This window comes from Streptomyces sp. SAS_272 (genome assembly GCF_052543235.1).
The window spans coordinates 47,281-103,713 of record NZ_JBMNDR010000015.1; the positions used below are offsets into that span (position 1 = coordinate 47,281).

At 72.3% G+C, this 56,433-nt stretch carries 51 protein-coding genes (1 of these 51 only partly in view); 28 read left to right on the top strand and 23 right to left on the bottom strand.

The genetic code is table 11. The features are described from left to right. The first annotated feature begins 94 nt into the window (after positions 1-94). Positions 95-700, top strand: a complete 606-nt coding sequence (gene folE / locus ACN6LD_RS12320) for a GTP cyclohydrolase I FolE (protein WP_319188519.1) — start codon at positions 95-97, stop codon at positions 698-700. A 58-nt stretch (positions 701-758) separates the two neighbouring features. On the opposite strand, the gene ACN6LD_RS12325 is transcribed toward folE, so the two are convergent. The 6 genes from ACN6LD_RS12325 to ACN6LD_RS12350 form a co-directional block, all read right to left on the bottom strand. Then, a complete protein-coding gene (locus ACN6LD_RS12325; RefSeq protein ID WP_319188518.1) occupies positions 759-1,244 on the bottom strand; it encodes a DUF3180 domain-containing protein in 486 nt (161 codons plus the stop codon). 56 nt (positions 1,245-1,300) lie between these two features. Next, positions 1,301-1,912 carry a 2-amino-4-hydroxy-6-hydroxymethyldihydropteridine diphosphokinase gene (gene folK, locus ACN6LD_RS12330; RefSeq protein ID WP_445043158.1) on the bottom strand — a complete coding sequence of 204 codons (612 nt, stop codon included), beginning with the start codon at positions 1,910-1,912 and terminating at the stop codon, positions 1,301-1,303. Beyond that, positions 1,909-2,268, bottom strand: a complete 360-nt coding sequence (folB, locus tag ACN6LD_RS12335) for a dihydroneopterin aldolase (RefSeq protein WP_266724779.1) — start codon at positions 2,266-2,268, stop codon at positions 1,909-1,911. The genes folK and folB overlap by 4 nt, the downstream gene beginning before the upstream one ends. 280 nt (positions 2,269-2,548) lie before the next feature. Next, a complete protein-coding gene (locus ACN6LD_RS12340; RefSeq protein WP_319188514.1) occupies positions 2,549-3,061 on the bottom strand; it encodes a nuclear transport factor 2 family protein in 513 nt (170 codons plus the stop codon). Next, positions 3,058-4,044 carry a dihydropteroate synthase gene (gene folP, locus ACN6LD_RS12345; protein ID WP_445043159.1) on the bottom strand — a complete coding sequence of 329 codons (987 nt, stop codon included), beginning with the start codon at positions 4,042-4,044 and terminating at the stop codon, positions 3,058-3,060. The genes ACN6LD_RS12340 and folP overlap by 4 nt, the downstream gene beginning before the upstream one ends. Before the next feature lie 95 nt (positions 4,045-4,139). Further along, positions 4,140-5,951: a phosphatidylglycerol lysyltransferase domain-containing protein gene (locus tag ACN6LD_RS12350; protein ID WP_319188509.1), complete on the bottom strand. Its 1,812-nt coding sequence runs from the start codon at positions 5,949-5,951 to the stop codon at positions 4,140-4,142. 234 nt (positions 5,952-6,185) lie between these two features. Here ACN6LD_RS12350 and ACN6LD_RS12355 point away from each other — a divergent pair, with 234 nt between their 5' ends. After that, entirely contained in the window at positions 6,186-7,313 is a 1,128-nt protein-coding gene (locus ACN6LD_RS12355; RefSeq protein WP_319188507.1) for an alpha/beta hydrolase, read from the top strand. A gap of 269 nt (positions 7,314-7,582) precedes the next feature. Continuing rightward, a complete protein-coding gene (locus tag ACN6LD_RS12360; protein WP_445043160.1) occupies positions 7,583-9,181 on the top strand; it encodes a hypothetical protein in 1,599 nt (532 codons plus the stop codon). A 105-nt stretch (positions 9,182-9,286) separates the two neighbouring features. On the opposite strand, the gene ACN6LD_RS12365 is transcribed toward ACN6LD_RS12360, so the two are convergent. Together ACN6LD_RS12365 and ACN6LD_RS12370 are read right to left on the bottom strand one after the other, a co-directional pair. Next, a complete protein-coding gene (locus tag ACN6LD_RS12365; protein ID WP_445043161.1) occupies positions 9,287-10,660 on the bottom strand; it encodes a PH domain-containing protein in 1,374 nt (457 codons plus the stop codon). Then, positions 10,657-11,178: a PH domain-containing protein gene (locus ACN6LD_RS12370; RefSeq protein ID WP_445043162.1), complete on the bottom strand. Its 522-nt coding sequence runs from the start codon at positions 11,176-11,178 to the stop codon at positions 10,657-10,659. The genes ACN6LD_RS12365 and ACN6LD_RS12370 overlap by 4 nt, the downstream gene beginning before the upstream one ends. A gap of 31 nt (positions 11,179-11,209) precedes the next feature. On the opposite strand from ACN6LD_RS12370, the gene ACN6LD_RS12375 reads away from it, so the two are divergent. Next, on the top strand, positions 11,210-12,361 hold the full coding sequence (locus tag ACN6LD_RS12375) for an NADH-quinone oxidoreductase subunit D (RefSeq protein ID WP_445043163.1): 1,152 nt from the start codon (positions 11,210-11,212) through the stop codon (positions 12,359-12,361). Between the two features lie 114 nt (positions 12,362-12,475). Here the strand turns inward: ACN6LD_RS12375 and ACN6LD_RS12380 are convergent, their stop codons facing one another. Further along, positions 12,476-13,729, bottom strand: coding sequence for an SAM-dependent methyltransferase (locus tag ACN6LD_RS12380; RefSeq protein WP_445043164.1), 1,254 nt, complete (start codon positions 13,727-13,729; stop codon positions 12,476-12,478). Between the two features lie 154 nt (positions 13,730-13,883). Here ACN6LD_RS12380 and ACN6LD_RS12385 point away from each other — a divergent pair, with 154 nt between their 5' ends. From ACN6LD_RS12385 to ACN6LD_RS12395, 3 genes are all read left to right on the top strand, one after another. After that, on the top strand, positions 13,884-15,089 hold the full coding sequence (locus ACN6LD_RS12385; RefSeq protein WP_445043165.1) for a sensor histidine kinase: 1,206 nt from the start codon (positions 13,884-13,886) through the stop codon (positions 15,087-15,089). Between the two features lie 117 nt (positions 15,090-15,206). Next, complete coding sequence (locus ACN6LD_RS12390; RefSeq protein ID WP_445043166.1) at positions 15,207-15,875, top strand: response regulator; 669 nt, start codon at positions 15,207-15,209, stop codon at positions 15,873-15,875. Positions 15,876-16,007: 132 nt separating this feature from the next. Beyond that, positions 16,008-16,640: an AAA family ATPase gene (locus ACN6LD_RS12395; RefSeq protein ID WP_319197939.1), complete on the top strand. Its 633-nt coding sequence runs from the start codon at positions 16,008-16,010 to the stop codon at positions 16,638-16,640. A 15-nt stretch (positions 16,641-16,655) separates the two neighbouring features. Here ACN6LD_RS12395 and ACN6LD_RS12400 read toward each other — a convergent pair whose 3' ends face one another. Continuing rightward, positions 16,656-17,762 (bottom strand): DUF5937 family protein, encoded by a 1,107-nt coding sequence (locus ACN6LD_RS12400; RefSeq protein ID WP_319197941.1) that lies wholly within the window; start codon positions 17,760-17,762, stop codon positions 16,656-16,658. 371 nt (positions 17,763-18,133) lie between these two features. Further along, positions 18,134-19,330 carry a threonine aldolase family protein gene (locus ACN6LD_RS12405; RefSeq protein ID WP_445043167.1) on the bottom strand — a complete coding sequence of 399 codons (1,197 nt, stop codon included), beginning with the start codon at positions 19,328-19,330 and terminating at the stop codon, positions 18,134-18,136. Positions 19,331-19,600: 270 nt separating this feature from the next. On the opposite strand from ACN6LD_RS12405, the gene ACN6LD_RS12410 reads away from it, so the two are divergent. The 10 genes from ACN6LD_RS12410 (at position 19,601) to ACN6LD_RS12455 (ending at position 28,106) form a co-directional block, all read left to right on the top strand. Further along, positions 19,601-20,566 carry a Rossmann-like and DUF2520 domain-containing protein gene (locus ACN6LD_RS12410; RefSeq protein ID WP_445043168.1) on the top strand — a complete coding sequence of 322 codons (966 nt, stop codon included), beginning with the start codon at positions 19,601-19,603 and terminating at the stop codon, positions 20,564-20,566. Continuing rightward, positions 20,563-21,555, top strand: coding sequence for a pantoate--beta-alanine ligase (gene panC / locus ACN6LD_RS12415; protein ID WP_319190207.1), 993 nt, complete (start codon positions 20,563-20,565; stop codon positions 21,553-21,555). The genes ACN6LD_RS12410 and panC overlap by 4 nt, the downstream gene beginning before the upstream one ends. Then, positions 21,552-23,267, top strand: a complete 1,716-nt coding sequence (locus tag ACN6LD_RS12420) for an L-aspartate oxidase (protein WP_445043169.1) — start codon at positions 21,552-21,554, stop codon at positions 23,265-23,267. The genes panC and ACN6LD_RS12420 overlap by 4 nt, the downstream gene beginning before the upstream one ends. Before the next feature lie 5 nt (positions 23,268-23,272). Continuing rightward, complete coding sequence (gene nadC / locus ACN6LD_RS12425; RefSeq protein ID WP_319190211.1) at positions 23,273-24,274, top strand: carboxylating nicotinate-nucleotide diphosphorylase; 1,002 nt, start codon at positions 23,273-23,275, stop codon at positions 24,272-24,274. Positions 24,275-24,290: 16 nt separating this feature from the next. Continuing rightward, the gene (locus ACN6LD_RS12430) at positions 24,291-25,088 is read left to right on the top strand and encodes a type III pantothenate kinase (protein WP_266724744.1); all 798 of its coding nucleotides are present in this window, start codon (positions 24,291-24,293) and stop codon (positions 25,086-25,088) included. Between the two features lie 327 nt (positions 25,089-25,415). Then, positions 25,416-26,141: a hypothetical protein gene (locus ACN6LD_RS12435; RefSeq protein WP_445043177.1), complete on the top strand. Its 726-nt coding sequence runs from the start codon at positions 25,416-25,418 to the stop codon at positions 26,139-26,141. A gap of 52 nt (positions 26,142-26,193) precedes the next feature. Then, positions 26,194-26,373 carry a hypothetical protein gene (locus ACN6LD_RS12440; RefSeq protein ID WP_057577708.1) on the top strand — a complete coding sequence of 60 codons (180 nt, stop codon included), beginning with the start codon at positions 26,194-26,196 and terminating at the stop codon, positions 26,371-26,373. 147 nt (positions 26,374-26,520) lie between these two features. Next, complete coding sequence (locus ACN6LD_RS12445; RefSeq protein ID WP_319190213.1) at positions 26,521-26,988, top strand: BlaI/MecI/CopY family transcriptional regulator; 468 nt, start codon at positions 26,521-26,523, stop codon at positions 26,986-26,988. Between the two features lie 9 nt (positions 26,989-26,997). After that, entirely contained in the window at positions 26,998-27,546 is a 549-nt protein-coding gene (locus ACN6LD_RS12450; protein WP_319190215.1) for an amino-acid N-acetyltransferase, read from the top strand. Between the two features lie 224 nt (positions 27,547-27,770). Continuing rightward, positions 27,771-28,106 (top strand): histone-like nucleoid-structuring protein Lsr2, encoded by a 336-nt coding sequence (locus ACN6LD_RS12455; protein WP_319190216.1) that lies wholly within the window; start codon positions 27,771-27,773, stop codon positions 28,104-28,106. Here the strand turns inward: ACN6LD_RS12455 and ACN6LD_RS12460 are convergent. Next, entirely contained in the window at positions 28,085-28,723 is a 639-nt protein-coding gene (locus tag ACN6LD_RS12460; protein ID WP_319190218.1) for an SCO3374 family protein, read from the bottom strand. The genes ACN6LD_RS12455 and ACN6LD_RS12460 overlap by 22 nt on opposite strands. Positions 28,724-29,152: 429 nt before the next feature. Between ACN6LD_RS12460 and ACN6LD_RS12465 the strand changes: the two genes are divergently transcribed. Then, the gene (locus ACN6LD_RS12465) at positions 29,153-31,681 is read left to right on the top strand and encodes an ATP-dependent Clp protease ATP-binding subunit (RefSeq protein WP_057577703.1); all 2,529 of its coding nucleotides are present in this window, start codon (positions 29,153-29,155) and stop codon (positions 31,679-31,681) included. A gap of 67 nt (positions 31,682-31,748) precedes the next feature. Here the strand turns inward: ACN6LD_RS12465 and ACN6LD_RS12470 are convergent, their stop codons facing one another. Continuing rightward, positions 31,749-32,390, bottom strand: coding sequence for an HAD family acid phosphatase (locus tag ACN6LD_RS12470; protein ID WP_319190221.1), 642 nt, complete (start codon positions 32,388-32,390; stop codon positions 31,749-31,751). Positions 32,391-32,927: 537 nt separating this feature from the next. On the opposite strand from ACN6LD_RS12470, the gene ACN6LD_RS12475 reads away from it, so the two are divergent. Next, entirely contained in the window at positions 32,928-33,509 is a 582-nt protein-coding gene (locus tag ACN6LD_RS12475; RefSeq protein ID WP_266724731.1) for a M23 family metallopeptidase, read from the top strand. 11 nt (positions 33,510-33,520) lie between these two features. Here ACN6LD_RS12475 and ACN6LD_RS12480 read toward each other — a convergent pair whose 3' ends face one another. Continuing rightward, a complete protein-coding gene (locus ACN6LD_RS12480; RefSeq protein WP_266724729.1) occupies positions 33,521-34,108 on the bottom strand; it encodes a TetR/AcrR family transcriptional regulator in 588 nt (195 codons plus the stop codon). A gap of 170 nt (positions 34,109-34,278) precedes the next feature. Between ACN6LD_RS12480 and ACN6LD_RS12485 the strand changes: the two genes are divergently transcribed. Further along, positions 34,279-35,859 carry an MDR family MFS transporter gene (locus ACN6LD_RS12485; RefSeq protein WP_319190225.1) on the top strand — a complete coding sequence of 527 codons (1,581 nt, stop codon included), beginning with the start codon at positions 34,279-34,281 and terminating at the stop codon, positions 35,857-35,859. 471 nt (positions 35,860-36,330) lie between these two features. Here ACN6LD_RS12485 and cseC read toward each other — a convergent pair whose 3' ends face one another. The 5 genes from cseC to ACN6LD_RS12510 form a co-directional block, all read right to left on the bottom strand. After that, on the bottom strand, positions 36,331-37,674 hold the full coding sequence (cseC, locus tag ACN6LD_RS12490; RefSeq protein ID WP_415924878.1) for a two-component system sensor histidine kinase CseC: 1,344 nt from the start codon (positions 37,672-37,674) through the stop codon (positions 36,331-36,333). A gap of 19 nt (positions 37,675-37,693) precedes the next feature. After that, positions 37,694-38,395, bottom strand: coding sequence for a two-component system response regulator CseB (cseB, locus tag ACN6LD_RS12495; protein ID WP_266724723.1), 702 nt, complete (start codon positions 38,393-38,395; stop codon positions 37,694-37,696). Between the two features lie 199 nt (positions 38,396-38,594). Continuing rightward, positions 38,595-39,239 (bottom strand): hypothetical protein, encoded by a 645-nt coding sequence (locus ACN6LD_RS12500; protein WP_319190230.1) that lies wholly within the window; start codon positions 39,237-39,239, stop codon positions 38,595-38,597. A gap of 74 nt (positions 39,240-39,313) precedes the next feature. Continuing rightward, positions 39,314-39,856, bottom strand: a complete 543-nt coding sequence (locus ACN6LD_RS12505; protein WP_057577696.1) for a SigE family RNA polymerase sigma factor — start codon at positions 39,854-39,856, stop codon at positions 39,314-39,316. Between the two features lie 371 nt (positions 39,857-40,227). Beyond that, positions 40,228-41,160 carry an HhH-GPD family protein gene (locus tag ACN6LD_RS12510; RefSeq protein WP_319190232.1) on the bottom strand — a complete coding sequence of 311 codons (933 nt, stop codon included), beginning with the start codon at positions 41,158-41,160 and terminating at the stop codon, positions 40,228-40,230. Between the two features lie 256 nt (positions 41,161-41,416). On the opposite strand from ACN6LD_RS12510, the gene ACN6LD_RS12515 reads away from it, so the two are divergent. Continuing rightward, positions 41,417-42,268 carry a hypothetical protein gene (locus ACN6LD_RS12515; protein WP_319190234.1) on the top strand — a complete coding sequence of 284 codons (852 nt, stop codon included), beginning with the start codon at positions 41,417-41,419 and terminating at the stop codon, positions 42,266-42,268. A gap of 115 nt (positions 42,269-42,383) precedes the next feature. On the opposite strand, the gene disA is transcribed toward ACN6LD_RS12515, so the two are convergent. Together disA and radA are read right to left on the bottom strand one after the other, a co-directional pair. After that, entirely contained in the window at positions 42,384-43,508 is a 1,125-nt protein-coding gene (disA, locus tag ACN6LD_RS12520; RefSeq protein WP_319190235.1) for a DNA integrity scanning diadenylate cyclase DisA, read from the bottom strand. Between the two features lie 81 nt (positions 43,509-43,589). Further along, positions 43,590-44,999: a DNA repair protein RadA gene (gene radA / locus ACN6LD_RS12525; RefSeq protein WP_319190237.1), complete on the bottom strand. Its 1,410-nt coding sequence runs from the start codon at positions 44,997-44,999 to the stop codon at positions 43,590-43,592. A 216-nt stretch (positions 45,000-45,215) separates the two neighbouring features. Here radA and ACN6LD_RS12530 point away from each other — a divergent pair, with 216 nt between their 5' ends. Then, the gene (locus ACN6LD_RS12530; protein WP_445043170.1) at positions 45,216-47,123 is read left to right on the top strand and encodes a hypothetical protein; all 1,908 of its coding nucleotides are present in this window, start codon (positions 45,216-45,218) and stop codon (positions 47,121-47,123) included. A 120-nt stretch (positions 47,124-47,243) separates the two neighbouring features. On the opposite strand, the gene ACN6LD_RS12535 is transcribed toward ACN6LD_RS12530, so the two are convergent. After that, entirely contained in the window at positions 47,244-48,113 is an 870-nt protein-coding gene (locus ACN6LD_RS12535; protein WP_415924879.1) for a hypothetical protein, read from the bottom strand. A gap of 71 nt (positions 48,114-48,184) precedes the next feature. Between ACN6LD_RS12535 and ACN6LD_RS12540 the strand changes: the two genes are divergently transcribed. From ACN6LD_RS12540 to ilvD, 4 genes are all read left to right on the top strand, one after another. Further along, positions 48,185-49,117, top strand: coding sequence for a Ppx/GppA family phosphatase (locus ACN6LD_RS12540; protein WP_319190240.1), 933 nt, complete (start codon positions 48,185-48,187; stop codon positions 49,115-49,117). A 350-nt stretch (positions 49,118-49,467) separates the two neighbouring features. Then, positions 49,468-50,526 (top strand): sugar phosphate isomerase/epimerase family protein, encoded by a 1,059-nt coding sequence (locus tag ACN6LD_RS12545; protein WP_445043171.1) that lies wholly within the window; start codon positions 49,468-49,470, stop codon positions 50,524-50,526. Next, positions 50,523-51,128 (top strand): TetR/AcrR family transcriptional regulator, encoded by a 606-nt coding sequence (locus tag ACN6LD_RS12550; protein ID WP_445043172.1) that lies wholly within the window; start codon positions 50,523-50,525, stop codon positions 51,126-51,128. The genes ACN6LD_RS12545 and ACN6LD_RS12550 overlap by 4 nt, the downstream gene beginning before the upstream one ends. Before the next feature lie 171 nt (positions 51,129-51,299). After that, entirely contained in the window at positions 51,300-53,153 is a 1,854-nt protein-coding gene (gene ilvD, locus ACN6LD_RS12555; protein WP_319190246.1) for a dihydroxy-acid dehydratase, read from the top strand. A 78-nt stretch (positions 53,154-53,231) separates the two neighbouring features. Here ilvD and ACN6LD_RS12560 read toward each other — a convergent pair whose 3' ends face one another. After that, positions 53,232-55,511 (bottom strand): protein kinase domain-containing protein, encoded by a 2,280-nt coding sequence (locus tag ACN6LD_RS12560; RefSeq protein WP_445043173.1) that lies wholly within the window; start codon positions 55,509-55,511, stop codon positions 53,232-53,234. Between the two features lie 181 nt (positions 55,512-55,692). On the opposite strand from ACN6LD_RS12560, the gene ACN6LD_RS12565 reads away from it, so the two are divergent. Next, positions 55,693-56,016: an SH3 domain-containing protein gene (locus ACN6LD_RS12565; RefSeq protein WP_319198486.1), complete on the top strand. Its 324-nt coding sequence runs from the start codon at positions 55,693-55,695 to the stop codon at positions 56,014-56,016. 330 nt (positions 56,017-56,346) lie between these two features. After that, positions 56,347-56,433, top strand: the start of a protein-coding gene (locus ACN6LD_RS12570) for an EamA/RhaT family transporter (RefSeq protein ID WP_319198441.1). The gene runs 486 nt beyond the window's last position; the window shows 87 of its 573 coding nt (coding positions 1-87); the start codon lies at positions 56,347-56,349; its stop codon lies off the right edge, out of view.

The following is a 56,433-nucleotide window of genomic DNA, read 5'->3' on the forward strand; positions in this document are numbered from 1 at the left end:
CCGGGGGTACGCGGCATTTCTCCTGAACGATGCTCGATGCCGCAGATGAGGCGCGTGACCCATACGCGCGACCCGCACAGGAACGAGGCACCAGATGACCGACCCCGTGACGCTGGACGGCGAGGGCTCGATCGGCGAGTTCGACGAGAAGCGCGCCGAGAACGCCGTACGGGAGCTCCTGCTCGCGGTCGGTGAGGACCCGGACCGCGAGGGCCTCCGGGAGACGCCGGCACGGGTGGCGCGGGCGTACCGGGAGCTGCTGGCAGGTCTCAGGCAGGTGCCCGAGGATGTGCTGACGACGACGTTCGACCTCGGTCACGACGAGATGGTGCTCGTCAAGGACATCGAGATCGTCTCGCTCTGCGAACATCACATGCTGCCGTTCCACGGGGTCGCGCACGTGGGCTACATCCCGGCCGAGTCCGGCAAGATCACGGGTCTGTCGAAGCTGGCGCGGCTGGTGGAGGTGTTCGCGCGCCGCCTCCAGGTCCAGGAACGACTCACCACGCAGGTGGCGGACTCTCTCATGCGCATTCTCGAGGCCCGTGGCGTGATCGTCGTCATCGAGGCCGAGCACATGTGCATGTCCGTGCGAGGGATCCGCAAGCCGGGCGCCAAGACCACCACCTCCGCGGTGCGGGGGCAGCTCAGGGACGCGACCACCCGCGCGGAGGCGATGAGCCTGATACTGGCGCGCTGACGCCGCCCGCGCCCCCACCCCGTCTTCGTCGGCCCCGCCGCGCGCGTGCGCGGCGGGGTCATGCCGTCGAGGCGGCGCCGTTCTCGTGGTCGTCGTCCTCCGGGAGCTTGCAGACGCGTTCCAGGAAGATGGCCGCCGCTATGACGGCGATGCCCGCCAGGACCGAGAAGCCGGCGTAGATGGCCTGGTCGCGGCGGGCGGGGATGTCCAGGGACTCCAGGAGGAAGACGCCCGTGCCTCCGTACATGCCGGAGACGAGGGCGGCCACGAGGGCGCTGGCCTGGCCGAAGACGACCGCGCGGGCCGCCATCAGCGGGTCGACGCCCTTCGCCTCGGGGCGGCGCTCGCGCTGGGCCTTGAGGCGCGAGCGCAGCGAGATCGCCGTGGCGAGCAGGATCACCGCGATCACGGCGAGCACGATGGGCGCGGCCAAGGGGACGCTGGGCAGGGTCCCGATCGAGTTCCAGAGGCGGGCGCCCGCCCAGGACAGGACGCCGGCCACGACGAACACGCCTGCCAGCACCCTGATGTGCAGCTCTCTCACGGTGTCCCTTCAGCTCCCCCGCAGTGGTCCTGCGACCTTCCTGTTGACCTTAACGACTACTCGGGCAGGTGGAGTTCCAGGTCCTTGCGGGCGGCGACGCCTTCGCGGGTGACCGCGTCGAGAAGGTCGGCGACCGCGCCGAGGCCGGGGAGTTGGGCCTCGGGGTCCACGTCGTGCCAGGGGGCGAGCACGAACGCCCGCTCATGGGCACGGGGGTGAGGGAGGGTGAGGTGGGGGTCGTCGTCCACGACGTCGGCGTACGCGACGATGTCGACGTCCAGCGTGCGTGCGCCCCAGCGTTCGTCCCGTACCCGGTGGAAGGCCTCCTCGACGGCGTGCGCCCGCTCCAGGAGGGAGGACGGCGGCAGGGTCGTCTTCAGCAGGACCACGGCGTTGAAGTACGAGGGCTGGCTGCCGGGCTCGACGCCCCAGGGCGCCGTCTCGTACACGGGGGAGACGGCCTTGATGCGGACGCCCGGGGTGTCCTCGAGGGCGTCGATGGCGCCTTGGAGCGTCTCCAGGCGGTTGCCCAGGTTGGAGCCGAGGGAGAGCACGGCGCGCTGGGGGTTGTGCAGGGTGGTGTCGGCGGCGTCGACCCTCTCGACGACGGAGGCGGGCACCGGCTGTACGGTCGGGTCGCTCTGACCCCCGGCGAAGAACGCGGTCATACTCGGCTCCGGGTGATGGTGACGGTCACGTCGTCGAAGGGGACGGTGATCGGGGCGTCCGGTTTGTGGACGCAGACCTCGACCTCCTGGACCACTTCGTGCTTCAGACAGACCTGGGCGATGCGTGCGGCGAGCGTCTCGACGAGGTCGACCGGCTCGCCCTCGACGACGGCCACGGCCTCCTCGGCCACGATGCCGTAGTGCACGGTCTTCGCCAGGTCGTCGTCGGCCGCGGCCGGCCGGGTGTCCAGGCCCAGGACCAGGTCCACGATGAAGGTCTGGCCCTCCTCGCGTTCCCTGGGGAACACGCCGTGGTACCCGCGAGCCTTGAGGCCGCGCAGCGCGACACGATCCACGCGAATCACTCCTGCAGTCGTCGGTTCCGGCCGGTGCGTGCCGTGTGCGGGCGGCACCCCGGCCTCGCTCGAATCTACCCGCGAGCACCGACAGACCCGGTCTCCGGCCGCGGTGACCCGGGCGGGAGCCCGGAATCTCACCGGCCGTTCCCCTCGGGGAACCCCGTGGCTCACGGGTTGGTAGCCGCCCCTACCCACGGGTTCGTGATTCCAACCACTTCTTCGCCCGGGTGGGCCGTCCGGGCCTCGCCGCCCGCTCTGCCGTGGCACTCCCGACCGCTCAGGACGGGGTGTCGTCCTCGTCGTCCTCCTCGTTCTCGTCGTTGTCGGCCAGAACCGGGGAGGCGTGGTGCGACCAGAGCTTCCAGCCGTCCGGCGTCCGGCGGAACACGTTGGTGGCGACCACGAGCTGGCCGACGAGCGGTCCGAGTTCCTCGCCCGCCTCCGGCGCAGGACCGCCGCTGAGGATGTTCTCGGTGCAGTTCACCAGGGCCGTGTCGCCGGTGACCGAGACGTGCACGTCGGTGAGGAAGAACTGGATGTAGTCGGTGTTCGCCATGATCAGCGCGTACGACCGGAGGACCTCGCCGCGCCCGGTGAGCACGGGCCAGCCGGGGTGCACGCAGGAGACCACGCCGACGTCCGCCGGGTCGTGGTAGGTCTCGTCCACGCCCAGGTCGGACGGGGCCAGCCAGAAGGCGGACACCCCGTCGAAATCACCTTGCTCCAGTGCCTCGTAGAAGGCGGTGTTGGCGGCCTCGACCTGTTCGACGTCCGTGTGGGGGGCGCTCACCGGGTTCCTTCTGCGCGGGGCGGGTGGGCGGGGGCGGGTGCGTCGGGTCTGCCGTGCGCGCCGGATGCGTCCGTCGCCGGCCGCGCCGGGTCGGGTGCGCCCGCGCCCGGCGCGCGTCTTTCCTCGCGCGCTCCTTCCACGGCGCGCGCGACCTGCACCGCGTCGGCCGTCGCGCGGACCTCGTGCACGCGGACGGCCCAGGCGCCGGACTGTGCCGCGAGGGCGGACACGGCGGCGGTGGCGGCGTCGCGCTCGCGCGCGGGGGGCGGGGCGCCTTCCGGTCCGGCCAGGACGCGGCCGAGGAACCGTTTGCGGGAGGCGGCGACGAGCAGCGGGTGTCCGAGGGCGTGCAGCCGGTCGAGGTGGGCGAGCAGGCTGAGGTCGTGGTCGGCCTCCTTGGAGAAGCCGAGTCCGGGGTCGACGACGATGCGGTCGGGAGAGACACCGCCGGCGAGGACGGCGTCCACGCGCGCGTGGAGCTCGTCGACCACCTCGGCGACGACGTCTGCGTAGACGCCGCGGACGTTGCCGCCCTTGAGGAAGCCGCGCCAGTGCATGACCACGAAGGGGGCTCCGGCGTCCGCCACCGCGGGAATCATCGCCGGGTCGGCGAGGCCGCCGCTGACGTCGTTGACGAGGGCGGCGCCGGCCGCGAGGGCCCTGGCGGCGACGGAGGCGCGCATGGTGTCGACGGAGACGACGACGCCTTCGGAGGCGAGACCGCGGACGACGGGGACGACCCGGCGGAGCTCCTCGGCCTCGTCGACGCGGGTGGCGCCCGGCCGGGTGGACTCGCCGCCGACGTCGACGAGGTCCGCGCCTTCGGCGACGAGATGCAGGCCGTGCTTGACGGCGGCCGTCGTGTCGAACCACCGGCCGCCGTCGGAGAAGGAGTCGGGGGTCACGTTGACGACTCCCATGACCGCGCAGCGGTCCCATTGCGGAAGTCCGACGACGCGCCCGCGTCCGCTCTGCTTGCTCATATGTTCAGCGTAGGCCCAGGAGGGAGCCGCGCCGCGGCGCGGCTCCCGGGCGGGGCCACGCCCGGGAAGGCGCCGGCTCCGCGGGCCCATGCGGCCTACGCCGCCCGTACGTCTCTCTCCGCCACCGCGTGCGCGCACACGCGGGCCGCGCCGGAGCGGCGGCGCAGGAAGCGCGGCAGCGGCAGGGCGAGGGTGACGAAGCCTTCGGCCTGCATGGCGGCGAAGCCGATGCGGGGCAGGTCGCCGGAGGCGCGGTAGACCACGAAGCGGGGCTCCCAGCGGGGCTGGAACTTGGCGTTGAACTTGTACAGCGACTCGATCTGGAACCAGCGCGAGAGGAAGACCAGCAGCCCGCGCCAGGCGCGCAGCACGGGACCGGCGCCGATCTTCTCGCCGCGGGCCAGGGCGGAGCGGAACATGGCGAAGTTCAGCGACACGCGCGTGATGCCGAACTTCGGGGCGGCCTGGAGAGCGGCGACGATCAGCAGTTCGTTCATGCCGGGGTCGGCCGAGCGGTCGCGTCGCATCAGGTCGAGGGAGGCGCCGTCCGGGCCCCAGGGCACGAAGTGCAGGATCGCCTTCAGGTCGCCGTACTCGCCGGGGACCTCGTCGGCCTTGTGGGCGGTGGCGATGAGGCAGTCCCCGTCGGAGGCGTCGCCGACCCGGCCCAGGGCCATGGAGAAGCCGCGCTCGGTGTCGGTGCCGCGCCAGTCCTCCGCGGCCCGCCGGATGCGCTCCAGCTCGGCCTCGCCGAGGTCACGTACGCGCCGGACCCGGGTCTCGTAACCGGCGCGTTCGATGCGTTTGACCATTTGACGCACGTTGCGCATCGCGCGGCCGGCGAGGGAGAAATCCGCCACGTCCACCACCGCCTCGTCGCCCAGCTCCAGGGCGTCCAGGCCGGTCTCGCGGGTCCACACCTCGCCGCCGGTCTCCGAGCAGCCCATGACGGCGGGGGTCCAGGAGTGGGCCTTGGCCTCGTCCATGAAGCGCTCGATGGCGCCGGGCCAGGCCTCGACGTCGCCGATGGGGTCGCCGCTGGCGAGCATCACGCCGGAGACCACGCGGTAGGTGACGGCCGCCTTACCGCTGGGGGAGAACACGACGGCCTTGTCGCGGCGCAGCGCGAAGTGGCCGAGGGAGTCGCGACGGCCGTGCTTGTCCAGCAGGGCGCGCAGCCGGCTCTCGTCCTCCTCGGTGAGGCGCGCGGCCGGGTGCTCGGGGCGGAAGGCGAGGTAGATCGTGGTGACGGCGGTGATCCAGCCGAGGGCGCCGAGGGAGAAGGCGACCGTCCAGGAGGTGTTGCCCTGGTAGTCGACCGGGCCCTCGAAGCCGAAGAGGCCGTACAGGACGTGCGTGATCCGATCGGCCAGGCTCGGGTCGCCGATCAGGCGCCCCGGGTGGACGCTGACGATGACCAGGCCCAGACCCAGGGAACCGGCGCCCATGAGGACGAAGTTGGCGAGCGCACGCCAGCGGCTGCGCGGGTCGGGCAGCGCCTTGAACTGGTCGCGGTGCACCAGCAGCGGAACGAGGAGGGCGACCGAGATGAGCGCGCCCACGATCGAGTGCCGGTACATGAACTGCGAGATCGCGCCCGCCGGGAGCAGGACCACCGCGGCTCGCCAGGCGCGCCGCTTGCCGCGCCGGAGCCCGTGGGCGAGCAGCAGCAACAGGACGCCGGCGCTGAGCGACAGCGCCGCCGCGAAGGGCCCGAAGGAACCGGGCAGCACCTCGGCGAAGGTGTGCATACGGCTGTGCCGGAACCGCGGGAAGACGCCGCCGGCGACGTCCAGCAGGCCCACGAGGGCACAGGCCCGGGCGACGAGGGACGGCACGGCCTCGGGGCGCGGACCTCGCACTATCCGCCGCACCCGGCTGCTACGGGGCGGAACCCCACCCGACATTTCCCCATCTTCGGTGACAGACATCGCATCCCGTAGTTCCGCGAGAGACTTTGGACCCGGTGCCGATTCGGGCATCCGGCGACATTGCGCCCTCTAGGACGGTGTCTTGGGGAGAGAGGTTCACTCGTCTCGCCAAAGCCGTTGAAAAGACCAGGGAAAGTTCGGGACAAGCCCTCGCGAAGGAGTCGGGGGAGCGGGCGTGATCCCGGACGGAGAGCAGGCAGGAAACACCGCATGGGTCTCACGAGCAACAAAGTGCTGCTGCTGTCAGTGCTGTTCGCCGTATTGCTGTTCATCGGAACCGTGTGGCTGTGGCCGCGTCTGGCCAAGCGCAACTGGCGGGCCGTCGGCGGGCGCATCGGGCTGCTGCTCGCCACGCAATTGGCCCTCTTCGTGTCCATAGGGCTGTCCGCCAACCAGGCGTTCGGCTTCTACGCCAGTTGGGCGGACCTGTTCGGTCAGGAGACGGATCAGGGCGTGGTCGTCGACCATGCGAAGGGCGGCACGCCGGCCGGTCCGCTGCGGGTGGTCGACACCCGGCGGGTGGACGGCAGCGGCAGCGGGATGCCGCGCTTCGGCGGGCAGATCCAGAAGATCGCCGTCATCGGGCGTACGACGGACATCGCCACGCCCGCGTACGTGTACCTGCCGCCGGAGTACTTCGAGCCGCAGTACCGCACGCGGACCTTCCCCGCGGCCGTCGTCCTCACGGGCTACCCGGGCACGGCGGAGGCGCTGGTGAACAAGCTGCACTATCCGAGCACCGCGCGGACGCTCGCGAAGAACGGGCGCATGCAGCCGATGATCCTGGTGATGATGCGGCCGACGGTCGCGCCGCCGCGGGACACCGAGTGCGTGGACATCCCGCACGGCCCGCAGACCGAGTCGTTCTTCGCCAAGGACCTGCCGGAGGCCGTGACGGCCCATTACCGGGTGAACAAGAAGCCCGGCGGCTGGGGCATCATCGGCGACTCCACGGGCGGCTACTGCGCCCTGAAGCTGGCGATGCACCACCCGGAGGTCTACGGGGCGGGCGCGGGCCTGTCGGCCTACTACAAGGCGCCGAGCGACCCGACCACCGGCGACCTCTTCCACGGGAGCAAGAAGCTCCGCAATGAAGCTGATTTGCACTGGTTTCTGAAGAATCGTTCCGCTCCCGCCACCTCGCTGCTCGTCACCAGCAGCAAGGCCGGGGAATCCAACTACAAGCCCACGCTGAAGTTCATAGAGCTGGCGAAGTCCACCCACAGGACCAGGATCTCGTCGATCATCCTGGAAAGCGGCGGGCACAACTTCAACACCTGGCGCCGGGAGATCCCGCCGACCCTGGAGTGGGTCAGCGCACGGCTCACCGCGAGGTGAGCGGGGCGGTCGGCGGGGGCCGCGGTGTGCGGGCGGAGCGGGGCCGCGCGGGTGCCCGGTGCGGGCGCGGCGGGCGCGGCCGGGGCGCGGGGCGCCCGTGCGGCGGGGGGCCGGTGACGGGATACGGGAGTCGGCGACCAGAAATGATCTTGTCGTTTGTCGAATTCGGTGACAGCCGGGATTCCTGATGTCGTGTGGAGGCTTCGGTATGGCTGAGTTTTTGTGGGGCGGGGCGCCAACATTCGCCTACGCGCGGTAAGTTTCTGGCCATGCCACGTGGACGTCACCGTCATTCCCCGCCTCTGCACAGGCTGCTGCCCCCCTCGGTGATCGCAGGCGTCTCCCTTGTCTGCGCTCTCGGCCCCTGGGTGTTCACGCAACAGACGACTCTCCGCGGCCTGGCGGCGGCGGCCGCGGTCACGGCGATCGTCGGCGCGGTCGTGATGCGCCGCTGGGACATGCAGGCCGGCAAGCACGTCGCCGACCTCACGCGCGCGCGTGCCGGTGACGAGTGGCGTTACGAGGAACGGGTCGCCGAACTGGAGAGCGACCTGGACGAGTCGCGTGAGCTGCGGGTCAAGCTGGAGCAGCGACTGCGGGCCAAGCGCGCGGAACTCGCCGGCCTGCGCAACGAGCACGCGGCGCTGCTGCGCCGCTACGCCACCGCGGAGACCGAGCGGGCCAGCGCCCTGGAGGGCCGCCGTCTGCTCGAGATAGAGGCGGTGCCGGCGCTGCCGGGCGCGCCCGCGAGCGAGGCCGCCGCGGATTCCGCCGCCGAGGCTGCGGACGCCGTCGAGGCTGCGGGCGTCGTCGAAGGCGCGGAGGCGGCCGAGTCGGCGGATGCGGACAGGACGGATGCGGCGGACGAGGCGGCTGCGGCCGACCCGGCCGAGCCCCGCGAGGAGGTGGCGCCGTTCTCGACGGTCTTCTCGCCCGAGGGTTCGAAGCTGTTCCTGCGGGCGCAGGCCGCGCTGGCGCGGCTGGACACCGACGGCGTCGAGTCCCGGAAGGACGACGACCTCGCCGGGGAATCCGGCGCGGCCGCCGGGGAGGAGCCCGCGCGGGCGTCCTCCGCGGAGCACGGAGCCGCCGACGGCGCGAACGCCGCCCAGGAGGACGAGGCACAGGGGAAGCCCGAGGCGGTCGACGAGCACGCGCACGCGACCGCCCCCCACCCGGCAGCCGACGCCGAGACCTCACAGGACGCCGAGACCTCACAGGACGCCGCGGCTTCGCAGGACGCCGCGGCTTCGCAGGACGTCGAGGCTTCGCGGGACGTCGAGACGCCGCTGGACGACAGGACTCCGCACGACGCGGCCTCGGAAACAGCCCTGGAGACCGAGCGCCCGGGCGCCCCGGCCGACGCGCCGGAAGCCGTCAGGTCCCGTGGGGAGTCGGACGACGCGCGGACCGCGTCGCGGCCCGAGCCGCCCCTGGACCCGGAGCCCGGCGCCGCCCCGGCGCCCACCGCCCCCGCCGCCGTCGAGGCCGCGGCGGCGGGTGCGGCCGGCGCGCTCGTGCCGCGCCCCGCGACTCCCGTGCGGTCGCCGTCCGGTCACTTCGCCGTGCCGACCGCCGTGGCCGTCGTACCGGCCGCTCAGCCCGTGCGGCGTCGGACGGCCGAAGGCGGGTTCGACTTCTTCGGCACCAAGAGCGAGTCCGCTCCGGACGCCCTCGAAGCCGTCCAGAACGAGGACCTGGCGGACGTCGTCGGCCAGGAGGCGCTCGCGCTGCACAAGGCCGAGTCCGAGGCGGAGTTCAAGCCGGCGGACGAGGCGTCGCGCGGAGTCGGCCAGGTGATCGACCTGACCGCCCACGACGAGACGGAACAGATCGACCTCCAGCAGCTGCGCAGCGCGGTCTCCTGACGCCGTCGCCGCACGGCCGCTTCCGTTGCCGCTGCCGCTGATGCTGATGCCGCACCGCCGCTCGGGCCCGGGCGGCATGTGGCTGCGGCGGCCGGGGCGGGCAGGTCATGCCATCCACCGGTCGGGCCGGGCGTCGCGGCGCCCGGTCCGAGATCGTTCGGCCTGACTGCGGAGCAGCCGCTCGGCCTCCTGAGCGTCCCTCAGGCGGGCCGTGACGGTTTTTCCGGCCCCCGTGTCCACATGGACGTCCGCGAGGCCCCAGAGGCGCTGCCAGGGCCCCTGTGTCAGCCGCACGCTCTGGACCTTGGCGTGCGGCACCAGCGAAAGACGGCGGCGCAGCAGGCCGTGCCGGGCGGCGAACACGGTGTCCGTGACCGAGATGCCGTAGCCCCGCCACCACACCGGCACGCAGCGCCCGGCCCTGCGCGGCGGACGCTCCAGCGACGTTTCCGCCGGCATGGCCACTCCGGGCAGCACGCGCGCGACGACGATCTCCGCTGCCGCGTACGGGGCGACCGGCACGAGCACGGAGTTGGCGGAGCCGGCCACGTCCAGCTCGACGCGCACCCAGCGGCGCCGGCGCCACAGCAGCGGCTGGACGATGCGCACGGTCTGCACCCGCCCGGGCGGCACCGTCTCGTGCGTGCGGTCCAGCAGGCCGTGATCGAGCCGCAGCCCGTCCGGCGACTCGCCGACCGTCCAGTCGTACTCGCCGACGAACCGTCCCACGCTGCTCGCACCGGCCGCGCCGAGCAACGGCACCCCGGTCGCCAGGACCGTCCACACACTGTGGGTGGCCAGCCACAGCACGGGCGGCACGACGAGCGCGGCGGCCAGCGCGCCCCAGGTGGCGCCCGTCAGCGCCAGCGCGATCGCGAGCTCGCGCCCCGGCACCCGCAGCACCTCGCGCGCGGGAGCCTCCCCCACCTCGCGCGCCGTCTCCGGGGCGAAGCCCGCCGCGCGCGCGAGGAGCTCGGCCCGCAGCGCGCGGGCCTCGTCCTCGCCGAGGAAGGCGAGTTCGTCCTTCTTCTCGGCGCCGACGACGTCCAGCCGGAGTTTCGCCACGCCCGCGACGCGGGCCAGCAGCGGCTGACTGACGTCGATCGCCTGGATGCGTTCCAGCCGGATGTGCGCGGTGCGCCGGAACAGCAGCCCGGTCCGGATGCGCAGTTCGCCGTCGGTCACCGCGAAGTGGGTGAACCACCAGGTCATAAAGCCGTAGAGGGAGGCCGCGGGGACGAGGACGGCGAGCGCCACGAGCAGCGTCGTCGTGGTCAGCCGGGTGAGCTGTTCCTGCGCCTGGTTCGGGTCGTGCACCGCCCAGCCGACGAGGACGGCGACGGGCGCCCAGGCCCGTCGGAACGGCGTCACGGGATGCAGTCGGCGTTCGGCGGCGAGCGGCCCCGGACGGTCCCCGGACCCGCCGGCCGCCTGCGGCACGCCGTCCTCCACGCCGTCCTCCACGCCCGGTGTCGTCACAGTCCCGCCGATCGGGCCTCGCCGAGTTCGGTGAGCCGGTCGCGCAGCCGTTCCGCCTCGGCCGGGTCGAGACCCGGGATGGCGGCGTCGGTCGCGGCGGCCGCGGTGTGCAGCTGGACGCCGGCCAGACCGAAGCGCCGCCCGACGGGGCCGGAGGTGACCTCGACGAGCTGCATGCGCCCGTACGGCACGACGGTCTCCTCGTGCCACAGCACGCCCCGGCTGATCAGCAGGTCGTCGGCCCGCTCCGCGTACCGCCAGGAGCGCCAGTTGCGGCCGAGCAGCACCCAGCCCCAGCCGATGCCGGCCAGCGGCAGCAGTGCGAACGCGGCCCACGCGGGGCCGACGAGCAGGCCGAGCAGCAGACCGGTGCCGACGGCGGCCGGCACCAGCCACACCACCAGCAGCAGCCGCCGCATCCGCAGCAGCGCGGGCGGCAGCCCGGTCCACTCCGGTCCGGTCTCCGTCGTCTCCGTCGTCTCCGCGCCCCCCGGGCCCACCGGGCTCCCCGTCTCCATGGGCCCAGCGTACGTAGGGGAGACTGGTGCCATGACTCCCACGACGGAGACCACGGTCGGGATCGGCGGCGCCGCGGAGAGCACCGACATGGTGCTCAACATCGGCCCCCAGCACCCCTCCACGCACGGTGTGCTGCGGCTGCGGCTCGTACTGGACGGCGAGCGCATCCAGCACGCGGAGCCGGTGATCGGCTACATGCACCGCGGCGCGGAGAAGCTGTTCGAGGCCCGCGACTACCGGCAGATCGTCATGCTGGCCAACCGTCACGACTGGCTGTCGGCGTTCTCCAACGAGCTGGGCGTGGTCCTCGCGGTGGAGCGGATGCTCGGCATGGAGGTCCCCGAGCGCGCGGTGTGGACCCGCACGCTGCTCGCCGAGCTGAACCGGGTGCTCAACCACCTGATGTTCCTCGGGTCCTACCCCCTGGAGCTCGGCGGCATCACACCGGTGTTCTACGCCTTCCGTGAGCGCGAGGTGCTCCAGAACGTGATGGAGGAGGTCTCCGGCGGGCGCATGCACTACATGTTCAACCGCGTCGGCGGCCTCAAGGAGGACGTGCCGGCCGGCTGGGCCTCCCGCGCGCGGGGGGCGGTCGCCGCCGTGCGCTCCCGTATGGACGTCTTCGACGACCTCGTGCTCGGCAACGAGATCTTCCGCGGGCGCACGCGGGACGTCGGCGTCCTCGCGCCTGAGCATGTGCACGCCTACGGCGTGAGCGGGCCGATCGCGCGCGGCTCGGGCGTCGACTTCGACCTGCGCAGGGACGAGCCCTATCTCGCCTACGGGGAGCTGCAGGGCACCCTGAAGGTGGTCACACGCACCGAGGGCGACTGCCTTGCGCGCTTCGAGTGCCTCCTGGAGCAGACGTACAACGCGCTCGCTCTCGCCGACGCCTGCCTGGACCGTCTCGCCGACCTGCCGCCCGGCCCGATCAACCAGCGGCTGCCGAAGGTCCTCAAGGCGCCCGAGGGGCACACGTACGCGTGGACGGAGAACCCCCTCGGCATCAACGGCTACTACCTCGTCAGCAAGGGCGAGAAGACGCCGTACCGGCTGAAGCTGCGCTCGGCGTCGTACAACAACATCCAGGCGCTCACCGAGCTGCTGCCGGGCACGCTGGTCGCCGACATGGTGGCCATCCTCGGGTCGATGTTCTTCGTGGTGGGAGACATCGACAAGTAGTCGGCCGCCGGGCCGCCGGGCAACGCGCATGTGTGGCGACGGCCGGCCGCACGACGGTCGCTCAGGGTCGGCGGCGCCGGAGCCGGTCGCAGGGGGCGGCGGGTCCGGTGGCGGTCAGTCGGCTTCGGGCGCCGGGGCGGCCTGCGGGTCCCGTGCCGCGTCCGCGACCGGCTGTTCGACCAGTGGGTCCGGGATGCCGACCGGCTGGACCAGCCAGCCGAAGTCGCCCAGTCCGCCCGGCGCGGTGAGTTCGCCGGCCGCTCCGGCGCTCACGAGGGCGCGCACGTATGCGGCGGGGTCCGTGGAGGCGAGTGCGAGCGGGGGGCGTGCACCCGTGAGCCCCAGGGCGTGCAGTGCAGCGCGTTGGCTGAGCAGGCGTGCGCCGGGGCGCGTGTCCGGGCCCGTGATCGTGCGAGAGCCGGGGTGCGTGCCGGTCGCGGGGCGCGCGGGGGAGCCGGGAAGCGGGTGCCGGGCGTGCGTCCGCGTCGCCGTCCTCGCTCCCGCCTCCGCGCAGGCGTCCAACGCCACGTGGGCCGTGATGTCACAGGACCCGTCCGGGACGGGAGCCGTCTCACGCCCGTCCCGGAACCCGGTGAGAGTCCCGTACGGGGGGCGCGCGTCCGCGGTGTGCGCGTAGTCCACCGCCACCGCGAGCCCTCGTCCGACGCACGCCACAGCCGACGCCCACGCCAAATCCCTGGGCAGCCCGATCTCGGCCCGCAGCCCCTCCTCGCCGCCCGACGGCCACCAGCGCGCCAGCCAGTCCGCATCCGCTCCCGACACCGGCTCCCCGAGCCGCTCGGTCCCGTCCTGCCGGACGAGGACCAGTCGCGCCACCCCGGCGGCGTCGACCTCCGCGACCTCGACCGGGACGTTGTCCAGCCACTCGTTGGCGAACAGCAGCCCGGTGACGGCCGAAGGCGGCTCGCGGAGCCACTCGATCCGCCGAGCGAGCCCCTCGGGGCGGTCGGCGATCTCGACGGCGCACGCGCGCGTGCGGGAGAGCACGCCGGCGGGGAGTGCCGCCAGGACCGCGGCCACCAGTTCGCCCCGGCCGGCGGCCATGTCGACGAAGTCGAGCGACTCGGGCCGGCCCAGCGCCTCGTCCACCCGGCACAGGAGCCGGGCCACGGCCTCGGCGAAGAGCGGCGAGGCGTGCACGGACGTGCGGAAGTGCCCGGCGGGACCTTCGGGCCGCCGGTAGAAGCCCTCCGTGGAGCCGCCGCCCGAACCGGGCGCGCCCGCCGTGGCGGACGCGCGCTCGCCGCCGGCTCCGTACAGCGCGGCCTGCGTCGCCGCGCGCCAGCCGCGCCACTCGCCCGAACCGGTCACGTCGCCCGAGCCGGTCACGTCGCCCGAGCCGGTCACCTCGTCCGCCAGACCTCGTCCACCCCGACAGACTAAGCGGGTGGACCAGCCGTACAGGTGATCACGGCATCCACCTTGCGGAGTACACGCGCCCGTACCGGATCGGCCCTCCGGTTGACCCCCGCACGCACAGGGCTTCCCTACGCTGGGTTACGTGCAGCGCTTCTATGACTTCCTCCGCAGAAACCCGACCGGGGTCGACGGCTTCTGGGCCCTGGTCCTGTTCGGGATCTCTGTCGTGGCCGGAACCGCCGGCCCGGACCAGCGCGGGGGCGCCGACTCCATGGCGCTGTACGTGCCCGTCGTGCTTCTGCTCTGTCTGGTCCTGGCGCTGCGCAGGCGGCTGCCCGAGAAGATGCTGCTGCTGGCCGTCGCCCTGGGGCTGGCGCAGCTGGTGCTGAACGTCTCGGCGACGGCCGCCGACTTCGCCCTGCTGGTGATCGTCTACACGGTCGCGGCCAACGGCGTCCGCTGGGCGTCCCGGCTGGCGCTCGTGATGGGCCTGAGCGCGGCCACCGTCGCCCAGCTGCGCTGGCCGAACGAGAACTCGGGCGTGCCGGGCAACGTCGCGACCGTGGTCTTCCTGACGGTGCCGTTCGCGTTCGCCTGGGTGCTCGGCGACTCCATGCGCACCCGCCGCGCGTACTTCGCCCAGCTGGAGGAGCGCGCGGCCCGTCTGGAGAAGGAGCGCGAGGCGCAGGCGAAGGTCGCCGTCGCCGCCGAGCGCGCCCGCATCGCGCGCGAGCTGCACGACGTCGTCGCGCACAACGTGTCGGTGATGGTGGTGCAGGCCGACGGCGCCGCATACGTCCTGGACGCCGCGCCCGACCAGGCGAAGGCGGCCCTGGAGACGATCTCCTCCACCGGTCGTCAGGCCCTGGCCGAGATGCGCCGGTTGCTGGGAGTGCTGCGCACCGGCGAGCACCAGGAGGGCGGCGAGTACGTGCCGCAGCCCGACGTCGAGCAGATCGAGGACCTGGTGGAGCAGTGCCGCGGCTCGGGCCTGCCCGTGGACTTCAAGGTCGAGGGCACGGCCCGGCCGCTGCCCAGCGGCGTCGAGCTGACGGCGTACCGCATCGTGCAGGAGGCGCTGACCAACACGCGCAAGCACGGCGGGCCGAACACGGGCGCGAGTGTCCGCCTGGTCTACTTCGACGACGGCCTCGGGCTGCTCGTGGAGGACGACGGCAAGGGTGCCCCGCACGAGCTGTACGAGGAGGGCGGGGCCGACGGCGCCGGGCACGGACTGATCGGCATGCGGGAACGGGTCGGCATGGTCGGCGGCACCCTGGACGCGGGCCCGCGACCGGGCGGAGGATTCCGGATCAGCGCCCTGCTCCCGCTCAAACCGGCGCACTGACGCTGACGCACGCCCCTCGTTGACACCTGTCACGCTCATGCGGACAGTCCGCCTCACCCACCCCACCCGCTCTCCCCACGCTCCCCCGACCGAAGTACGGAAACGGAAGAGGACTCGATGACGATCCGCGTGATGCTGGTCGACGACCAGATGCTGCTGCGCACCGGGTTCCGGATGGTGCTCGCAGCCCAGCCGGACATGGAGGTCGTGGCGGAGGCGGGCGACGGCGTCGAGGCCCTCCAGGCGGTGCGTTCGACGGAGGTGGACGTCGTGCTGATGGACGTCCGGATGCCGAAGCTGGACGGCGTGGAGGCCACCCGGCGCATCTGCGAGGAGCCCGACCCTCCGAAGGTGCTGATCCTGACCACCTTCGACCTCGACGAGTACGCGTTCTCCGGGCTGAAGGCGGGCGCCTCCGGATTCATGCTCAAGGACGTCCCGCCCGGCGAGCTGCTCACCGCGATCCGTTCCGTGCACAGCGGTGACGCGGTGGTCGCGCCCTCCACCACCCGCCGCCTCCTGGACCGTTTCGCGCCGATGCTGCCCGCCACGGGAGGCGAACCCCGGCACAAGGAGCTGGAACGGCTCACGGAACGCGAGCGCGAGGTGATGGTGCTGGTCGCCCAGGGGCTGTCCAACGGGGAGATCGCGGCCCGGCTGGTGCTCTCCGAGGCGACCGTGAAGACCCACGTGGGACGCATCCTCACCAAGCTCGGCCTGCGCGACCGCGTCCAGGTGGTGGTGCTGGCCTACGAAACGGGTCTCGTCCGCGCCGGCGGCCGCTGAGGGATACCGCACCACACCCCGCTCCGCCCCCCGGGGCGCGGACCCGGCTCGAGCCCTCTCGTTCGGGCGGGGCCGGGGCCGGGGCCGGGGCCGGGGTCTGGGCCTGGGGCGGGGCCGCACTAGCATCTGCGAATGCTTCTGTGGATCAACGGTCCCTTCGGCGGGGGCAAGACGCAGACCGCCTACGAGATCCGGCGCCGTCTGCCCGGCAGCGTGGTGTGCGACCCGGAGCACGCCGGGTTCGGCCTGCGCCGCATGCTGCCGCCGGACCTGCGCGGTGACTTCCAGGACCTGGCGTCCTGGCGGCAGGGCGTCGTCGAGGTCCTCGACCTGGCGCTCCGCGAGCAGGACGGCGTGGTCGTCGTCCCGATGACCGTCACTGACCCGGTGTACTTCGCCGAGACCGTCGGCAGGCTGCGCGAACTCGGCCACGACGTACGTCACTTCACCCTCCTCGCCGAACGGGAGACGGTCCTGCGGCGGCTGCGCGAGCGCGGTCCGGGACACCTTCTGGGGTTCGCCGCGGGAAGGAACGCGGGGCTGCGCCGGGAGACCTGGGCCGTCAGCCGGCTCGACCACTGCCTGGAACGCCTGCGCGAGCCGGAGTTCGCCGAGCACCTGTGGACGGACCACGCAACCGTGCCGAAGACGGCCGACCGCATCGCCGTCCTCGCCGGTCTGACGCTCAGGCCCCATACCGAGGGTGCGCTGCGGACGCGGCTGCGGCAGGCCGGCGTGGGCCTGAGGCACATCCGGTTCGACTGACGTGCGGGCAGCCCGCTAGCGGAGTATCCCCTCCAGGAAGTCGCTGCCCAGCCGGGCCACCACCGTGACGTCGAGCTGGTGCAGCAGGTACCGGCCGCGTCGCCGCGTGGTGACCAGGCCCGCCTTCTTCAGCAGCGTGAGGTGCCGGGATATCTCGGGCGCCGACACGCCGTGGACCTGGGCCAGTTCCGTCGTGGTGTACGCACTGCGGGCCAGCATCCGGCAGATGCGCATCCGCACGGGATGGGACAGCGCGGTCATCCGCAGCGCCAGCTGCTCCACCGACGGCGGTGCGGCCGGCTCCGGCGAGCCGACCGGGTAGTGCAGCACCGGCTGCCAGCCGTACCGGTGCAGCACCATCAGGTGCGGCCAGCCGAGGCTGGTGGGCACCAGCAGCAGGCCGCCGTCCCCTGTCGTGCTGTGGCCCACGACCAGTTTGTCGACGGTGATCCGCGCGGCCTCCTCGTCGAGCGTCACAGCCGAGGACACGGCGGTGAGCGTCTCCGCCAGCCCCTTGTGGCGCAGGAGATCCGTCTTCAGGCGGGCGTCGGCGGTGAGGGGGAGCCGCACCCGCGCCCAGACGTCGGAGAAGAACGCCTCGTCGCAGTCCCGCAGGAACTGGCGCAGCCAGGCACGCACGCGTGGGGGGTCGTCGAGCAGCCGCCGGGTGAACCGCACCTGTCGCGGGCCGCGCGTGGCGGCCAGGTCGAAGGCGCGTCGGCGCAGCTCCGGGTGGCAGAGGACGCCGGCGCCCGGAAGGTCGTATCCGGGCGCGCAGATGAATTCCAGCGCGCAGTCGACGAACTGCTCGTCCGTCAGCTTGTCCAGGAGGTCGAGGTCTTCGGCCAGCGTCGTGCCGGGGAGGGCGGTTCTGCCCGGGATGCCCGCACAGGGCAGGAAGAGGTCCGAGAACGTCGTCCGCCACAGGAAGTCGGCCTCGCACATCCGGTCGGCCAGATGCGGGTCGAGGCCGGAGGCGACCGCGGTGACCCAGCCCTGCAGGCCGGGATGGTGCCCCGGCTCGGCCAGCGCGTGCAGCGCCATGCCGAGCTCGGCCAGGGGCGAGGGCGCGACGGAGACCCTCTCCGGCCGCAGCCCGGCGACGTCGATGCGCAGGCTCATGCCTTCATGGTGCACTCCGGCACTGACAACCCGGCCCGGTCGACGTCCGAGCACGACCGGCCGTCGGGCCGCCGGGCGGCCGGGCACCGAGGTGCCGAAGTGCGGGCCGCCGGGGGCGCCGGGCCTTCGCGGATGCGGGCCGCCGGGACCGGCCTGCCGCCCGTGCTCCGGCCGCCGGGACCAGCCTGCCGCCCGTGCTCCGGCCGCCGGGACCGGCCTGCCGCCCGTGCTCCGGCCGCCGGGACCGGCCTGCCGCCCGTGCTCCGGCCGCCGGGGACCGGCCTGCTGCCCGTGCGCCGCCCGTCGGGACCGGCCTGCCGCCAGGGCACGCACCTCTGGGGCCCGGCGTCCGTGCCTACCCGCCCACCTGCCTACCCGTCGACCCCGTCGGCGGCCCGCGCCGTCCGGGGGATCCGCGTGGCGAAGTCCGCGACCGCTGCCCTCACGTCGTCCGCCGTCCACGTCAGGCCCTCGGAGCGGACCCCGACCTCGGTGACGGACAGCCCCGGCCCGCCCCGCTCCCAGGCGCCCGCGAAGAGCATCGTCCCCGTCTCCTCGGCCTGGAGCGCCGCCGCTTCGGCCAGGACGTCGGCCTCGTACGGCAGCCAGACCTGGAACTCGTGGGTGTGCGGGGGCTCCGGGAACACGCGCGCCCACGGCACGTCCGTCGCGGCGAGGCCCTCGCGCAGCGCCGCGGCCACCACGCGCGCGTGGTCGACGTAGTCGGGCAGCCGGGGCAGTTCGCGCTCCAGGCCGATGAGCGCCGACAGCGCGGTGGGGAACTGCTGGAATATGGTGCCGCCGTACCGGTGCCGCCAGGTCTTCGCCTCCTCCACCAGCGACCGCGGGCCGGCGAGCGCGGCGCCGCCGAAGCCGTCGAGGGACTTGTAGAACGACACGTAGACGCTGTCCGCCAAGTCGGCGATCTCGTGCAGGGGACGTCCGAAACGCCGGGTCGTCTCCCACAGCCGCGCACCGTCGAAGTGGACCACGGCGTCGCGCTCGCGCGCCGCCTCCACGGTCTCGGTCAGCTCCTCCCAGGAGGGCAGCACATAGCCGGCCTCCCGGAGGGGCAGCTCCAGCATCAGAGCGCCGAAGGGCTCCTCGAAGCCCCGCACCTCCTCGGCCGTGGGCAGCCGGGGCTCCCCCGTCACCCGGACGGTGCGCAGCCCGCTGACGGCGGCGAACGCGCCCCGTTCCCACCTCTCGGGATGACTCAGCGCGTGCAGCGCGACGGTCGGGTTGCCGGTGCGGCCCGCCCAGCAGCGCAACGCGACCTGCTGGGCCATCGTGCCGGTCGGGAAGAACGCGGCGGCCTCCGTCCCGAGCAGACCGGCGACCCGCTTCTCGAGGGCCCCCACGACGCCGTTGCCGTACATGTCGCCGGGTTCGTCGAGGTCGTGGACGTCGGATGCGTGCTCGTGGAGGTGCGCGAGCCGGTCGCGAAGCGTTGCGCGGAATCCCGCGCGCGACAGGACGCGTTCCGCCTCCCGGTGAGCGATCGCCCGCCGTTCCCGGAGGCGCTCCTGTGCCGTCTTCTCGTCGCCCTGGTCCGTCGTGTATGCCATGCTCCGGATGATGCCGTGCCGCCCCGCGCGCGAGCACGCGCATATCCCGGCGGCTGTCCCGGCGGCCCCCACCCGGGAATCCCTCGTGGGTCCCGGAAGCGCCGCCCGACCCACTTGTGCCCAGCCCTCCCGCCCGTCCCGTCCGACGGCGGGGAACGGGTGGGAAAGCCCACAGCCTGTGGACGAACGGACGCCCCTCGAACGGATCGCGTTAACATGACGAGAAATCGTCCGGTACCCCGAGCGGACTGGAACGGAAGGCCGCGTCGCGTGAGCACAGCCCAACAACCAGACCCGAGGGACCGCCCCGCGCGGCTGGCCGTCGGCGTCGTCGGCGCGGGCCGGGTGGGGCCTGCCCTGGCCGCGTCCCTCCAGCTCGCCGGACATCGTCCGGTCGCCGTCTCGGGTGTCTCCGACGCCTCCAGGCGACGAGCCGGGCTCCTGCTGCCCGACGTGCCGCTCGTCCCGCCCGCCGAGGTCCTGCGGCGCGCCGACCTGGTGCTGCTGACGGTCCCCGACGACGCCCTGCCCGGCCTGGTGGAGGGCCTGGCCGAGACCGGCGCCGTGCGCCCGGGCCAGCTTCTCGTGCACACCTCCGGGAGGTACGGCACGAAAGTCCTCGACCCCGCCCTGCGCGCGGGCGCCCTGCCGCTCGCGCTGCACCCCGCGATGACCTTCACGGGCACCCCGGTGGACGTTCAGCGCCTGGCCGGCTGCTCCTTCGGCGTCACCGCGCCCGACGGCCTGCGGATGGCCGCGGAAGCCCTGGTGATCGAGATGGGCGGCGAGCCGGAGTGGATCGCCGAGGAGAGCCGCCCGCTCTACCACGCGGCCCTCGCCCTGGGCGCCAATCACCTGGTCACCCTGGTCGCCCAGTCCATGGAGCTGTTGCGCGCGGCGGGCGTGGAAGCCCCCGACCGGATGCTCGGCCCGCTGCTCGGCGCCGCTCTCGACAACGCGCTGCGCTCGGGCGACGCCGCGCTCACCGGCCCCGTCGCACGCGGCGACGCGGGCACGGTCGCCGCGCATGTCGCGCAGCTGCGCGAGCACGCCCCGCAGACCGTCGCCGGCTATCTGGCGATGGCCCGCGCGACCGCCGACCGCGCGCTCGCCCACGGGCTCCTCAAGCCCGAACTCGCCGAGGATCTCCTCGGGGTGCTCGCCGGCCATCCGCACGGCGCCCCGTCCGACCCCGGCGGTTCCGGTCCGCACGGCGCCGAAGGAGATGCCGGATGACCGTCGCCCTGCTGCGCACCGCCGACGAACTGCACGCACGCACGCGTGACGGCCGCCGCGCCGTCGTGATGACGATGGGCGCCCTGCACGAGGGGCACGCCACCCTGGTGCGCACGGCCCGCGAGCTCGCCGGGCCCGGCGGCGAGGTCGTCGTCACGGTCTTCGTCAACCCGCTGCAGTTCGGCGCGGGCGAGGACCTCGACCGCTACCCGCGCACCCTGGACGCCGACCTCGAGATCGCCGGGCGCGCCGGCGCGGACGTCGTGTTCGCCCCGTCCGTGGACGAGGTCTACCCGGGCGGCGAGCCGCAGGTCCGCATCTCCGCGGGCCCCATGGGCGAGCGCCTGGAGGGCGGCTCCCGGCCCGGGCACTTCGACGGCATGCTCACCGTCGTCGCCAAGCTGCTGCACCTCACCCGGCCCGACGTCGCCCTCTTCGGACAGAAGGACGCGCAGCAGCTCGCTCTGATCCGCCGGATGACGCGCGACCTGAACTTCGGCGTGCAGATCGTCGCCGTGCCGACCGTGCGCGAGGAGGACGGGCTGGCGCTGTCCAGCCGCAACCGCTATCTGTCCGCGCGGGAGCGGCGCACCGCGCTCGCGCTCTCCCAGGCCCTCTTCGCCGGCCGCGACCGGCACGCGGCGCAGGAAGCACTGCGTGCCCGCGCGCGGGAGGTGCCCGCCACACACGCGCGTGCCGAGGCGCTCAGCGCCATCGGCGAGTCCCGCGCGGCCGCCGACGCGCACGCCGTCGCCAAGGCCGCCCCCGGCAACCCCGCCGCGGTCCGCGCGGCCGCCCGTCAGGTCCTGGACGAGGCCCTGCGGCTCGACCCCCCGCTGCGGCTGGACTACCTCGCGCTCGTCGACCCGTCCGACTTCACCGAGATCGAGGACGACTTCACCGGCGAGGCCGTTCTCGCCGTCGCCGCCCGGGTCGGCACGACCCGGCTGATCGACAACCTCCCCCTCACCTTCGGAGCCGCCTCGTGACCAGCACAGGCATACGACTGCACGCACCCGAGCCCGGGTGGAACATCTCCGCGGACGTGGTCGTCGTCGGTTCCGGCGTCGCCGGCCTGACCGCGGCCCTGCGCTGCGAGGCCGCGGGGCTGAGGACGGTCGTCGTCACCAAGGCGCGCCTCGACGACGGCTCCACCCGATGGGCGCAGGGCGGCATAGCCGCGGCCCTGGGCGACGGCGACACGCCCGAGCAGCACCTGGACGACACCCTGGTGGCGGGCGCGGGCCTGTGCGACGAGGAGGCCGTGCGGATCCTCGTCACCGAGGGTCCCGACGCCGTGCGCCGGCTGATCGAGACCGGCGCGCACTTCGACGAGTCCGAGGAAGGCGGCCTGGAACTGACCCGCGAGGGCGGCCACCACCGTCGCCGTATCGCGCACGCGGGTGGCGACGCGACCGGCGCGGAGATCTCCCGCGCGCTCGTCGAGGCGGTACGCGCGCGTGGACTGCGCACGGTCGAGAACGCACTCGTCCTGGACCTCCTCACGGACGCCGAAGGCCGCACCGCCGGCGTCACCCTGCACGTCATGGGCGAGGGCCAGCACGACGGCGTGGGGGCCGTGCGCGCCCCCGCCGTCGTCCTCGCGACCGGCGGCATGGGCCAGGTGTTCTCCGCTACCACCAACCCTTCGGTGTCCACCGGCGACGGCGTGGCGCTCGCCCTGCGCGCGGGCGCGGAGGTCTCCGACCTGGAGTTCGTCCAGTTCCACCCGACCGTGCTGTTCCTGGGCGCGGACGCCGAGGGCCAGCAGCCCCTCGTCTCGGAGGCCGTGCGCGGCGAGGGCGCGCACCTGGTCGACGCGGACGGCGTGCGCTTCATGGTCGGCCAGCACGAGCTGGCCGAGCTCGCGCCCCGCGACATCGTCGCCAAGGGCATCATGCGCCGTATGCAGGAGCAGGACGCCGAGCACATGTTCCTCGACGCCCGCCACTTCGGCGCCCAGATGTGGGAGCACCGCTTCCCGACGATCCTCGCCGCCTGCCGCGCCCACGGCATCGACCCGGTCACCGAGCCCGTGCCGGTCGCACCGGCGGCCCACTACGCCTCCGGAGGCGTGCGCACCGACTCCCGCGGCCGGACGACCGTGCCGGGCCTGTACGCGTGCGGTGAGGTCGCCTGCACCGGTGTGCACGGCGCGAACCGGCTGGCGTCCAACTCGCTCCTCGAAGGCCTCGTCTACGCCGAGCGCATCGTGGCCGACATCGCGGCGAGCCGCACGGACGAGGCACTGCACGCGCGGGTGCCCGCGCCCGTGGAGCGCCCCGAGCGGCCCGCGCACCCGCTGCTCGCCCCCGAGGCCCGGTTCGCGATCCAGCGGATCATGACCGACGGCGCCGGCGTACTGCGCTCGGCCGCGTCCCTGGAGAGGGCCGCCGACCAGTTGCAGCGGCTCCACACCGAGGCCCGCGACGCCCTCGACGAGAACGGCAAGACGGCGGAGCCCGGCGTCGACACCTGGGAGGCCACCAACCTGCTGTGCGTCGCGCGCGTCCTAGTCGCCGCCGCCCTCCTGCGCGAGGAGACCCGCGGCTGCCACTGGCGCGAGGACCACGCCGACCGCGACGACGCCGGCTGGCGCCGCCACATCGTCGTACGGCTGAATCCGGACCGCACCCTCGCCGTACACACCACCGATACCGCAGACTTCCCCCCGACCCGGCAGCACCACCAGGAGCAGTGACAGACGTGAGCACCCCCGACCTTCCCCTCGCCCCGAGCGTCGGCTGCGGCGACGGCTGTGCCTGCGGCGCCGACGCAGACGCCGGATTCACCGACGAGGGATACGCCGAATACGAGGAGTGCGGGCTCGACCCCGCGCTCGCCCAGCTGCTGGTCGACGCCGGACTGGACCCCGTCGAGGTGGAGGACATCGCCAACGTCGCCATCCAGGAGGACCTGGCCCACGGCGTCGACGTGACGACGGTCGCGACCATCCCCGAGGAGGCGGTCGCCACCGCCGACTTCACCGCGCGCGAGGCGGGCGTGGTCGCGGGACTGCGGATCGCCGAGGCGGTCGTCTCGGTCGTCTGCACGGACGAGTTCGAGGTCGAGCGGCACGTGGAGGACGGCGACCGCGTCGAGGCCGGACAGAAGCTGCTGTCGGTCACCACGCGCACGCGTGACCTCCTCACCGCCGAGCGCAGCGCGCTGAACCTGCTGTGCCGCCTGTCCGGCATCGCCACCGCCACGCGCGCGTGGGCGGACGTCCTGGAGGGCGCCGGGGCACGCGTGCGCGACACCCGCAAGACGACGCCGGGCCTGCGCTCGCTGGAGAAGTTCGCCGTCCGCTGCGGCGGGGGCGTCAACCACCGCATGTCGCTGTCCGACGCGGCACTGGTCAAGGACAACCACGTGGTCGCCGCGGGCGGTGTCGCCGAGGCCTTCGAGGCGGTGCGGGAGGCCTTCCCGGACGTGCCGATCGAGGTCGAGGTCGACACCCTGCACCAGCTGCGCGAGGTCCTCGATGCGGGCGCCGACCTCATCCTGCTGGACAACTTCACGCCCGCCGAGTGCGCCGAGGCCGTCGCTCTCGTGGGCAAGCGCGCGCTCCTGGAGGCGTCGGGCCGGCTCACCCTGGACAACGCCAAGGCCTACGCCGACACGGGCGTCGACTTCCTCGCCGTGGGCGCTCTGACGCACTCCTCGCCGATCCTGGACATCGGTCTGGATCTGCGGGCGGCGGAGTAGGGAACGGGGACCGGCCATGCTGCTGACGATCGACGTGGGCAACACGCACACCGTGCTCGGCCTCTTCGACGGTGAGGACATCGTCGAGCACTGGCGGATCTCCACCGACTCCCGCCGCACGGCGGACGAACTGGCCGTGCTCCTGCAGGGCCTGATGGGCATGCATCCCCTCCTCGGGGACGAGCTGGGCGACGGCATCGACGGCATCGCGATCTGCGCCACGGTGCCGTCCGTGCTGCACGAGCTGCGCGAGGTGACGCGGCGCTACTACGGCGACGTGCCCGCCGTGCTCGTCGAACCCGGCGTGAAGACGGGCGTGCCGATCCTGTTCGACAACCCCAAGGAGGTCGGCGCCGACCGCATCATCAACGCCGTCGCGGCGAACGAGCTCTACGGCGGTCCGGCGATCGTCGTCGACTTCGGCACGGCGACGACGTTCGACGCGGTCAGCGCGCGCGGGGAGTACGTCGGCGGGGTCATCGCACCCGGCATCGAGATCTCGGTGGACGCGCTGGGCGTCAAGGCCGCGCAGCTGCGCAAGATCGAGCTGGCCCGGCCCCGGAGCGTGATCGGCAAGAACACGGTCGAGGCCATGCAGTCCGGGATCGTCTACGGCTTCGCCGGCCAGGTCGACGGCGTGGTGACCCGGATGGCCCGGGAACTCGCGGAGGACCCGGACGACGTGACGGTGATCGCGACCGGCGGCCTGGCGCCGACGGTGCTCGGCGAGTCCTCGGTGATCGACGAGCACGAGCCGTGGCTGACGCTGATCGGGCTGCGCCTGGTGTACGAGCGGAACGTGTCGCGCATGTGAGCCGGTCGCCCTCCCGGAGCCGGGGAGGGCGGAGAACGGCCCCGGCCGACGCGGCGCCCGTCCCGTCCCGGCGGGCCCGGCGCCGGGCCCGTCCCGGGCCGCCTGTCCGGACCCGGGCGGCCGGGGGCACGGCGGCGGGGGAGCTGGTCGTGCAGGGGGAGCCGACCACGGGTCGACGGCGGGAGCCGCGCGCGGCTCGTCCGCAGGAGCCGGCCGGCGGGGCCGCCAGAGCGGATTCGGGCGCGCCACACCCGTCCGTTATGTCGAATTTGTCTGATTAGCGCGTATCGTCGCCGCATGCCCACGCCCTACGGATCCCGCGGCGGCCTGGCGTTCGGCGCGGAGGAGCTGCGCGTGCTCCGCCGCGCCCTCGCCCTCGCCCTACACCCCGGCCCCGTCTCCGCCGAGGACATCCAGGACTGTCATCGCCTAGCCGAGTCCCTCGACGAGGCGATGCACGAGGCCGCCCGGCTCCGGGCCTTCCTGGTGGCCGACCTCGGCCGGTACCGCGCAGCCCTTCCCGGCACCGCCGCCGGCTACCTCGCGCTCCTGGAGGAGGTGCTGGCCACCGGCTACCGGCCCGATCCCGACGATCTCGCCGCTCTGCGCGCCCTGCGCGGCAACCCGGTGGGCGCGGCCCTCCTGGAACGCTGCCAGACGCTCGCCGAGCAGGACGTACGCGCCCGGCTCGCCGGTCGTGCGGCCCGCAGGGCCCCGGCGGTCACCGCGACCGTGCCGGCGTCCCGTAGGCGCCTCCTGGCCCTCCCTGGGGGCCTCTCCGAGGAGCCGCCCGTCCGTGTTCCGGCGGGTTCCGCGGCTTCCGCGGGTTCCGCGGCCGGCGCGGACCCCGGCGGCGGGCCGAAGGAGGAGCCGCGGAAGAAGCCCGCCGGGAAGCCGACCACACCGGGTCCCGGTCCCGGTCCCGTGCCCGCCGAGCCCGCCGCCCCGGAGCCCGCACGGCGGCCCGTCCCCACGCCGGGCGAGGTCTTCCCGCGCCGCAGGCCGACCCCGCCGCGCGCCGACCCGGAGCAGCGGCGACTCGCCGTCGGCTGATCCCGGCCCACCCCGCCCCGATGTCCCGTTCCTCCCTGGCTACCCTGGTTCCATGGACTACGTCTCCGCGTTGCTGCCCCCCGTCGTCATGGCGGTGTTCTTCATCGGCCTGATCAGGGTGATCGTGAAGACCCAGGGCGGCGCCAACAAGGCCAAGGAGGACGCGGCCGTCGACGCGGCCCTCGCGCGCGCGGAGGGGACCCGCCAGGCCTCCGTGACCCCGGAGGCCTGACCGCCCCTCAGCGCTCCGCCGCCCTCCGAGGCGCGTGGCTCCTTTCGGAGCCGCGCGCCCTTTTTGTTGTCGTTTGCCGGTGAAAGTGCACGTCCGGCACGCGATTGGGGTGATCTCCCACTATTGTTCTGAGCTGTGCCTCGCCCATTGGGAGAACTCGAAGACGCGGTCATGACGCGGGTGTGGAAGTGGAACCGCCCGGTCACCGTTCGAGAAGTCCTGGAAGACCTTCAGCAGGAACGGTCCATCGCGTACACCACCGTGATGACCGTTTTGGACAATCTCCATCAGAAGGGCTGGGTGCGCCGTGAAGCGGAAGGGCGGGCCTATCGATATGAGGCGGTCTCCACCCGGGCCGCCTACGCCGCCGCCCTGATGAACGACGCCTGGGCGCAGAGCGACAACCCCGCCGCAGCTCTCGTCGCGTTCTTCGGGATGATGAGCGACGAACAGCGACGTGCGCTGAGCGACGCCGTGCGCATGGTCCAAGGCCCGGAAACCACAGAACCCGCAACAACGTCGAGTGCACCCGCTGCGCCGAGTGCGCAGACCGAGGCCGGTAAGGGCGGCGCCGCGGAGAACCCCGCCTCGGCGACGGAGCACGACGGGCGATAGCGTCCGTACATGTCAGCAGAGCGTCCCTCGGCCGAGAACCCCGAAGTCACCGCTAAAGCCATCACCGTCCGGCGGGCCCGGACCGGCGATGTCCCCGTAGTGCGCCGTCTCCTCGACGCCTACGTCCGCGGCGGCATCCTGCTCGACAAAGCGACCGTCACGCTTTACGAGGACATCCAGGAGTTCTGGGTCGCCGAACGCGACGACAACGCCGAGGTGGTCGGCTGCGGCGCCCTGCACGTCATGTGGGAAGACCTGGCGGAAGTGCGGACTCTCGCGGTGAAGCCGGGGCTGAAGGGCGCGGGCGTCGGGCACCGGTTGTTGGAGAAGTTGGTCCACACCGCACGTTGGCTCGGCGTTCGCCGGGTTTTCTGCCTCACCTTCGAAGTGGACTTCTTCGCCAAGCACGGGTTCGTGGAGATCGGTGAGACGCCGGTCGACACCGATGTCTACGCGGAGCTGCTGCGTTCCTATGACGAGGGTGTCGCTGAGTTCCTCGGACTCGAACGAGTGAAACCGAACACCTTGGGCAACAGTCGGATGCTTCTGCATCTGTGATCGTCGCACTCATTCCCGCCGACCTGCCTTGCCCGGGTTCCCTATGTCCGAAACGCGCACGTTTCCGGTCGGTGTGCGGGCCGTCAGCCTTGGCCGAGGGTTTGTGTTTTCCCAGCAAAAGCGGTTTGCTTTCCGACGTACTGCAGTACTGCATATAACAGGGCGCGGCTAAACGGCGGACGCCGCGGACCCCGACCCTCACGTTTTCGATGAAAGGAAATCCGGTGGCACAGAAGGTTCAGGTCCTTCTTGTCGACGACCTCGACGGCGGCGAGGCGGACGAGACCGTGACGTTCGCGTTGGACGGCAAGACCTACGAGATCGATCTCACGACCACCAATGCGGACAAGCTGCGTGGACTTCTCGAGCCCTACGTGAAGGGCGGCCGACGTACCGGCGGTCGTGCCGCGGGTGGGCGCGGAAAGGCGCGCGCCGCTTCCGGCGGAAGCCAGGACACCGCTCAGATCCGCGCGTGGGCCAAGGAGAACGGTTTCGAGGTCAATGACCGCGGCCGTGTTCCGGCGACCATTCGCGAGGCCTACGAGAAGGCCAACGGCTGAGCGCACGCGCCCAGCAGCCGGACACGGTGGCATTGCGTCGCCAGCGTGTCCACCAGCCGTACCAGATCGGGGGCGTCACCCACGCCCCCCAGCGCCGACATGGTCGGCAGCGAGGCCTCGACCTCGCGCCCTGCAACGGGGGGCCGCAACCACACGGCGGCCCCCTGCACCGGCCCGCGGTCCGACCCGGTGGCACGGCAGGGAGCCGGGTCCGCAGGCCAGGGCGCCTCGATGAGGCCGCCGGCCCCGAGCACCGTCAGGCCCAGGGGCAACGCGCCCCACTCCAGCCACTCCAGGACTCCCGGCACCTCCTCCGCGCAGCCCGCGGCCACCAGCAGCAGCATCCGGCCGCCCCGCAAAGCCACCGGCGAGGCCGGCGCCAGTCGCCGGAGCGCCCCGCGCCCCGCCTCCGCCGGTACGTCCAGGACGTCGAAACGCTCGCCGGTCCTGAGTCGCGGTGGATTTCCGGGCACCGTCGCCCAGCCCAGTTCGTTCTCGTACCAGTCACGGATCCGGTCGGCCGGATCCGACGGCCGTCGAGGGAGGGGAACGATGGGCGGTGAAGAGGAGGCCGAGCGGGCCGCCGGGGGGTTCAAGGAGGGAACTGAGCCAACCATGCCAAGTGCAACCGTCCGAAAGGCCCCCGAGTTACGCTGGGTGTTTCCGTGACTGCACACCGTTCCGTCGATCAGGGCGGGCGGGTGTCGCGAGACGCAAGGTTGTTCGCCCGTAGCGGAGGGAACCGGTGCCCACGGCATGGAGTGTCGGTCCCGGCGGGTAAGACATCCCTAGTGGGAGGGGGCGACACGCAGGAAAGGCACGTCTCACGTTCGCCATCGGCGTACTGGCGACTGGGGTAACTGCCTGGCCTGCGGGAACATCGTCTCGCACCATCGGGTTGGAGCAGATGTCGGCGTTCGGGGTCAGGAGGCCATCGACGGTGTCGGCAGTTGGAATGAGCGGTCCCCGCTTGCGGGACTAAGCTGCGGAAGGACAGGGAGGGGAAGTTCCCCCCACTGCCTGACCGCTCTGAGGAGCGATTAACGATGTTCGAGAGGTTCACCGACCGCGCGCGGCGGGTTGTCGTCCTGGCTCAGGAAGAAGCCCGGATGCTCAACCACAACTACATCGGCACCGAGCACATCCTCCTGGGCCTGATCCACGAGGGTGAGGGTGTCGCCGCCAAGGCCCTTGAGAGCCTCGGGATTTCGCTCGAGGCGGTCCGCCAGCAGGTGGAGGAGATCATCGGGCAGGGGCAGCAGGCCCCGTCCGGGCACATCCCCTTCACCCCCCGTGCCAAGAAGGTCCTGGAGCTGTCGCTCCGCGAGGCGCTTCAGCTGGGCCACAACTACATCGGCACGGAACACATCCTGCTCGGCCTGATCCGTGAGGGCGAGGGCGTCGCCGCCCAGGTCCTGGTCAAGCTGGGCGCCGACCTCAACCGGGTGCGGCAGCAGGTCATCCAGCTGCTCTCCGGCTACCAGGGCAAGGAGACCGCCGGCGCCAGTGGCGGTCCTGCCGAGGGCACTCCCTCGACGTCCCTGGTCCTCGACCAGTTCGGCCGGAACCTCACCCAGGCCGCTCGTGAGTCCAAGCTCGACCCGGTCATCGGGCGCGAGAAGGAGATCGAGCGGGTCATGCAGGTGCTGTCCCGCCGCACCAAGAACAACCCGGTGCTCATCGGCGAGCCCGGCGTCGGCAAGACCGCCGTCGTCGAGGGCCTCGCCCAGGCCATCGTCAAGGGCGAGGTGCCCGAGACCCTCAAGGACAAGCACCTCTACACCCTGGACCTCGGCGCGCTGGTCGCCGGCTCCCGCTACCGCGGTGACTTCGAGGAGCGCCTGAAGAAGGTCCTCAAGGAGATCCGCACCCGCGGCGACATCATCCTGTTCATCGACGAGCTGCACACGCTGGTCGGTGCGGGTGCCGCCGAGGGCGCCATCGACGCCGCCTCGATCCTGAAGCCGATGCTGGCCCGTGGTGAGCTGCAGACCATCGGCGCCACCACGCTGGACGAGTACCGCAAGCACCTGGAGAAGGACGCGGCCCTCGAGCGCCGCTTCCAGCCCATCCAGGTCGCCGAGCCGTCCCTGCCGCACACGATCGAGATCCTGAAGGGTCTGCGGGACCGGTACGAGGCGCACCACCGCGTCTCGATCACCGACGAGGCGCTGGTCCAGGCCGCCACCCTGGCCGACCGGTACATCTCGGACCGCTTCCTTCCGGACAAGGCGATCGACCTGATCGACGAGGCCGGCTCCCGGATGCGCATCCGCCGGATGACCGCTCCGCCGGACCTGCGCGAGTTCGACGAGAAGATCGCCGGCGTCCGCCGCGACAAGGAGTCCGCGATCGACTCGCAGGACTTCGAGAAGGCCGCCTCCCTGCGCGACAAGGAGAAGCAGCTCCTGGCCGCCAAGGCCAAGCGGGAGAAGGAGTGGAAGGCCGGCGACATGGACGTCGTGGCCGAGGTCGACGGCGAGCTGATCGCCGAGGTCCTCGCGACCGCCACCGGCATCCCGGTCTTCAAGCTGACCGAGGAGGAGTCCTCGCGTCTGCTGCGCATGGAGGACGAGCTCCACAAGCGGGTCATCGGCCAGGTCGACGCCGTCAAGGCGCTGTCGAAGGCGATCCGCCGTACGCGTGCCGGTCTGAAGGACCCGAAGCGTCCCGGTGGTTCGTTCATCTTCGCCGGCCCGTCCGGCGTCGGTAAGACCGAGCTGTCCAAGGCGCTCGCCGAGTTCCTCTTCGGCGACGAGGACGCGCTGATCTCCCTCGACATGTCGGAGTTCAGCGAGAAGCACACGGTCTCGCGTCTCTTCGGTTCGCCCCCCGGATACGTGGGTTACGAAGAGGGCGGGCAGCTGACCGAGAAGGTCCGCCGCAAGCCGTTCTCCGTCGTCCTCTTCGACGAGGTCGAGAAGGCGCACCCGGACATCTTCAACTCGCTGCTGCAGATCCTGGAGGACGGTCGCCTGACCGACTCCCAGGGCCGGGTCGTGGACTTCAAGAACACGGTCATCATCATGACGACCAACCTCGGCACCCGGGACATCTCCAAGGGCTTCAACCTGGGCTTCGCCGCCTCGGGCGACTCGAAGACCAACTACGAGCGCATGAAGAACAAGGTGTCGGACGAGCTCAAGCAGCACTTCCGCCCCGAGTTCCTCAACCGCGTCGACGACGTGGTCGTCTTCCCGCAGCTCACGCAGGAGGACATCCTCAAGATCGTCGACCTGATGGTCGGCAAGGTCGACGAGCGACTCAAGGACCGGGACATGGGCATCGAGCTCTCCCAGTCCGCCAAGGAGCTGCTGTCCAAGAAGGGTTACGACCCGGTGCTGGGCGCGCGGCCGCTGCGTCGCACGATCCAGCGCGAGATCGAGGACACGCTGTCGGAGAAGATCCTCTTCGGCGAGCTGCGCCCCGGTCACATCGTGGTCGTGGACACCGAGGGCGAGGGTGAAACCAAGACCTTCACCTTCCGCGGCGAGGAGAAGTCGGCGCTGCCCGACGTCCCGCCGATCGAGCAGGCGGCCGGCGGCGCCGGACCGAACCTGAGCAAGGACGCCTGACCCGCCAGGGGTTGAGCCCGCGAAAGGGGCCGGTGCTGCACAGCACCGGCCCCTTTCGCATGCGCTCCTACGACAGCTGGCCGTTGTAGTCGGGCAGCTTGTACGTCGTCTCGGCGTGGCCGCCCGAGAGGTCGGTGGCGCTGTTGCCGATGTTCGCGATGATCGTGTAGCCCTTGGACTCGATGGTGACGCGCTGAGCGGTCTTGTAGGCGGCGACGTCCTTGAAGAGGTCGAGGAAGCCGCGTACGTACAGGCCGGAGACCTTGTAGCCGACGGACTTGAGGTTGTAGTCCGTCACCCCGGAGATGATGCCCGGGCGGGCGGTGACGAAGAACAGGGAGACGCCGTGCTCCTGGGCGTACTTGGCCACCTCGAGGACGGGCTTGTTGGCCGGCGCCGGGTAGCTGAAGCCGTAGTCGGTCTCCAGGGTGGTGTTGTCGATGTCGAAGACGATCGCCTGCTTCTCGCCCGGCGTGGCGGCGGCGATCCGCTGCTTCAGCGCCGGCAGGGCCTGGTTCATCACCGTCTGACAGTCCTGCTGCCAGGTCGCGTAGTCGACGTCCGCCGCCGCGGCGGAGGCGGTGGCAGTGGCGGTGGAGGCGCCGGCGGCCGTCGCGGCCTGGGCTCCGACCGGGACGGCCAGGGCAGTGGCGGCGGCCGTGGCTACGGCGGTCATGGCGATGCGGCGCTTCCAGGTGCCTCTGGTCATGTGTGGGGTCCTCTCGCGTCCTTGCGCTGCCGGTGTCGTGGGCATGCTGATCGGTGGGGATGACTTGCGGGGAACCAAGGGGTTACCGGGGGAAACCAGCGGGTTACTGGACGGTAGAGCCGACTGAGAGGCCCGTCACAGACCCGTGCACGCAATCGTGACCGGGGTCACAAGTGCCCTATGGGGTGCGGGAGTAGCCGCCGTCACATTCCGAAGTCCCTTGAGGTGGGCGGCCGGTGACATGCCGCACAAGGGATTTGAGCCCTACTAGGCCGGATAGTCCCATCGCGAAACAGAACAAAAAGGACATCGACTCAAGGGCCCGAGGTGTCGCGCGGGCCTCCTGGCCTGGGTGATGTCGAAAGTGTCCGGAAGGGGCGATCTGTCAAGAAGTGGGAAGTTTTGGGATGAAGTACTAGCTTCCGTCGTAGATCACACGTTTGAGCCCTCATGGGCCTCGGGGTTACCAAGGGATGGCCACTGCGGCGGACGTTCACGCCGGGTGGTTTCCTCTGTCCCCTTCCCCATGAGGTCTTCATGTTCCAGCGCGTCACGTTCCGTTCTTCCCGTACGTCCCTGCTCCGCACCCGCGTGGCCGTCGGGGCCGCCGCAGTGGGCGCCTCGGTCGTGCTGGGGACCGGAGTGGCGTCCGCCGCCGCCCCCGCCGCGGCGCCCGCCGCCGCCAAGAAGGCCGTTTCGGCCTCGTGGGTCGACCCGGTGAAGAAGTACACGCTGTCCGCCGGGTTCGCCCAGGCCGGCAAGATGTGGCAGTCCACCCACAGCGGTCAGGACTTCGCCGTGCCGAGCGGCACCAAGGTCATGGCCGCCCACGGCGGCACCGTGGTCAAGGCCGGCGGCAACGGCGCCGGCGACGGCCCGGCCTACGGCAACGCCATCGTGATCAAGCACGCCAACGGCGTCTACTCGCAGTACGCCCACCTCTCGCGCATCGACGTGAAGATAGGCCAGGTCGTGAAGACCGGCCAGAAGATCGCGCTGTCCGGCAGCACCGGCAACTCCAGCGGTCCGCACCTGCACTTCGAGATCCGTACGACCGCCAACTACGGTTCGGCGATCAACCCGGTCACCTTCCTGCACTCCAAGGGCGTGAAGGTCTGACGCCGGCGTGATCAGGCGCCCTGGTGCGCCTGGGTCACCAGATCGACGGCGACCTCGAGGACGGCCAGCCGCTTCTCCTCGGGGTCGCCTTCGAGGTCCTGCAGGAAGAACATGCCGGCGTGCAGCGTGAAGATGGCGCTCACGCAGCGGACCTGGTCGGTCAGCGGGGCCTCCGGGTCGATGATGATGTCGCGCAGGCTCCGCATGCGGTCCTTGAACGAGTCGCCGATCTGGAGCTCGCGCACCGTCGCCTGGTTCTCCTGCATGAAGCGGAAGAGCGGGGCCGCCTCGGAGAGGGCCCGGCTGTAGCGGCGCACGAGTTCGTGCTTGGTCTCCAGGGTGTGCGGCTGGCTCCTGCCCCACTCGATCAGGTCCTCGATCGGCTTCGTCAGATCCGTGAAGATGCTGACGGTGATCTCTTCCTTGGTCTTGAAGTGGTAGTAAAGGGCCGCCTTGGTGACCTCCAGGCGCTCCGCGATCTCGCGGAGCGAGGTCTTCTCGTAGCCCTGTTCGGCGAAGAGTTCGAGTGCCACGTCCTGGATGCGCTGGCGGGTGTTGCCGCGACGCTGCTGCTTGGTGCCGTCCATGGTGACGTCCATCCTCGTACGTCTCGGGCTCCCGCGAAAAATCAGGTGCCGTCCGGCCGGCTCGTCGTAGAAAACTTACTTGACGCCCGGCTAGTTACAGGCCTACCTTCCCCAGTGTAGTGAACTAGCCGGGCGGCAAGTAAGTGGCCGGCGGCGGTGAGTGGTCCAGGGGAGTGGGAACGATGGCGGACACGCAGACGACCGATACGGAAGCCGAGAAACAGCCCAGGAGTGTGCGGGTCGTCCTGCTGGCACTCATGATCACGATGATGCTCGCGATGCTCGACAACATGATCGTGGGCACGGCGATGCCGACGATCGTCGGCGATCTGGGAGGTCTCGAACACCTTTCCTGGGTCGTGACCTCGTACACCCTCGCCACCGCCGCCTCCACCCCGATCTGGGGCAAGATCGGCGACATGTACGGGCGCAAGGGCGCCTTCATGGCGTCGATCGTCATCTTCCTGATCGGGTCCGCGCTGAGCGGCATGGCCCAGAACATGGGCGAACTGATCGGCTTCCGCGCGGTCCAGGGCCTCGGCGCGGGTGGTCTGATGGTCGGCGTCATGGCGATCATCGGCGACCTGATCCCGCCCCGCGAGCGCGGCAAGTACCAGGGCATGATGGCCGGCGTCATGGCGCTCGCGATGATCGGCGGCCCGCTGGTCGGCGGCACCATCACCGACAACTGGGGCTGGCGCTGGTCCTTCTACATCAACCTGCCGCTCGGCGTGGTCTCGCTGTCCCTCATCAGCGCCGTCCTGCACCTGCCGAAGAAGCGCTCGCAGTCGAGGATCGACTACCTGGGCGCGACGCTGCTGACCGTCGGCATCACCTCCATCGTCCTGGTCACCACCTGGGGCGGCACGGAGTACGCGTGGACGTCCGCGCGGATCATGGAACTCATCGGGATCGGCGTCGCCTCGCTCATCGGGTTCGTGTTCTGGCAGACCAGGGCTGCCGAGCCGATCGTCCCGCTGCACATCTTCCGCAGCCGCAACTTCACCCTGATGTCGCTCATCGGCTTCATCACCGGCTTCGTGATGTTCGGCGCCACGCTCTTCCTGCCGCTGTACCAGCAGTCGGTGCAGGGCGCCTCCGCGACCAACTCCGGCCTGCTGCTCCTGCCGATGCTCGGCGCGATGCTCGTCACCTCGATGGTCGCGGGCCGGGTGACCACGAACAGCGGCAGGTACTACGTCTTCCCGGTAGTCGGCAGCGCCCTGATGGTGGTCGGCCTGTATCTGCTGTCGACGATGGACACCGGGACCAGCCGTCTCACCTCCGGCGTCTTCATGGCCGTCGTCGGCCTGGGCATGGGCTGCCTGATGCAGATCACGATGCTGGTCGCCCAGAACAGCGTCGAGATGAAGGACATGGGCGTCGCGTCCTCGTCCACCACCCTCTTCCGCACGCTCGGCTCGTCGTTCGGCGTCGCGATCATGGGCGCCCTGTTCAACAACCGGGTCCAGGACGTCATGAGCGAGCGGGCCGGTGCGCTGGGCTCCAAGATCACCGAACAGTCCGCTCAGCTGGACGCGGCCAGCCTGGCGAAGCTTCCGGCTGCGGCCCGTGAGGCCTACCAGCACGCGGTGTCGGCCGGCACGCACTCGGCGTTCCTGCTGGGCGCCGTCGTGGCGGTGGGCGCGCTGGCGGCGGCGGTGTTCGTCAAGGAAGTCCCGCTGAAGGGCGCCGGGCCGCAGAAGCCCGACGCCCCGACCGACGCCACGGCCACCCAGCCGCCCGTGGTCGAGGCCGTCTGACCCGGCCACGACGACCGAAGGCCTCCCGCGGTGTCCGCCCCGGGGGGCCTTCTCCGTGTGCCCGCGTCGGACCTGCCCGGCCCTTAATCCGTCCGGCCCTGGATCCGTCCGGCCGTCTCAGCTGTCCGGCGGTCTCAGATGTCCGGCGGTCGCGCCCGTCGGCTGTGGCATCCGTTCGGTCGGACCCGTCCTGCCGGGGCATCCGGCACTCCGCCACTCCGCCACGCCGTCGGGCCTGGCGGCCCGGTGATCCGGTGGGCCGCCACGGTTGCGCGACTTCCGCGGGCCGGTGGACTTGCGTAGGCCCCGGTGCCTGGGGTGAGGGGGCTTCCGCGGGCCTCGCCGGCCATCCCAGGGGCTCCCGCGGGCTCGCCGCGGCCCCCGGTGAGCCTCCGCGGGCCTCGCCGGCCTCCGGTGAGCCTCCGCGGGCCTCGCCGGCCCCCGGTGTGAGCCTCCGCGGGCCCCGGTGGCCTACGGCATCACCGGATAGCTGCCCGTGTTCGTCGGGGCGTGCTCGGGCAGCCACAGGACGGCGACGGCGCCCTCGGAGGGTATGTGCTCCGCGGCTCCGGCCGGCCGTACGTTGCGAAACGTCAGCCGGGCGCCCAGGACGCGGGCCTGGCCGGCCGCGATGGTGAGGCCGAGACCGTGCCCGCGCCCTGCGCGGTCGATGCTTCCGGTGCGGAACCGGCTCGGCCCCTCGGCGAGCAGGTCCTGCGGGAAACCGGGACCGTGGTCACGGACCCGGATGACCCGCCCCTCGACGCTGACCTGGATGGGCGGCTTGCCGTGCCGGGCGGCGTTGGCCAGCAGGTTGAACAGGACCCGCTCCAGGCGGCGCGGGTCGGTCGTGACCACGGACTCGTGCACGACCCGCACCTCGGCCTCCGGGTCCTTCGCGGCCACCCGCCGGGCCACGAACTCGCCCAGGATGATGTCCTGCAGCTCGGCGCGTTCCGAGGCGCCGTCGAGACGGGCCACCTCCAGCACGTCCTCCACAAGGGTGCGCATGGCCTTCGCCCGGTCCAGGACCAGTTCCGTCGGCCGGCCGGGGGGCAGCAGTTCGGCGGCCGTCAGCAGTCCCGTCACCGGGGTGCGCAGCTCGTGCGCGATGTCCGCGGTGACCCGGCGCTCGGCCTCCAGCCGCTCCTGCAACGTGTCCGCCATGGCGTCCACGGCCCTCGCCAGGTCGTCGGTCTCGTCCCGTACGACCCCGCCGATGGCGTCCCGGACGCGGACGTCCGACTCGCCCCTGGCGACCTGGTTGGCCGCGGCCGCCGCCTTGCGCAGCCGGCGCGAGAGCTGCCCGCCGATCAGCACCCCGAGCGCGCTGCCGCCGAGGACGACCGCGATGGAACCGATCACCAGGGCCTGGTCGAGGTCGTTCAGGATGTCCGTGCTGCGGTCGGTGAACCCGGTGTGCAGGGACAGCACATGCCCGTCCTTGACCGGCACGGCGGCCCAGATGTCGGGCACTGCGCCGGTGTGGTCGGAGACGAACGTGGCCCGGCGCCCCTCCTGCATCTTGTGCCGCAGCGACGTCGGCAGACCGGGGTCGTCGATCTTGATGTTGGGGAAGTTCAGCCGTCCGGACTGCTCGTAGTTGCGTTGGGCGATCTGCACCCGCTCGTCGGCGAGGTCGCGGGCGTTGTCCAGCATGGACACGCGCGCGGCGTTGTGCACGACGAGGCTGAGCGCGACCGCCACCAACGCACCGACCAGCGCGATCGCCGCACTCAGCTTCCATCGCAGCCCCGTGCGGATGCCCGCGCCTGCTGCGCGCGCCGGTACCAGGCGCTCGATCATCCCCCGCATATCCCTGTCCCCGCCCCGCTCAGGCCTTCAACTTGTAGCCGAAGCCGCGGACCGTCTCGATGCGGTCCTGACCGATTTTCGTCCGGAGCCGCTGCACATGGACGTCGACGACCCGGGTGTCGCCGCCCCAGCCGTAGTCCCACACCCGCTCCAGCAGTTTGTCGCGGGAGAGAACCGTGCCCGGAGCGGAGGAGAACTCCAGCAGCAGCCGCATCTCGGTGGGCGTCAGCGCCACCGGCTGCCCGGCCCGGCGCACCTCCATGCCCTCGGTGTCGATCTCGAGGTCACCGAAGGTCAGCACACCCCCGTCGGCGGCGGCCTCGGGCTCGGTGCGGTCACCGCCGCCCGCGTGACCGAAGCGGCGCAGCACGGCGCGGATCCGCGCGACCAGCACCGCTCCGTCGAACGGCTTGGTCACGTAGTCGTCGGCGCCGGCCTCCAGGCCCAGGACGACGTCGATGGAGTCGGCGCGCGCCGACAGCATGATCACCGGCACTGTGGACTCGTCGCGGATGCGCCGGCACAGGCTCACGCCGTCCAGGCCGGGGACCATCACGTCCAGCAGGGCGATGTCGGGTCGGTCGGCCCGGAACGCCTCCAGGCCGGAGAGGCCGTCGGGCATCGCGGTGACCGCGAAGCCGTCCCGCTCCAGGGCGAGCTGGGTGGCTTCGCGGATGACGTCGTCGTCCTCGACGAACAGGACGTGGGTCTGGTCTGCCATCCCGGTGCTCTCAGTTCTCGTATGCGGTCTCGTGCTGCTGTCAGGTGCCTGTCGGAGCGCCCCTTGGAGGGACGCGTGAAGCACGGCGAGCGTTCACTTCCCGTGCCGCCGCCTTGCCCGTCCACTCATTGATCGCACCGAGCACCCCGATCGGTTCACGCCGGCCGGAGGTTTTTCCGATCGCCCGCTTCCTCGCAGGTCAGCCGGTCTCCGGCGCCTGGGTCGGTTCCCCGCCGACGACACTGCTGTAGTCGTTGTGCCAGCTGTACTCCTTCATGAAGCGGCCCGAGGTCCAGCGGTACGTGATCACGTTCTCGCCGGACGGACTGGAGACCGGGTCGCCCTTCTCGTACACCTGCTTGGTCACCACGAGGTCGCCTCGGTCTATCTCCGCATAGACGGGGGGCTCCTCGGCCTTGAACACGTTCTGGTAGCCGTCGTCGCTCTCGCGGTACACGTAGGAGCCCACGCCGACCGCGTCACCGCAGGTCAGCACATTGACGATGACGTCGTCGCCGGTGCTGCCGGTCAGGTTGCCGTAGGAGACGTCGACCGGGTACTCGTCGCCGACGCAGGGCTTGAGGCCGCCCTTGACCTCGGCAGAGACCGCCGGGTCGTCCTTGACGAGCTGGACCGCGTCCGACTGGTCGAGGCTCTCGGAGGAGGCGGCCTGGGGCACAGGCGTGGCGCCTGCCACCGCGTCGCCGTGCGCCGGCCCCTCGTCGCGTGCGCCGGTGCCGCCGGTGGCGCAGGCCGAGACGAAAAGGGCAAGGGCGGCGAGCACGGCCATCGCCGTGGTCGCCGCCTGGATGGCGCCTCGGGCCGGTGTCGGCCCCTGGTGCATGTCGAAGGATCCCCCGGCGCCTCGCCGCCTGCCCCCAGGGCGGACGACGGGGCCATCGACACCGCCCTTGTCGGTCAGGCCGCCGTGCAACGCTCCCGCTCCTCACGCTCCAGCGCGCGTGCGTCCAGGTCGCGGGCCTCCAGCTCCTCGCGGAGCCGGGCGAGCGCCCGGTGCAGCGTGCTCTTGACCGTTCCCGCCGACATGCCGAGGGCAGCGGCGGTCTCCTCCGTGGACATCTGCTCCCAGTGTCGCAGCACCACGACGCTGCGCTGCTTCGGAGCCAGCACTTTCATCGCGTCCATCAGCAGGGCGCGGTCGGCGTGCTGCTCGGTGGAGTCGTCCACCCGGGCGTCCGGGAGCTGCTCGGTCGGCACTTCGTCCAGCTTGCGGGCCCGCCACCACTCGGTGCGCGTGTTGATCATGACCCGGCGCAGGTAGGCGTCCGCGAGTCGCTTGTCCGCGATGCCGTCCCAGCGGCCGTACGTGCGGGCCAGCGCGGTCTGCAGGAGGTCCTGTGCGTCGACCGGGTCCGGGACCAGACGTCGGGCGCTGCGCAGCAGCGCGTCCTGCCGCGTGCGGACGTATTCCTCGAACTCGAGCACCTCGCCCTGCGCCATGGTGAACCCCTCCGTCTTTTCCCCGTTCCGACTGGCTGTCGCCTGCCGGTTCCTGCTGTGGTCGGTGGCCCGGCGTTCTCGGTGGGCACGCAAACGAAGCTACGGAGGTGTTGTCACGGGGCTGTCCGAAGCAGCCTGCGGCTAGCGCTCGGCTGTCCGTCGGTTGTGTAACGGAAATGAGTTCTGGGTAGAGAGGCGGGCGCGATGGTCCAAGTATGGGGCGTTTTGCCCCCTCGTCGTGTGTGACACAGACGCGGTCACGGCTCGGTGAAGTCTGTGAAGGGCGCCGTTGCCTGTGAAGTGACCATGCGTCAGCTCGGCGGCGGTCGGCTCAGCGGCAGGCGGCTCGGCGGCGGTCGGCCGGGTGGCGGTCAGCTCAGCGGCAGGCGGTACAGCCCGCCGGGCAGCGGCTCCACCAGTCCGTCCGCGACGAGCCCGTCCAGCGCACGCGCGCGTTGCACCGGCTCGTGCCACACGCGGTCGAGGGCGGTCTGCGGCACGGGCGTGTGCGCGTCCCGCAGGACGGCGAGGAGCTTGCCCCTGACCTGCCGGTCGGTGCCGGCGTACGTCTGACCGCGGCGCGGCGGACCGTCGTGCTCCGGCTTGCCCGCGAGCCGCCACGCGCACAGCGCGGCGATCGGGCAGCGCACGCACGTCTCGTTCCTGGCCGTGCACACGAGCGCGCCGAGCTCCATGGACGCCGCCGCCCAACGCGCCGCCGTCGGCTCGTCGTCGGGCAGCAGGGCCCGGGCGAGTTTGCGCTCGGCGGCCGTGGTGGCGTTCGGCGGGTACTGCACGCCCGTCACGGCGCGCGCGAAGACGCGGCGGACGTTGGTGTCCAGAACGGCGTGCCGCTGCCCGTACGCGAAGGAGGCGACGGCCGCGGCCGTGTACTCGCCGATCCCGGGCAGCGCGAGCAGCTGGGCGTGGCCGGACGGCACGTCGCCGTCGTGCCGTTCCGTTATCGCCGTCGCGGCGCCGTGCAGCCGCAGGGCGCGGCGCGGGTAGCCGAGCCGCCCCCAGGCGCGTACCGCCTCGCCCGGGGCCTCGGCGGCCAGGTCGGCGGGGCGCGGCCAGCGGGCGAGCCACTGCTCGTAGACCGGCAGGACCCGGCTGACCGGCGTCTGCTGGAGCATGAACTCGCTGACCATCACGCCCCACGCGCCGGCCTCGGGGCGTCGCCAGGGCAGGTCGCGGGCGTTGTCGTCGAACCAGTCGATCACGGGGGAGTGCAGGTCCGCTCCGAGGACGTCGGCGTCGGTCCGGGCGGGGCTGCTGTGCGGGGGCTTCGTGGGCGCAGTCATGACTCTTCCGATCCTGCCATGCCCACCGGCGCCCGCGCGTGCACCGCCACTCGGCCGGGACGGGCGCAGGGGCGCTTCACGCGCGCGTGCCGGAGGTGAGGCCGTGGGTGCGGCGGGGCGATCGTCAAGGAGCGATGACCTCGCGGGCGGAAGTCGGGCGTGCGAGAACGGTTTCCGGGATGATGATCCGGAAAAGTTGTGTTCCCAGCGGCGGGTGGGGCCGGTGAACACCACGATCTCTCGTACAGTTTGCGCCGTGGGATCTCTGCGCAATCCGGTCGGGCCGCTTCCCTCCTCCATCTACTGGCGACGGAGGGTCGTACTGCTGTCCGTGTTCGCCCTGTTGGCGTTGCTGACCTTGTGGGTGGTCACCTCGGGCGGGGGCGGCGGCAGGAACGGCGCCGGCAAGGGCAACGGCAAGAACCCCGCCTCGTCCATCACGCCCGGACCGTCCGGATCCGGGCCCGCGATCAGCCAGAACCCGGGCGGACGCGACGAGTCGGGCACGGGGTCCACCGGCGGATCGGGTGCGGACGCGGGCGCCGGTTCAGGCGGTTCGGGCGGTGGCTCGGCCGGCGCCGGCGCCGGAGACACCGACGACGGCGCCAACGGCAGCGGTGACGGCAATGCGGCAGGCGCCGACGCGAACGGTGCCGGCGGTGGCGGCGCGGGTACCGCCACGACGCTGCCTGTCGGCACCACTCTCCCCGACTGCACCGCGGGCGCGGTCACTTGGACGCTGCGCAGCGTCCGCAACGACTACTCGCCCGACCAGACGCCGACCTTCCAGCTGATCGCGAAGAACAGCTCGGCGAGCGACTGCAAGGTCGATCTCGGCCCGAAGCGGGCGGTGCTGACGATCACTCAGGCGGCCGGCGACGAGGACTACTGGTCCTCCGCCGACTGTCCCAAGGTCTCCGGGAGCCTGCTGTACCGGGTGCCGGCCGGGCAGAGCTTCACCTACACCGTGAAGTGGGACCGCAGGCCGAGCGCCCCCCAGTGCGCGACGCCGCCGGCCGGGACGGCCAAGGCCGGTACGTATCTCCTCGAGGCGCAAGCCCCTGGCTTCGCGAAGGCGCAGGCGTCGTTCGTGCTCAAGGACGACTGAGCGCGCCCGTTCGCCTCACCCGCGCACGCCTCACCCGCGCCCGCCTGACTCGCGCTCGCGCCATCTTCCGCGATCGCGCCTCCGGCGGTCACGTGCCGCCGCAGGCGGGGACGGTCTAGACGTAACGCTCCAGGATCGAGGACTCGGCCAGTCGGGACAGGCCCTCGCGGACGCTGCGGGCCCGCGCCTCGCCCACGCCGTCCACCGTCTGGAGGTCGTCGACGCTCGCGGCGAGCAGTTTCTGCAGGCTGCTGAAGTGCTCCACGAGACGGTCGATGATGGCCCCCGGGAGGCGCGGCACCTTCGCCAGCAGGCGGAAGCCGCGTGGGGACACCGCCGAGTCGAGTGCCTCGGGGGAACCGGTGTAGCCGAGCGCGCGGGCGACCGTGGACAGTTCCAGGAGCTCGGCGTGGGTGAGCGCGTCCAGTTCGTGCAGCGCCTCGTCGACCGTGCGGGAACGCTTGGCCGTCGGCTCGGGGACGTAGTCCCGGACCACCAGTTCGCGCTCCGGCTCCACGCCCGCGATCAACTCGTCGAGCTGGAGGGCGAGCAGTCGTCCGTCCGTGCCCAGTTCGACCACGTATTCGGCGATTTCGGTGGCGATGCGGCGCACCATCTCCAGCCGCTGAGCCACCGCGGAGACGTCCCGGACCGTCACCAGGTCCTCGATCTCCAGCGCTGACAACGTTCCCGCGACCTCGTCCAGGCGGAGTTTGTAGCGCTCCAGGGTGGCCAGCGCCTGGTTCGCGCGGGACAGGATCGCCGCCGAGTCCTCCAGGACCCGGCGCTGCCCGTCGACGTACAGGGCGATCAGACGCATGGACTGCGAGACTGAGACGACCGGGAAGCCGACCTGCTTGCTGACCCGGTCCGCCGTGCGGTGCCGGGTGCCGGTCTCCTCCGTGGGGATCATGGGATCGGGCACCAGCTGGACGCCGGCCCGGAGGATCTTCGACAGGTCGGAGGAGACCACGATGCCGCCGTCGAGCTTGCACAGCTCACGCAGGCGCGTGGCGGCGAACTCGACGTTCAGGACGAACCCGCCCGTGCACATCGCTTCGACCGTCTTGTCGGAGCCCAGCACGATCAGCCCGCCGGTGTTGCCGCGGAGGATCCTCTCCAGGCCGTCGCGCAGGGCCGTGCCGGGGGCCACCGCGCTCAGCGCGGCGCGCATCAGGCCGTCGGGACCGGAACTCCCACCGGACTTTCCGGGAGCTGCCGCCCGGTCGTTGGCTGCCACTGCACTCCTCCGGTCACTGGGGTCTGGGGCGTCCCCGTTTCGCGCACTCGTTCGTACGGACGGGCGAGACCAGGGCAAAGTCTACCGGCGGTCTTCCGCGTCCTGTGGGGCCTCTCGGCGACGGGAGCGCGGCAGGACCCGCAGGGCGTCCCCCATGTCGGCCACTTCCAGGACCTTCATGCCCGCGGGGATCTTGCCGGGATCGCCCGGTACGAGCGCGTGCGTGAAGCCCAGCCGGTGGGCCTCGGCGAGCCTGCGCTGGACGCCCGTGACCCGTCTGACCTCGCCGGCGAGGCCCACCTCGCCGATCGCGACGAGGTTCTTGGGCAGCGGGGTGTCACTGGCGGCGGACGCCAGCGCGAGGGCGATGGCCAGGTCCGCGGCGGGCTCCGAGAGCTTCACGCCGCCGACCGTCGCCGAGTAGATGTCCCGCTTGCCGAGCGCGCTGATCCGGCCGCGCTGCTCCAGGACGGCCAGCATCATCGAGACGCGCGAGGTCTCCAGGCCGGACGTCGTGCGGCGGGGGGAGGGGATCTGGGAGTCGACGGTGAGCGCCTGCACCTCGGCGACCAGGGGCCGACGGCCCTCCAGGGTGACCGTCAGACAGGTGCCCGGGACCGGTTCGTCACGACGGGTCAGGAAAAGTCCGCTTGGATCGGCGAGGCCCGTAATGCCCTCGTCGTGCAGTTCGAAGCAGCCGACCTCGTCGGTCGCGCCGTACCGGTTCTTGACTCCGCGCACCAGGCGCAGCCGGGCGTGCCGGTCGCCCTCGAAACTCAGGACGACGTCGACGAGGTGTTCGAGGAGGCGCGGGCCGGCGATCGCGCCGTCCTTCGTGACGTGGCCCACCAGCAGCGTGGACATGCCGCGGTCCTTGGAGGCGCGGATCAGGGCGCCCGCGACCTCGCGGACCTGGGCCATGCCGCCGGGCGCGCCGTCGATCTCCGGGGAGGCCACGGTCTGCACGGAGTCCACGATCAGCAGGGACGGCTTGACCGCGTCCAAGTGGCCGAGGACGGCGGCCAGATCGGTCTCCGCCGCCAGGTACAGGTGGTCGTCGATGGCGCCGATGCGGTCGGCGCGCATCCGGACCTGCGAGGCGGACTCCTCGCCCGTCACGTACAGGGTGCGGTGCTCTTCGCTCGCCGACTTGGCGGCCACGTCCAGCAGCAGGGTCGACTTGCCGACGCCCGGCTCGCCCGCCAGGAGCACGACCGCGCCGGGCACGAGCCCGCCGCCGAGGACGCGGTCCAGCTCGGCCACGCCGGTGGGGCGGGCGGTGGCCTGCCGCCCGTCGACCTGGCCGATGGGCAGCGCGGAGGTGGTGACGCGCCCCGGCGCCGTGGTGCGGACCGCGGGCGCGCCGTACTCCTCGACCGTGCCCCAGGCCTGGCACTCGGGGCAGCGGCCGAGCCACTTGGCCGTCTGCCAGCCGCATTCCGTGCAGCGGTAGGACGGACGGTCCTTGGTGGTCTTCGTACGGGCAGCCATGGGGAAACCGTAACCGCCCGCACCGACAGCCGGACCTGCCTGTGGACGAAGGGGGCGCGAAACACAGGCGCCCCCTGTGAATCAGCCACGTCCCCTCACGAACGAGCCACGCGTCCCCCCTGGGCGGTCCCCTTTTGAGGGATCGTTTCACCCGTACGGATTAAAAGGACTCAAGGGACAAGAAGACCTGGTTCCGTGCCGCCTACGGTCGCACGGGTGATGAGCAGCAGCCCGGAAACCTCGACCCGCACGACCGGCGCGCACCGGGCGCACCGGGAGGCGCGCGACGGCGCTGCGGCGCGCACGCTCGCGCAGCGGCCGCCCACGCGCTACGAGCCGTACCTGGACGGCCTGTTCACCTACTGTCTGTCCGTTCTGTGCGACCACGAGGCGGCCACCGCGGCCCTCGCCGACGCGCTGGCGTTCGCCGAGCGGCGCGGTCAGCGCGGTCCGGACGCCACGGGCGACCGCAGGGCCTGGCTCTACGCCCTGGCCCGCTGGGCCTGTCTGCGCAAGCTCGCCGAGGCCAGGCAGAGTCACCGGAGCGCACACGCGGCGCACCGCGACGGCCGCCGCAGGCAACCGGGTCCGCAACCTGGTGCGCAACCGGGGACCGCATCCCTGTCCGCTGCCCCATCCGCTGCCCCGTCCACCGCCCCGTCAGGGTCGACGCCGTCAGGGTCCACGCCGTCCGGGTCCGCACCGTCCGCCCAGTCCGCCCGGTCCGCACGCTCGGCCACGGCCGCCGTGCCCGACGCCGACCAGGAGCGGCAAAGGCGCGAGCTCTCCCGGCTGGCCTGGCCGGAGGCCGCCGGCACCACCCCGGAGCAGCGCGAGGCGCTCGAACTCGCGGTGCGTCACCACCTCGCCGTCCACGAGGTCGCCGCCGTCCTCGGCAAGGACCTCGCCGCCGCCCGCGAACTGCTCGCCACGGCCGCCTGCGAGGTGGAACGCACGCGTGCGGCCCTCGCCGTGGTCGAGACCGGCGGCTGTCCCGGCGTGGCGCGACTGACCGGCGGGAACCAGTTCGTGCTCAACGCCGCGCTGCGCCGTGAACTCGTCCGCCACGTCGACGACTGCCCCCACTGCCGGAGGGCCGCCGGACGCGCCGTCCCCGGTCGATGGCCCGGCGCCGGCGTCACTCCCGCCGAGCTGCCCGTCCTGGAAGCGCCCCGCGCGCGGCTGCACTTCGCCATGAACCACCTTCCGCGCGCCCGGCGGACCGCCCTGCCGCGCTACGACCGGCGCGGCTTCCCGATGGACCCCAAGGACCACGCCGCCCGCCGGGAGCGGCTGCGCGCGCGTGCCGTCACGACCACCGTCGTCGCCACCGTCGTCGCCGCTCCGGTGCTCGCCCTGTGGGCGGCCTACCGGGGGACGCCGACGGGAGAGGGCCCCGAGGGACGCTCGGCCGGCGTCAGCGAGGCGCACGGCTCCGACAGCCTGGACGGCGAGACGGAGGGCTACGAGAACGCCGGGAACGTCAGCACCCGCCCCCGGAGCGACCGCGCGAAGGGCGACGACCCGGACGTGTCCGTGGAGGTCGTCAGCGTCACGGGACTCGGCGAGAGCGCCGCCGGGCGGCTCTCCGTGACGGCCGCCACCCACGGCGACACCACGCTCGTCACCCTGACCGCGGACGCCGAGGCGGACGGTCCGGTCCGCTGGTCGGCCCTCACCCCTGCGCCCTGGCTGTACCTGAGCCGGTCCGCGGGCGTGCTGCGGCCCGGCGAGTCGGTGACGGTGAAGGTGTATGTGGATCATCTGCGCGAGCCGGCCGGGCCATGGCACGCACGCGTGGCGATCGCCCCGGCGGGCGCCGTCGTCTCCATCGGGGGCTACGGCACCGCTCCCGGCCCGTCCGGACCCGGACCCGGAAACGGACCCGGAAACGGACCCGGAAACGGTCCGGGACACGGCCCCGGTACGGGCCACGGCGACCCACCGCCGGCCACGGACCCGGAACCCACGCCCACGACGCCGTCCGGACCGGACCCGACCCCCGCCGACCCGCCCTCCGGATCCGATCCGGACCCGACCCCGGCCGACCCGACCCCGACCGACCCGGAGAGCCCGCCACCGCCCACCGGCGACGGCGACCCCCCGGGCCCGGCGACGTCCTGAGCCGCGCCGGTCATGCCTTCCCCGGGTCTTCGCCCACGTCGTCGCCCACGCCTTCACTCACACCGCGGCGCGATCCGGGCGCGCCGCGGGCACCCGTCCCGGCGGGCGCTTGGCGGACGCTCAGGCTGTCGGGCGCGCCGGGTCCGCAGGGTGCGGGGCGAGGAGCGGGAGCTGCCCGGCGAGGCGTTCCTCGCACAGTTCGACCAGGCGGTCGTAGCCGGCCTTGCCCATCAGCTCGGTCAGCTCCGGCCGGTAGGAGACGTACACCGGGTCGCCCGCGCCGTGCGCCGAGGTCGCCGACGTGCACCACCAGTGCAGGTCGTGGCCGCCCGGGCCCCAGCCCCGCCGGTCGTACTCGCCGATCGACACCTGCAGCACGCGCGTGTCGTCGGGCCGGTCGATCCAGTCGTACGTCCGCCGCACCGGAAGCTGCCAGCAGACGTCCGGCTTGGTCTCCAGCGGTTCGCGGCCCTCCTTGAGGGCCAGGATGTGCAGCGAGCAGCCCGCGCCGCCCGCGAAGCCCGGACGGTTCTGGAAGATGCACGAGCCGTTGAACGGGCGGGTCTGGCGCGAGCCCTCGTCGTCCTCCGCGATCCAGCCGTCCCGTGTGCCCTCGGCGTGGTGCTGCCAGATGTCGGGGGTGAGCCTCGCCACATGCCCGGCGACGCGCTTCTCGTCGTCCTCGTCGGAGAAGTGGGCGCCCAGCGTGCAGCACCCGTCGTCCGCGCGGCCTGCCTGGATGCCCTGGCAGCCGCTGCCGAAAATGCAGTTCCAGCGAGAGGTCAGCCATGTCAGATCGCAGCGGAAGACCTGTTCGTCGTCCGCCGGGTCCGGAAACTCCACCCACGCGCGCGCGAAGTCGAGCCCCTTCTCGTCCGCTGCCAGGGTCGCTTCCAGGGCCTTCTTCGCCTTCTTGGCTGCCGTCACCGCGTCCGCCCGCGAAGAACCGCCGGTGGATTTGTCGGTCTTCGCCTTTTTCGTCTTTGGCACCCGTCCAGGGTAAGTCGCCGGAAGCCGCTTCGGGGCCGGAGCACGGCCGCACGGGCAGTAGCGTGCCCTACATGAGACTCGGTGTCCTCGACGTGGGATCGAACACGGTGCATCTGCTGGTGGTGGACGCCCACCCCGGCGCGCGGCCCCTTCCCGCGCACTCGCACAAGGCGGAACTGCGCCTCGCCCAACTCCTCGACGAGGACGGGGCGATCGGCGACGACGGCATAGAGCGGCTGATCACGGTCGTCCACGAGGCGCTGCAGGCCGCCGAGGACAAGGGCGTCGAGGACCTGCTGCCGTTCGCGACCTCCGCGGTGCGCGAGGCCACCAACGCCGACGACGTCCTCGCGCGCGTGCAGGCCGAGACCGGTGTGGAGCTCCAGGTCCTCACCGGCGCCGAGGAGGCCCGCCTCACCTTCCTCGCCGCCCGCCGCTGGTTCGGCTGGTCGGCCGGCAAGCTGCTCGTCCTGGACATCGGCGGCGGCTCCCTGGAGATCGCGTACGGCATGGACGAGGAGCCCGACGCGGCAGCGTCCCTGCCGCTGGGCGCCGGCCGCCTCACCGCGGGCTGGCTCCCCGGCGACCTGCCCGACCCCGAGGACATACGCGCCCTGCGCCGTCACGCCCGGGCGCAGATCGCCCGCACGGTCGGCGAGTTCAGCCGGCTCGGCGCCCCCGACCACGTCGTCGGCACCTCGAAGACCTTCAAGCAGCTCGCCCGCATCGCCGGCGCGGCCCGTTCCACCGAGGGCCTCTACACGCAGCGTGAGCTCAAGCGGGAATCCCTCGAGTCCTGGGTGCCCCGCCTCGCCGGCATGACGACCGCACAGCGCGCGGAGCTCCCGGGCGTGTCCGAGGGCCGCGCCAACCAGCTCCTCGCCGGCGCGCTGGTGGCCGAGGGGGCGATGGACCTCTTCGGAGTGGAGACACTGGAGATCTGCCCCTGGGCGCTCAGGGAGGGCGTGATCCTCCGCAAGCTCGATCACATGGCGTCCACCTGACCGGAACGGCCGGAGGGGCCGCCGGACGGGCTGGTGGACGAACCGCCGGACGGCGCGGCGAAGAGGCCTGCGCCGAGGACTGACGGACATCCCGGGGTCAGGTACCGACGTACGAGCCGCCGCCCGGTACCGACGTACGAGCCGCCGCCCGGTACCGACGGACAGCCCGCCGCCCGGTACCGACGGACAGCCCGGCGCGTCGGCCTCCCATCCCCTGGATGCGCTGTCCCTCATGTGGGGGCGCGGCCGGCGGGCCGCACGACCCCGGCGGGCGCGCGTACCCGTGGGGAACACCACAACGGCGATCGGGCGCGCGGTTCCACCCGACCGCACCCCGTAACCTGTCCCCCATGGCAGAGCCAGTCGTGCGGATCCCGGATGCGAAGGTCGCCCTGTCGACGGCCTCGGTCTACCCGGAGTCGACGGCGACGGCCTTCGAGATCGCCGCGCGCCTCGGATACGACGGCGTCGAGGTCATGGTCTGGAACGACCCCGTCAGCCAGGACATCGACGCGCTGCGCAGGCTCAGCGACCACCACCGCATCCCGATCCTCGCCGTTCACGCCCCCTGTCTGCTGATCACGCAGCGGGTGTGGTCGACCGACCCGTGGACAAAGCTCCAGCGGGCCCGTGCGGCGGCGGAGAAGCTCGGCGCGAGCACGGTCGTCGTCCACCCGCCGTTCCGATGGCAGCGCCAGTACGCGCGCGACTTCGTCACCGGCATCTGGCGGATGGCCGACGAGACGGACGTGCGGTTCGCCGTCGAGAACATGTACCCGTGGCGCTACCGCGACCGCGAGATGCTCGCCTACGCGCCCGACTGGGACGTCACGAAGGACGACTACCGACACTTCACGATCGACCTCAGCCACGCCTCGACGGCCCGCGCGGACGCGATGCAGATGGTCGACCGCATGGCCGACCGGCTGGGCCACGTCCACCTCGCCGACGGAAACGGTTCGGCGAAGGACGAGCACCTGGTGCCCGGGCGCGGCTCCCAGCCCTGCGCCGAGCTGCTGGAACGGCTCGCGCTGACGGGCTTCGACGGGCATGTCGTCATCGAGGTCAACACGCGGCGCGCGATGTCCGGCGCCGAACGCGAGGCCGACCTGGCGGAGGCACTCGCCTTCACCCGCCTGCACCTCGCGTCGCCCTCCTCGCCCTCCTCGCCCTCCTCGGCCTCCCCGCCCTCTTCGTCCGACATGCCGTTCACGGCCGCCTCTCCGGCGCCCCCGGCCTCCCCGGGCGGCCCGCCCCCGCCGGAGTCGTCCTCGACGCCTCCGGGGCCCTCGACGCCCACGGGTTCCTCGGCGTCCGACGGCGCCTCGGGGCCTGCGATGCCGTCCTCGAGGTCCTCCTCGCCGAAGTCCCCGGCCGGGTTCCGGCGTCCGAAGGCCCGCCGCCGATGACCGGCGTCACGGCCCGCAGGCGGGGCCGCCCCCCGCGCGCGGAGTCGGCGGACACCAGGGACCGCATTCTGGCGGCCGCCCGTGAGGAGTTCTCCGAGCGCGGCTACGAGAAGACGTCCGTTCGCGGCATCGCGAAAGCGGCCGGTGTCGACCCGGCTCTCGTGCACCACTACTTCGGCACCAAGGAGCAGGTCTTCGAGGCCTCGATCGAGGTGGCCTTCGCCCCCGCGCTCAACGCGCCGGAGGCGGTCGCCGACGGGCCCCCGGACCAGGTCGGCGAGCGGCTCGCCCGTTTCGTCCTCGGCGTCTGGGAGAACCCCACCACCCGCAAGCCCCTGCTGGCGATCGTGCGCTCGGCCGTCAACAACGACACCGCGGCCGCCGTCTTCCGCCGCCTCGTCGTCTCGCAGCTGCTGCGCCGCATCGCCGCCCAGCTCGACCTGCCGGACGCCGAGCTGCGCGCCGAACTCGCGGCGGCGCAGCTGGTCGGCTGCGCGATGCTGCGGTACGTCATCAAGGTCGAGCCGCTGGCCTCGGCGGATCTGGAGCAGATCATCGCCCGGGTGGCGCCGGTCGTGCAGGGCCACCTGACGGGACCGTGAGCCGCATCCCGCAGCCCGCAGCCCGCAGCCCGCAGCCCGCACAGCCCGCAGCCGGCAGGCGTGAGACATTCGTCCCGGTATACGGACACGGTGTCCGCCCTCTGGATGACCGGCGTACGCTCGTTAGCAGTCAGAAGTCTCTGATCGCAGTCTCTGAAGGAGCGAGCGACGATGCCCGAGCTGAGGTCCCGCACAGTCACCCACGGCCGCAATATGGCGGGCGCCCGCGCCCTTATGCGCGCTTCCGGTGTACCCGGTGCGGACATCGGCCGGAAGCCGATCATCGCGGTGGCCAACAGCTTCACCGAGTTCGTGCCCGGGCACACGCACCTCCAGCCGGTCGGCCGGATCGTCAGCGAGGCGATCACCGCCGCCGGCGGCATCCCGCGCGAGTTCAACACGATCGCTGTCGACGACGGCATCGCGATGGGCCACGGCGGCATGCTCTACAGCCTGCCCTCCCGCGACCTGATCGCCGACAGCGTGGAGTACATGGTCGAGGCGCACTGCGCCGACGCCCTGATCTGCATCTCCAACTGCGACAAGATCACCCCGGGCATGCTGAACGCGGCCCTGCGCCTGAACATCCCGACGGTCTTCGTCTCCGGCGGCCCGATGGAGTCCGGCCGCGCCACGCTCGTCGACGGCACGGTCCGCACGCTCGACCTGGTCGACGCGATCTCCGACGCCGTCAACGACAAGATCTCGGACGAGGACATCCTCCGTATCGAGGAGAACGCCTGCCCGACCTGCGGCAGCTGTTCCGGCATGTTCACCGCCAACTCGATGAACTGCCTGACCGAGGCCATCGGCCTCTCGCTCCCCGGCAACGGCTCGGTCCTGGCCACCCACACCGCCCGCAGGGCGCTGTACGAGGACGCCGGCCGCACGGTGATGGACATCACCCGCCGCTACTACGAGCAGGACGACGAGACGGTCCTGCCGCGCAACATCGCCACCATCGCGGCCTTCGAGAACGCGATGGCCCTCGACATCGCGATGGGCGGCTCGACCAACACGATCCTGCACCTGCTGGCCGCCGCCCAGGAGGCGGGCGTCCCGTTCGGCCTGGAGGAGATCAACGAGGTCTCGCGCCGCGTGCCCTGCCTGGCCAAGGTCGCGCCGAACGTCGCGAAGGACCGCACGTACTACATGGAGGACGTGCACCGCGCCGGCGGCATCCCCGCCCTGCTGGGCGAACTGCACCGCGCCGGCCTGCTCAACGAGGACGTGCACTCGGTCCACAGCCCGTCCCTCGGGGACTGGCTGAAGACGTGGGACGTCCGCGCCGGCTCGCCGTCCCCCGAGGCCCTGGAACTCTGGCACGCGGCCCCCGGCTGCGTCCGCTCCGCGGAGGCCTTCTCCCAGTCCGAGCGCTGGGAGGCGCTGGACGAGGACGCCGAGGGCGGCTGCATCCGCTCCGCCGAGCACGCCTACAGCAAGGACGGCGGCCTCGCCGTCCTGCGCGGCAACCTCGCCGTCGACGGCTGCGTGGTCAAGACGGCCGGCGTCGACGAGTCGATCTGGACCTTCGAGGGCCCGGCGGTCGTCTGCGAGTCGCAGGAGGAGGCCGTCGAGAAGATCCTCAACAAGCAGGTGACGCACGGCGACGTCGTCGTCATCCGCTACGAGGGCCCCAAGGGCGGCCCGGGCATGCAGGAGATGCTGTACCCGACGTCCTTCCTCAAGGGCCGCGGCCTCGGCAAGACCTGCGCCCTGATCACCGACGGCCGCTTCTCCGGCGGTACCTCCGGCCTGTCCATCGGCCACGCGTCCCCCGAGGCGGCCTCCGGCGGCACGATCGCCCTCGTCGAGGACGGCGACCGCATTCGCATCGACATCCCGAACCGCACCATCGAGCTCCTCGTGGACGACGCCGAGCTCGCCCGGCGCGAGGCTGCCCTCGGCGGTGTGTACGCCCCGAAGAACCGCGAGCGCAAGGTGTCCGCCGCCCTGCGGGCCTACGCCGCGATGGCCACGAGCGCCGACAAGGGCGCGGTGCGGGACGTGTCCAAGCTGGGCTGACGCCCGACTCCCGACGTCCTGAGGGCCGTCTCCGCCGGTAGCCCTGCGGAGGCGGCCCTCGGTGCGTGCCGGCCGCGGCTACCAGTCCTGCGGAGCCCGCCCGTCGACCGCGAAGACGGTCCCGTCGGGCGCGCCGGCGTAGACACGGCCGTCGACCGCCGTGGGGGCGGGAAGCGAGGCCACCACCTTGTCCGACTCCGCCCCCAGCCGCAGCCGCGTCTGCCCCACGAGCCTGCCCTCGTCGGCGTCCACCGCGAGGAGACGTCCGTCGGCGGCGCCGAAGTACACGTGCTCGCCGTCGGCGGAGGGCGCCGACCCCCGGCTCACCGCCGTCTGTAGCGACCACAGTTCCTTCCCCGCGGCCGTGTCGACGGCCACCAGCGACCCGTCGAACGCCAGCAGGTAGACCCGGTCGCCCTGCACGGTGGCGCGCGCCCCCTGGAGGGCGACGCCCAGTGCGGTCCGCCGCGGTGCGGCGTCGCCCGGCCGGTAGCGGAGCACGGCGTCGACATCGCCGTAATCACTGCCCTCGGACAGCAGGACGAGACTGTCGCCGGCGGCGCCCGCGGGGACCACCGTCCCTTCGAACCGCTCCTCCCACCGCACCTCGCCCGTCGTGGGGTCCACGGCCGTGATCCGGGTGCGCCGCCTGTCGCCCGACGTGCTCGACGCGTAGGCCAGGGGACGTGCGTCCTGCGCGAACGACACGAAGTACGGCTCGTTCAGCCCCGGGATCCGCCGGCTCCACGCCGTCCTGCCCGTCGCCGCGTCCACCCCGGTCACCGTGTCGTCGGCCGCGGTCAGCAGCAGCATGCCGCCGACGGTGCGGACGCCGGGGTACGGCGTCAGGTCCCGCTGCCAGCGCGGCACGCCCGACGCCGGGTCGAGCGCTTCCAGCCGCCTGCCCGCGTCCGTGACCACCAGCGCCAGTCCACCCGCGAGCGCCGGCGCCTCGACGGATCTGCCACCTCCGGGAACCGCCCGCCGCCACAGCACGCGCCCGTCGGACGCGTTCAGCGCGGACACCTGCCCGGACTGCGCACAGACCAGCAGCCGCGCGCCGTACACGCACCGCGGCAGTCCTCCCGAGCCGCCGCGCGCGTCCTCGCCGGCGCCTTTCCCCGGCTGCACGCTCCAGTCGGCGAGGGCGGGCGACGAGGAGTGCGCGCCGCCCGGGTTCCCCCGTCCGCTTCGGTCGTCGCCGCCGTCCCCGAGCATCCGCGCCGCCCCGAGAGCGCCGCCGCAGAGGACGACGGCCAGCGCGCCGGCCGCGAGCACCGTCCGTCTGCGTCGTCTGCGTCGCTTCCCGTCCTCGCCCGCCCCGGGCTGCCCCTCGCCCGCGGCCGCCGCGCGACCGCCCCCGCCGGACCTCCCGCCGGTCCCCGCCTCGGAGGTGCCGCCTTCACCTGGGGTGCCGGCGTCCCCGGTGTCCCCGGAGACCCCGGCGGGCTGCCGGGCTCCCTTGGCCGGTCCGGGCTCCGGCTCCTCGAGAGCCCGCTGAGGCGGTATGAACACCTGCGTGTCGTAGGAGGCCGCCACCGTCCGCAGCGCGTGCATGAGTTCGTCCGGGGTGGGCCGGTCCTCCGGCTCCTTGGCGAGGCAACGCGTCACCAGCGGCGCGAGGTTGTCCGGCACGCCCGTCAGGTCCGGCTCGTCGTGGACGACCTGGTAGGCGACGACGTAGGGGCTGTCGGAGTCGAACGGCCCGCGCCCCGTCGCCGCGTGCACCATCACGGAGCCGAGCGCGAAGACGTCGGCGGCGGACCCGACCTCCCTGGGGCGCCGGAACTGCTCCGGCGCCATGAACGGCGGCGTGCCGATCAGCTTGCCCGTCTCGGTGCGCAGTTCGCTGTCCTTCGGGCGGGAGATGCCGAAGTCGATCACCTTCGGGCCGTCCTCGGCGAGCAGCACGTTGCTCGGTTTCAGATCCCGGTGCACGACCCCCACGCGGTGGATGTCGCGCAGCGCCTCGGCGAGGCCGGCCATCAGCCGCCGCAGCTCACCGGCGTTCATGGGCCCGTTCCGCTTCACCTGCTCGGCGATCGTCGAGCCGGGGATGAACAGGGTCGCCATCCACGGCCGTTCGGCCTCCGGGTCCGCGTCGACGACGGGCGCGGTGAACGCCCCGCTCACCCGGCGGGCGGCCGCCACCTCCTGCCGGAACCGCCCCCTGAACTCGGGGTCGCGGGCGAACCGGGCGTGCACGACCTTGACCGCGACCTTCATGCCGGAGGTGCTGCGGGCCAGATGCACCACGCCCATGCCGCCGGAACCCAGGCACTCCTCGAGACGGTAGTGACCTGCGTACTCCGGAAGTTCCGCTTCCGCGCCCGCTCCGGTGTTGCGCTGTGGCGTCATGGACCACCCCCGTGCTGTTCATCCGCGCGCGCGACGCACGGAGCCTAGTCGATGAGTCGTACGACGCAGAGGCGGCTTGCTAGCCTCCGCGTACGAATTCCGCACACGTGTTTCATGGCGGGTTTCGGGGGAATCAACGGGACCCCATGGCAGTCATGGGGTGCAACGGGGGAGGTTTCACATGTCTGTCGACCGCGTGGAAGAGGCCGGGAACAGTGACGCGGCGGAAGCCGTCACCGCGACCGCGACCGCGGCGCTCACCTACTATCCGGTCGCGCCGGACGTCCGGCTGAACGTGCGCAGCGGTCCCGGCACCGGTTACTCGGTCGTCCGCGTCCTGCCCGAGGGCGCGAAGGTGCCCGTCTTCTGCCAGAGCCCGGGCACATCGGTCTCCGGCCCTTACGGCACCACGAACATCTGGGACAACATCGCCGACGGCCAGTTCGTCTCGGACGCGTACGTACGGACGGGCAGCGACGGATACATCGCGCCGCGCTGCTCCTGATCTCGAAGGGGGATTCCGGGGCCGATTCCGGGAGGGGGGATTCCGGGCGGGGATCGCGGTTGGGGGATCGCGGGCGGGCGCCGGACGTCCGGCACCCGGGCGGGGCGCAGCCGCGCAACGACGGAACCCGCCCGGCCGGGACCCGTTCGCCCTCGCCCTCGCCCTCGCCCTCGCCCTCGCCCTCCGGCGACTCCGGAGCGGCGGCCGCGGCACCCGGCGTGGGCGGATCTGCGGGCACCCGGCCGCGGGCGGGTCTGCGGGCACCCGGCCGTGGGCGGTCCGTGGACACCCGCCCGGTGGGCGGTCCGCATCCGGAGCCATAATCGTGCCGTGAGCGACGAAAACGGCACCCCGGACACCCCGGCGGAATCCCGGGGCGCCGCCGAGGTCTCCTCGGGCGCCCCCACCGGCCCGGCA

Excerpts from the sequence above, each read along its gene's own strand:
- folE (WP_319188519.1), top strand. The coding sequence starts at position 95 with ATGACCGACCCCGTGACGCTGGACGGCGAGGGCTCGATCGGCGAGTTC.
- folK (WP_445043158.1), bottom strand. The coding sequence starts at position 1,912 with ATGACCGCGTTCTTCGCCGGGGGTCAGAGCGACCCGACCGTACAGCCG.
- folP (WP_445043159.1), bottom strand. The coding sequence starts at position 4,044 with ATGAGCAAGCAGAGCGGACGCGGGCGCGTCGTCGGACTTCCGCAATGG.
- ACN6LD_RS12350 (WP_319188509.1), bottom strand. The coding sequence starts at position 5,951 with ATGTCGGGTGGGGTTCCGCCCCGTAGCAGCCGGGTGCGGCGGATAGTG.
- ACN6LD_RS12355 (WP_319188507.1), top strand. The coding sequence starts at position 6,186 with ATGGGTCTCACGAGCAACAAAGTGCTGCTGCTGTCAGTGCTGTTCGCC.
- ACN6LD_RS12360 (WP_445043160.1), top strand. The coding sequence starts at position 7,583 with ATGCCACGTGGACGTCACCGTCATTCCCCGCCTCTGCACAGGCTGCTG.
- ACN6LD_RS12370 (WP_445043162.1), bottom strand. The coding sequence starts at position 11,178 with ATGGAGACGGGGAGCCCGGTGGGCCCGGGGGGCGCGGAGACGACGGAG.
- ACN6LD_RS12375 (WP_445043163.1), top strand. The coding sequence starts at position 11,210 with ATGACTCCCACGACGGAGACCACGGTCGGGATCGGCGGCGCCGCGGAG.
- ACN6LD_RS12390 (WP_445043166.1), top strand. The coding sequence starts at position 15,207 with ATGACGATCCGCGTGATGCTGGTCGACGACCAGATGCTGCTGCGCACC.
- ACN6LD_RS12395 (WP_319197939.1), top strand. The coding sequence starts at position 16,008 with ATGCTTCTGTGGATCAACGGTCCCTTCGGCGGGGGCAAGACGCAGACC.
- ACN6LD_RS12400 (WP_319197941.1), bottom strand. The coding sequence starts at position 17,762 with ATGAGCCTGCGCATCGACGTCGCCGGGCTGCGGCCGGAGAGGGTCTCC.
- ACN6LD_RS12405 (WP_445043167.1), bottom strand. The coding sequence starts at position 19,330 with ATGGCATACACGACGGACCAGGGCGACGAGAAGACGGCACAGGAGCGC.
- panC (WP_319190207.1), top strand. The coding sequence starts at position 20,563 with ATGACCGTCGCCCTGCTGCGCACCGCCGACGAACTGCACGCACGCACG.
- ACN6LD_RS12430 (WP_266724744.1), top strand. The coding sequence starts at position 24,291 with ATGCTGCTGACGATCGACGTGGGCAACACGCACACCGTGCTCGGCCTC.
- ACN6LD_RS12440 (WP_057577708.1), top strand. The coding sequence starts at position 26,194 with ATGGACTACGTCTCCGCGTTGCTGCCCCCCGTCGTCATGGCGGTGTTC.
- ACN6LD_RS12450 (WP_319190215.1), top strand. The coding sequence starts at position 26,998 with ATGTCAGCAGAGCGTCCCTCGGCCGAGAACCCCGAAGTCACCGCTAAA.
- ACN6LD_RS12460 (WP_319190218.1), bottom strand. The coding sequence starts at position 28,723 with ATGGTTGGCTCAGTTCCCTCCTTGAACCCCCCGGCGGCCCGCTCGGCC.
- ACN6LD_RS12465 (WP_057577703.1), top strand. The coding sequence starts at position 29,153 with ATGTTCGAGAGGTTCACCGACCGCGCGCGGCGGGTTGTCGTCCTGGCT.
- ACN6LD_RS12470 (WP_319190221.1), bottom strand. The coding sequence starts at position 32,390 with ATGACCAGAGGCACCTGGAAGCGCCGCATCGCCATGACCGCCGTAGCC.
- ACN6LD_RS12475 (WP_266724731.1), top strand. The coding sequence starts at position 32,928 with ATGTTCCAGCGCGTCACGTTCCGTTCTTCCCGTACGTCCCTGCTCCGC.
- ACN6LD_RS12480 (WP_266724729.1), bottom strand. The coding sequence starts at position 34,108 with ATGGACGTCACCATGGACGGCACCAAGCAGCAGCGTCGCGGCAACACC.
- ACN6LD_RS12485 (WP_319190225.1), top strand. The coding sequence starts at position 34,279 with ATGGCGGACACGCAGACGACCGATACGGAAGCCGAGAAACAGCCCAGG.
- cseC (WP_415924878.1), bottom strand. The coding sequence starts at position 37,674 with ATGCGGGGGATGATCGAGCGCCTGGTACCGGCGCGCGCAGCAGGCGCG.
- cseB (WP_266724723.1), bottom strand. The coding sequence starts at position 38,395 with ATGGCAGACCAGACCCACGTCCTGTTCGTCGAGGACGACGACGTCATC.
- ACN6LD_RS12500 (WP_319190230.1), bottom strand. The coding sequence starts at position 39,239 with ATGCACCAGGGGCCGACACCGGCCCGAGGCGCCATCCAGGCGGCGACC.
- ACN6LD_RS12505 (WP_057577696.1), bottom strand. The coding sequence starts at position 39,856 with ATGGCGCAGGGCGAGGTGCTCGAGTTCGAGGAATACGTCCGCACGCGG.
- ACN6LD_RS12510 (WP_319190232.1), bottom strand. The coding sequence starts at position 41,160 with ATGACTGCGCCCACGAAGCCCCCGCACAGCAGCCCCGCCCGGACCGAC.
- radA (WP_319190237.1), bottom strand. The coding sequence starts at position 44,999 with ATGGCTGCCCGTACGAAGACCACCAAGGACCGTCCGTCCTACCGCTGC.
- ACN6LD_RS12540 (WP_319190240.1), top strand. The coding sequence starts at position 48,185 with ATGAGACTCGGTGTCCTCGACGTGGGATCGAACACGGTGCATCTGCTG.
- ACN6LD_RS12545 (WP_445043171.1), top strand. The coding sequence starts at position 49,468 with ATGGCAGAGCCAGTCGTGCGGATCCCGGATGCGAAGGTCGCCCTGTCG.
- ACN6LD_RS12550 (WP_445043172.1), top strand. The coding sequence starts at position 50,523 with ATGACCGGCGTCACGGCCCGCAGGCGGGGCCGCCCCCCGCGCGCGGAG.
- ilvD (WP_319190246.1), top strand. The coding sequence starts at position 51,300 with ATGCCCGAGCTGAGGTCCCGCACAGTCACCCACGGCCGCAATATGGCG.
- ACN6LD_RS12560 (WP_445043173.1), bottom strand. The coding sequence starts at position 55,511 with ATGACGCCACAGCGCAACACCGGAGCGGGCGCGGAAGCGGAACTTCCG.
- ACN6LD_RS12565 (WP_319198486.1), top strand. The coding sequence starts at position 55,693 with ATGTCTGTCGACCGCGTGGAAGAGGCCGGGAACAGTGACGCGGCGGAA.